Source organism: Pirellulales bacterium (assembly GCA_036499395.1).
Taxonomy (GTDB): domain Bacteria; phylum Planctomycetota; class Planctomycetia; order Pirellulales; family JACPPG01; genus JACPPG01.
This window is the reverse complement of record DASYDW010000083.1, coordinates 1-54134: the sequence shown is the minus strand read 5'-3', so window position 1 is coordinate 54134 and position 54134 is coordinate 1. Positions and strand designations below refer to the sequence as shown.

Below are 54134 nucleotides of genomic sequence, written 5' to 3'. Positions count from 1 at the left end.
CGCTGAGTATCTGCCGACGCACGATATTCAGTTGGCGCATGGTACGGTACCAGCTGGGACTCGTGCCAAAGGCAGTGCGGAATTGACGGGCCTAGGTCCAACGATCCAGCTTCGCGAGCTCTTCGAGCGTATCCAGACTGTGGCGTTTGGCGGGATCGGCAGCGATCATGGCGCGTGCGCGGTTCAATCCGTCCATCGATAGACGGGCCGAACCAATGGGACGCCTGCATGCGGCCATCAAAGCGTCGAGGGCAAGGTAACCCTCCAGCGCGCGCGAGGCCAGCCGTTGCGGCGGGAATGATGCGGCAGGTGCAGCTGAAGGAATAGAAGACCACAATATGACATTACCTGGCTTTGACGATCGCGATGGCTCATCTGGCTGAATGGCTCGTGCGTCCCGTGGCGGGAAGCCCGTGTCCATGTTCTGAACCATGGATTGCACTATGGGTCGTGCGTCTTCGATGTCGGTTCGTGAGATGAATATGAATGCGCCTACTCCCTCGGAACGTATCACGGACAGATCGCCGCGTTATTTGGCCAGAACAGCAGGCGTCAGCTATCTACTCAACATACTAACTACACTTATCGCGGTGTTTCTTTTCCGCGGCCTCATCCTGCCGAGCGATCCAGGCACCACAGCAACCAATGTCTTGATGCATGAATCATCCTTTCGAGGGGCCATCGCATTTGAACTCATCTCGACCGCGTGCTCTGTCGCTGTGGCAGTCGTGTTCTATGCCTTGTTTAGACCCGTGACAAGGACTTGGTCGTTAATGGCGGGGGCATTTCGCCTCATTGCTTGCGCTATATTCGCTGTCAGCTATCTGTTTCAGGTTGCCCCGCTCGTAATCTTGAGTGGCGCGCACTATTTGGATGTACTTCAGCATGAACAGTTACAGATGCTGGCACTACTGTCTCTCAAACTAGCCTCGCAAGTCAGGAACATCGCCCTAGTGTTTTTTGGGTTCCACTTTCTGTTCCTCGGGTTCCTCATTGTCAAGTCTAGATTCTTGCCTTCCATTTTGGGTGTGCTATGTGCTTTGGCCGGTATCGGCGCGCTGCTTTTCTTGGCACCGCCGCTCGCGAACCAACTTTTCGGTTACATCGTTGCCGCAGGACTTCTCGCGGAAGCATCGCTTACGCTATGGCTCCTCGTGCGCGGCGTCGATAATCAGAAGTGGATTGAGCAGAACCAGGCAGCGGAAAGCAAAGCTCTGTAGGACTGTCAACGCCGGGCGCAGATAGGGACTCGCCCGATTTACGCACGACGGTATCGAACTCTCCGAGTACCTACGCAAGCACTTGAGTCAAGACAAAATCATTATGGTCGGTCACTCGTTCGGCTCGATGATCGGCACTCTGATGGCCAAGGCCAGACCGGATCTCTTTTACGCCTACGTAGGTACCGGCCAGGTCGCGGATTCCAAGGAAGGCAACGTCGTGGGCTATCGACTCTCATTGCGCGAAGCTCAATCTGTCGGGGATGCGCAAGCGGTGGCCGATTTGAAGGCCGTCGGGCCGCCCCCTATAAAGACGGCAAGGGATGGCAGTTGCTCTACAAGTGGCGAATGGTTTGGGAAGGTCGCGACATAAACTACTTTCTGGGCGGTCAGTTAGGATTTGCTCTGGAGGCGCCAGGTTACACAGTGCGCGACTACAACTATTCCTTGGAAGGCCAAGTCTTCAGCGAAAAACACCTCTTTGATCAGATCACCAATTTCGACTACAAGCGAATCGCGGGCGAGTTCGCCGTGCCGATGTTTGTCATCCGGGGCGATCACGACTGCAGTGCGCCGACGGAACTTGCGAAGAAATATCTTGATTCAATAATCGCGCCACGCAAAGCGTTTGTAACCGTTCCGGGCGTCGGGCATTTCGCAATGTTCATCAAGTCGGATGAATTCCTCAAGGAACTAGTCGCGCGAGTGCGCCCATTGGCCGTTAGGTCTAAGTAGCCGATCCCTACGACTTTGGTTTCTCTCGCTCACGATCATGCCGGCGCTCGTCAGCCTTCAAGACGGATGTGCGCTTCGTGCCTAGGAGTGCCAATGAACGAAGCCGGTGGCGCAGGCAAGGCGTATCGAAAGCCGGACAGGATCTGCGAATCACCGAATAGACCTGAACTAGGGCACTGTTTCATCTCGGCGTCCGTCTTTTGTCTGCAAATTTGGGCCGCTTCGACACGCGCCGACGAATCCCCGCGCGGGCGGCTCCCATCTCGCTGCCAGCGCCGGAAGTCGCCTTGGAAGGATTCGATATATTCGTTCAAACGACGCTCAAGGCTCTTCGATTCTTCACGCCCGCCGGTGAGTGGCGGGTAGAGAACGAAGGGGTTGCGCCCGATATTGATGTGGAGCTCGATGCAGCGATCGATACGGTCCGGAAGCACCTTCACGAATATCATCCGACCGAACAGCGAAAGACGCCACCGAACCCGGCTATTCGCTGATGAGTGCCGAATCCACTTTGGTGGCATTTCTATCGTTGTTTGAGTTTCGAGCTGCGGACTGTAAAAACGCGATGATCCTCGGCCATGCTTCCGCTTGAGCCTTGACGGTGCCCTGAACCGTGCCACCCACCGCGAAGCGCGAGTGCTGTCGGTCGCCGTTGATGGGCACATAGAGGTACGGAATGGGATGTCCGACATTTTCGAACTCCAAGAGTTGGTCGGCGAAGGCATGCCCATGCTCCCTAAGCCTCGCCATGATTCGCCTTGCCATCAGATCAGACGGCCAGATCTGATCGTCCTTCCCGGCAAGCACCAGTATCGGACCGTCGATATTCTCGACGCTAATATCTATGTCCGCGGTGTCGCCGAAGGCTTTCAGGTTGTCGAGAAATAGGGCGCGCTGAGACACGGGTCTTGCAGTCAGCAGATCCCAGCCGTACGAAACCCAGAGTCCGATCGACAGATGATTGGGGATGTACGGTGGCGATCGTCCATGCCACGTCCAGGCTGCCGCACCCGGCAGGTGATGGGCGGTGACGCCACCCCAAAGCACATGGCTCGGCGAACGGACGACCACCGCGTTCACAGCGGCGGCGTTTGCCGCCACCCAAAGCGCAGGCTCGGAACCGCGGGATTCACCGTAGATGGCAACGAACCTGGAATCAACGCCGGGTTGACGGCTAAGCCAGTCGATTGCTCGCGTAAAGTCCTCCATCGGAATTGCCTCGAGACTCGACGGCAAGCCCGGCAGGCCAAAATAGGCGATCGACAGCGCAGTGAAACCGTGAGCGGCGAGAAGCATCGCTACGGCGGGTGCCCCTAAGCCGCCGTCCGACCCGCCGATGACAAGCACGGCGGGATGAGTGCCCGTGTCGCTCGGTGAATAGAGGATTCCGGTGACGCCATTACCTGCTGGCGATGCGCGAACAACGTATTCGCCGTAGCTTCGCACCACATTTGCCTCAGCGAGCAGCTGAGCGTCATCCCAGACCTGAAGCTCAGTATCCAATGGTATCGACGGATCTTTGATTTCGAAAAAACCATGCTCTGCATTCCTCGGCTTCGCATCTGGTGACATAGACCAGAAGAGGCCCATCACGTCGACCCCCCGATAGCTGCCAGTCACCGGCGCCTGCGCTGCGAGGTCAATTTCTCCCATTGAGTCAGAAGTGAAGATCGCGTGGCTGCGCCACCATAGACCATCTTGTGATCGCGTTCTTGCGGTGACCAAGATCGCACGTTTCGGGCGAAGGCCTGCAATCCTAATGCCAATGCGCTCGTCCATCAGCGGATGATCCGGCGTAATCTGGAGCGTGACCATTGAGCGCGGAAGCTCATTGCTCCCAGGCGACTCGAGATTGCCTGAAGGCCCCGCGGCCAGCACCGGGGATCGAGCGTTGAGGACTGCAAGCAGCGCCAGGAGGACGCTCCAATGGATCTGCCTATTCTTGTGAAGTGAAGTCATATGCAATCCGGCACAAAGAGGCTATGTCCAAGTCGCGCGGACCGATCTCTAGTCCCTAAATTGGAGTCGCCTCCTCGAGGCTCTATACGAGAGTCGGTACAAATAAAAGCGCCAAAATCGCGGCTTAACACGAACTCCTCGTCGGCCGTCGAGTCCTGCGAGGTACCTGAGAAAGTGCTTGGCAGCCTATTACCATGATCGGCTTCCTAGGGTGCAAGACTAGAGGAGCGGCATCGTCGGCAGTGACACCCGTACTTCAAGGCCGCCGCCGTCACGATTCTGCATGCTTAGCGTGCCATGCAGTAGCTGCGTAAGCTGCTGCGCAATCGCCAGGCCCAACCCGGTACCCCCGGTTTCCCGATTGCGTGAACCTTCGATGCGGTAAAAAGGCTGCAGAACAGCCCCCATCTGCGCGGGGGGAATTCCCGGACCCGTGTCGCGTACACTTATCGTAACCCGATCCTCTCCTTCCAGGGCGAACAGCAGTTCCGCTTCGCTACCGAACTTAAGCGCGTTATCCACTAGATTTGTGATGATTCTGCGCAAGGTCTGTGGTCGCGTAGAAACTGGAGTGTCGCAGTGACCGCTCAATCGAACCATGTTCCCCGCATCGCCGTAGTCGCAAACCACGCTATCAAGCAAAGCGTTCATGTCAGTCAGGCGCATCGGTTCAGTGATGCCTTGGCCGTCTCGTGCGTAAGCAATTCCCTCTTGCACCAGTGATTGCATCGCTCTCAGATCGCCGATGAACTTGTCTCGAAACGGGGTGTCGTCCATCAAGTCGGCGCGCAGGCGCATGCGCGTTATGGGGGTCTGCAAATCATGAGAGATGGCCGCCAGAAGCTGCATGCGTTCACTCAAATAGTGACTGATGCGACGCCGCATGGCATTGAAGGCAAGTGCGGCGCGCGCAACCTCGAGTGGACCATCCTCTGCCAGAGCTTCGCCTTGGCCGTCTTGCCCGAGAGCGTCGGCGGCTCGTGCGAGTTGCGCCAATGGACGGGTCGCTTGGCGCACCGCGAACCAACAGACTACGCCGAGCGCGGCGAATTGCGCGGCAAGCAGCACCGGCAACCAGGCAGGTAGCGGTACGGGGGAATAGGAAAGATCGACGCTCAGCGGCGCACCGTCGTGAAGAGGTAGTTGCAGCTGCACATGGCGTGCGGAAATGATTTTTGCCGATGCCGTACTTGCATAGCCGGGTCCGAGGGCGCTGACAATTGCCCCGAGAATTGGCGGTGCCGACCGCGAATCGATGGGCGCGCTGTCGGAAATCGGCTCCAGCCCGTAATGGTAACTACTACGATTTAACTTGGGCAGCCACGCTGAGCGTTCTTCGGCAGGCAATCGATCGAGAATCGCCACCGAACTTGCCACATCCCTCAAGGCGGAGTGCATCATCATGCGCATGGATGATTGCGTGCGCTCCGAGAACACCAACCAGAATGAAAGAAGGTGCGCGAGTAAGAGCCCGGCGAACAGAATGAGGGTGAGTCGGGTAAATAGAGTGCGCGGTCGCAGACGCCATTTATTGCGCACGGCCGTCCTCGGAAAGCACTTCAATTGCTTCGGCCAACACATAACCCTCATTGCGAACCGTTTTGATGTAGCGCGGCTCGCGAGCGCCGTCACGCAGGCGTTGACGCAAGCGGCTTACAAGAAGATCGATGGAGCGATCAAATGGGTCGGCGTCACGCCCCTGGGTGAGATTCAACAGTTGATCCCGAGTCAGGACACGTTGCGGTTGATCCAAAAATATGCGCAGCAGGCGATATTCCGCGCCGCTCAAGGAGACGACCGTTCCGTCCCGATCGAGCAAGTGCCGACCTGTGACGCTCAACACCCAGTCGCCAAATCTGATGGTCGGCGCCGTCTCCGTGATGCGCATGTTGGGCGGCAGCATGCGCGTCCGTCGCAATACCGCGCGAATGCGCGCCACAAGCTCGCGCGCCGCAAACGGCTTCGTGATGTAATCGTCCGCCCCCATCTCAAGGCCAATGACCCGATCCGCCTCCTCATTGCGGGCCGTCAGCATCAAAATGGGAATTGCTTTCGCCTTGCCGAGCACGCGCAGATCGCGACACAGAGTTAATCCGTCCTCGCCCTGCAACATCAAGTCAAGAACGATAAGGTCGATGGCGCTCGATTCGAGGGCCGCATTCATTCGCCGACCGTTGGCGACGGCCGTCACCTTGAAGCCGTGCTTCGAGAGGTAAGCCTCCAGCAATTCGCGGATGTCCTTGTCATCGTCAACGATAAGGATGTGATCGGGTTGTTGCATGTGTCCCCAAGATCATCGCCTGTTGGCGAACCAATAGCGGACTGATTTGTATCTTAGTGTATCCCCCGGCCCTTCGCACACAGAAACATAAGCGGAAAGGGCACTTGCGACACAACGCAGATACAGAACCGTAGTCAAATGTCCGGACATGGCTTTGCCGGAGGGCTCCTCAACGCTCACATCCGGAAGTCTGACTCATCGAAGAGGGACGAAACATGAGATCGTTGTTTCCAATTGCCGCAGCTCTTGTCATTTTCGGATGCTCCGCGACTTCGGCACAAAATGCGGTGCCGCCCAATATTGCAAATGCGGTGGCAAATCAAGATCGACCGGATGAGGATCGGCAAAGAGACGCGAATCGCAAACCCGCAGAAGTTCTGAGCTTTGTTGGCATCAAGAACGGCGAGAAGGTTGCAGACTTCATTCCCGGTAAGGGCTATTTCTCCCGCATATTGTCAAGCGCGGTCGGACCGCAGGGTCGTGTCTACGCCTTCGTTCCCGCGGAATTCGCAAGTTTCCTCAAACAACCGCTACCTGCGAACGGATCGATGCCCTATCCACAGTTTAAGAACGTTTCCATCATCGCTGGGCCGGTCAACGACTTCGCGGCGCCGGAGCCATTGGACCTGGTCTGGATTTCGTTGAATTATCATGACCTGCATGATCCATTCTTAGCCCCGGCCGACCTTGCAAAAATCAACAAGGCTATCTTTGCGGCATTAAAACCAGGTGGACGCTACGTCATCATCGATCACTCCGCGGAAGCCGGCTCCGGCTTACGCGACACCAACACACTGCATCGCATCGATGAGGCCGTGGCCAAATCAGAAGTGGCGGCGGCAGGTTTCAGACTCGCGGCCGAGAGTGACTTGCTTCACAATGCCGACGATCCCCGCACCGCTAATGTGCGCGATCCGGCGATTCGCGGCAAGACGGAACAATTCATCCTGATTTTCAGAAAACCCAAGCACTGATTGGGTACACACATTGTGCTGGCGGCCTAGAGAAATATCACAACAGGTGACCGGAAAATGACTAAGACCGTTATTTTATCCATGTGTCTCGCAGCGTCCTCACTGTCGCTCACTGCCAGTGCCCAAAATGCCCGGGATGTGCGCCAGTATACGGAGGGCCCGGTCACTAACGTGACCACCCTACGAATTGAATACGGGCATTTTGAAGAGTACATCGATTGGCTGAATTCGACCTGGAAGCCGACCATGGAAGCGACCAAGAAAGCCGGGCTGATCATCGATTACAAGGTCTTCAAGCTCTTTCCAAAATCACCGGATCAGCCCAACGTAGTCCTCTGGATTACTTACAAGAACGGCGCGGCTGCTTTAGACAAAGGTGCCGAGCTTGAAGACGTGGCCAAGAAAGTCATCGGCAGCACCGAGTTTCAGAACAAGGCCAGAGTGGCCAGGACTGAATATAGAAAGCCTATAGGCAGTGAATTGTTTCGTGAAATTATTTTAAAGTGAAGTTGGTATACGTGCTTCAAGAAGCATGCGTCCCGGCGACTAAATCCTGCTTCCCATTCGGTGCCTGCGCGATCTATGCAGGGTTGACGTAGCATGCGTGCGAACATTTGCAAATGTCGTTTTGACCGCAGGGGGATGATCGGCCGATGATTACTATATGGCTGGCATTATGCGATACAAGCGCGTGACACAGCGCGGTGCCCTCGAGCCCACGCTAGATCCTGAAGACTGGGAGAATTTTCGCGCTCTCGCGCGCGAAATGGTAGACACCACGGTCGATGACCTGAAAGGGTTGCCTACTCGGCACGCTTGGCGACCCCTTTCGCAACAGGACAAGGCCCCGTTTGCAACACCCATGCCGCAAGAAGGCAAAGGACTGCGGGCGGCGTACCAGGATTTCTTGGAGTTTGTAAAACCCTTTCCCTTCGGTATGTTTACGCCGCGCTTCTGGGGCTGGGCAGGGGGCACCGGGACGAGCGATGGTGTGCTAGCGACCTTGCTCAATGCCGCGTTTCATTCACCTATCGTTATCCATCACCACGCTGGAACCTGGGTCGAGCTACAAGTGCTGGAGTGGTTCCGCGAGACGTTCTCCTTTCCGAAAACCACCAAGGGCAATCTGACCAGTGGCGGCTCGCTCGCGAACTTTATTGGGCTTGCAGTGGCGCGCCATCAGAGGGGTGGCAAGAGTATACGAGCCAAGGGTTTGCGAGGAAGGCAGTTGACCGTTTATGGCTCCGCCGCTACCCACTTTTCCATCTCTAAGGCGCTTGACATGCTGGGTCTGGGAAGTGATGCATTTCGCGTGATCCCGGTCACTGATCGTTTTGAAATTGATTTGGCGGCGTTGAAAAAAGTCGTCGCGCGAGACCGCAAGCGTGGGCTAACGCCCATCGCCGTGATTGGCACTGCAGGCACCGTCGGTACAGGCGCGATCGATCCCTTGGACGCCCTCGCGGATTTCGCGAGCAAAGAGAGCCTTTGGTTTCATGTAGACGGAGCAATCGGCGCGGCAGCCGCCTTCTCCGACAAGCATAAAGGGCTGTTGAAGGGGATCGCGCGGGCGGATTCGCTCGCTTTCGACCTTCATAAGTGGTTCTCCCAACCCTACGACGTTGGCTGCATCTTGGTGGCAGATGGTCTAGCGCTCGAGGGCGCCTTCGCCTATCAATCATCTTACACCAGCGCGGTGCCCGGCTCTCTCACTGACACACCCGTGATTTTCGCGAACCGGGGGCCCGAACTCTCGCGGGCATTGCGTGGGTTGCCGTTCTGGATTTCCATGAAGACTCACGGCGCCGCTAAATTTGGCCAAATGGTGGATAAGAATATTGGTCAGGCCCGCTTTCTCGAGCAGCTGATCAATGACAGCCCCGTCTTAGAGCTTCTGGCCTCGGGGCCGCTTTCGATCGTCAATTTTCGCTACCGAGGCAAAAAAGGCCTGCGGCTGAAATCTATGAACCGGCTCAATGAGCGTCTCGTCGGCGAGATTCAAAAACGAGGTATCGGCATCCCGTCGCTTTACACCATCGGCGGGAAATCGTGTGTGAGGGTTTGCAATTTAAACCAACGGAGCCAACGCTCGGACCTTCGAGCGCTCGTTCAGGCCTGTGAGCAAATAGGAGCGGAGCTGGAGGATTAGGACCAGCGCCTTGTGCATGTCTCGCGGATTTGCTGCCAACGGTAGCTTTTGCGCAGCCAGTGGTATCGTTCGGGAAATTGCATTGAGCAATACTTAAGATCGATGATCGAAGTTGACTAGGAAGGCGCCTCTGCCGATACCTGATCGCCCCTCTAATATTGTGCGGCCTGGTAACGGTCGCACTGGCCCAACCGGCGCCGGCGCGCCACAGGGTCGCCGTTTTAATCTTCAATGGCGCCGAGATCATCGACTACGCAGGACCATACGAGGTTTTCAGCGCAGAGAGCGATCAATTCGAGATCTACACGGTCGCATCGACCGCAAAACCCGTGGTCACCGGCGCAGGGATGACCGTGCTCGCACAATACAGCTACCTTACCGCTCCCCCAGCTGACGTCGTGATCATCCCCGGTGGAATGGTTGAAGAGGTTGAGCATGATAGGGCGACCCTTGATTGGATCAAGGCCCAGGCCGCGCATGCGCGATTCACGATGTCTGTCTGTAACGGTGCCTTCATACTCGCCAACACCGGGCTGCTCGACGGACTGACGGCAACGACGACACGGCAAAATATCCCCATCCTGCAAGCGCAACATCCGCAGATCAAAGTCGTGCGTGACCAACGCTTCGTTGACAACGGCAAGATCATCACCACAGGGGGACTTTCCGCCGGCCTCGACGGGGCGTTGCACGTGGTTGGCCGAATGCTCGGCGAAGGAGAGGCGCAGGACGACGCTTTGTACTTGGAGTATGACGCAAGTCACCAGCATAACTATCTTCCCGGCACGTTTGCCATAAACGTCCTTCCGGACATCGGTCCGAAGCTTGCCAAGCTCGGCGATTGGTCAACTCTCAGAACGCAGGGCGATGCTAAACACTGGGAACTTAGCGAGCAGGCTTATTCGCAGCTCGGTTTGGCGGCCCTGGAAAAGCAGGTGCAGGCCATCTTTCGCGACACGGGACATCGGACCGCGACTTCCGCTCCTGCCACCGACTCAGCGAAGAGTGGCCTAAGCTATTGGAGTTTTAAAGATGCCAATGGCGCTGCGTGGCGCGCCTCGGTCGATGTTCGACCGTCGGGAACTCACGCCGGCCAGTTTGTCCTCTCAGTCGCGGTGACACGGGCCGGCTGACGTTCAAAGAAACGCAACGCTGACCGATCAGCACAGGATCGCAGCACTCATCCCGAAGTGCTGAGAGATGGAACGAAGGGGCTCGCCTGGTGCGAGTCTCGATATTCCGCGAGCGCCTTGAGGTAGGGCCTCATCCCAGATGCTCATGCCGAGCGGGGGAATCCTTGACACGAATCAGATCTATGTGGCGCCTCAGCGTCGCCGGCAGATTCTCCGAATTGTCGAAGCCGACATGGATTGCTACCAGCCTGCCCGATTCATCGAGAATGAAGAGTGTAGGTAACACCTTGAGGCCCAAGCTCCCGGCGGCCATTCCCTTGGCGGCGCCATTGGTTCTGATGTCGTCGATTTCCGACGATAGTGGAAGGTTGTGTCGTTGCAGGAATGATCTGGCTTTTCCGGGCGTGTCGCCGCCGTAGCCCGCGTTTAGCGAAATGATGGCGACTTTTGGATCGTCTCGATAAGCATCTACCAAGGCTGCAATCTTTGGCATTTCCGCAAGACAGGGCGGACACCAAGTGGCCCAGTAGGACAGCACTACCACGCGACCGCGCCACGAATCGGAACTGATCTCCTTGCCCTCGAGTGTGCGCACGGAAAACGGTGCAATCGCGCGGTCGACAGTCTGGTACGCGCGCTCATCCTCGAGCGAGGGAACCACGCGAAATGCGCTAAAACCGGCCGCCGCCACAGCGAAAGCGGCAATCGCGACTGCGCCGCCAATCCGTCGCTGGGATTTGAACCAACGGGCGATCAGTGCCGCAGCGACGGTGATGGCGGCGGTCACGCAATACAGCAGAAGATAGAGCTGATCGGTGAACGCCAGGTCAAAATAGCTCAGCAGCAGCGCAGGAATTATGCCGCCGAGTGCGACGGCCGTACCCGTGCGCCAACTTCCCGGTGTGTCGTCCTTCGGCGAGAGCATCGCAGCGACGAAAAATCCGCCGAACGCCACCATCAGAATGGGGCGGATGTCCTGATTTTGTTGCAGCAGGAACGCTGCGAGAACCGACGCCAATGAGCCCAAGCCTAAGGCGATCGACGCAATCAGGCGCAGGGACAAACTTCGTTTACTTCGATTTCTCATTACATCAAAACACCGCTAGGCAAATCTGGTTGCGGCTCACGGCCGCGTGGTGGCGGACTTAGGCAATCGCGATCTGGAAAGAGGGATGTGACTGCCCTCGGAAGAGGATCGCATGTAGGTACGCATGCCCCCATCCTTACGATGGCTCGCTGTTACCAGATGTCACTAAAGTGTTCTGGCCACGCGGAACCCGAAGGAGTTGGCCCAAGTGGACGCGGGGAGCCCGCGGCGGCTAGCCGAGCTGAGGAAGCGGAAAGACAGGTCCCAGGAACCGCCACGCGTAACGTGCCCACCGCAGTCTCCCGACTGCCACGCCGTGCCATCAGTAGGCGCGCCGCTGTAGTTGGCGTTCCAGCAGTCTTCATTCCATTGAAAGACATTGCCGAGCATATCGTAGAGGCCGAATTGGTTCGGCTGAAAACTTCCAACCGGCGACGTGAATGCATACCCGTCGCGGCACGCTCGATTCACCCCGCTATTATCGCGAGGATACTGCTCACTGTAATCCAGATCAGCAACATTGCTGTAGCGGCAGAGCTGCTCAGGATTATCGCTACCGTAACGCGCCGTCATCGTTCCCGCGCGCGCCGCGTATTCCCACTCAGCCTCCGTTGGTAAGCGGTAGATATGGCCCGTCTTGGCGCTCAGCCAAGCCACATAGGCCTGCGCATCGTCCCAGCTGACACAGACGACTGGGTGGCGTCCGGTCTGCGAAAATCCCGGATAACGCCAATTGACGCCGGTCACAACACTCTGGCCGCTGCTGTCCGCATTTAAGGTATAGCAGCTTTCGTGGTCCGGCCGATTTGTCTCCGCCACAAACCGCGCGTACTCATCTCGCGTCACGTCAAATCTGGCAATGGCGAGCTTGTGTGGGATCGTGACCGAGTGCTGCGGTGCCGAGCGTCCGCGAAATTGATTCGGTAGATTCAAACGCTCTTCTTCCCCCGGTGCAGCCCCCATGATGAAGCTGCCTGGCGGTAGCACCACCATGTCGGGGCAGCCGTCCGAACAGTCACGGAACGATGTTCCGGCAGCGGGCGCTTTCGCATGTGCCGGCGGCGATGCGCTCATCCAGCCGCATACAGTGCACGAAACCGCGAGAAGAACTGCTATCCGCCTGATCATGACGCGCTCCGCCGCACACCTTGAGATCTTTTGCGGCGCCAACACGCGCCTCAACTGGGCGCTGGCGGCAGACACCGTGCCCGGGTCGGGCGCCCTCGCCGCTCGCATGGTCTCGTTACATAACCCTGTACTTCTTAAAAGCATCAACTACGCTTTGACCGGACTCGATATCTGGGAGTTTGTATCGACGCGCGCGCTTTGGACGCTGGCAACAATTTCACTTTAAAATACTTTCACGCAACAATTCACTGCCGATACGCTTTCTGACCCAAAAACACACACCCAATTGCCGAGATGTCACAACAACGAGTTTGGTCGGGGATTACATCCGGGTATAGAACGATTGTGCCGACCGCCTGTCCGACGGCATGTTACGGGCTATTAGTTCGGTGTTCAGGGCTCATCGCACCGTTCGAATGGCGACTCTTCGGGCCACGAACAGCATCGCGATGCCGATATAGATCTCGCCGAAAAATACGAGATTTGTGAATAATCCCAGTGGGCGAAAGGAAGGGCTGATACCAAAGTCGGCCCTGGTGAGCCAAGCTCGCAATCAAACTCTGCATTTCGCCGGCGGTTCCATTGCCATGATCGCCGAGTAGATAAGTAGCGGCATATAGAGCCGTGAAAGCAGGATCATCCACACTAGCAGTGCAATTTTTTATCAAAGACACCTGTGTAATGATGGCTTACCTGATTAGACAAAGTCCCGGGAATTTAGCGGACTGGCAGAAACGTTTGAGGACGCTCGCCTTTCAGGGATGACTTGCAGCCAACACACTCGGGTCCAGTGCTTGTCCGCGGAGAAAAACCTTCTCGATTTGTTGGCAGGCCTGGATGGTTTTCCTGGGATCAGCATGCACTAGCAGCAGGTTTGCGCGCTTCCCATCTTGCACCGTGCCAATCTCATTATCGAGTTTCAGAGCGCGTGCATTGCTCAGCGTCGGCGCCTGAAAGATTTGCTCGGGAGTTTTGCCGGCATCGGCGAGGCGGCGTATTTCCAAAAAGCCCTTGAGTCCCGGAGGATTCGCGTAGGTCGGTGAGCTCGGGGTGTCCGTTCCAAACAGCAGGCGAGCCTCGTGTTGTGCCATATACCCGGTGGCGGCGGCCACTCTGCGGATCGGAGTCCGAAGCATGGTGACAGCCACGGACGGCGAGGCGAGTTCGGGCAACGGAGTGCCATCCACCCGATTGTTGTAGCTTTCGATGTACGTGTGGATGCTATCGAAGGTCCGGGAACCATGAGGATGGCGCGCCGGTTTGGGACCTAATTTGACTTGCTAGAAGTGTGGCGCACCGAACGATGCTCTTTTCACGCGCGCGCCGCCGCGCTCACCCAGTGGCCTGGCGCGAGGCCGAATGCTTTCTTGAATTGACGCGTCATGTGGCTCTGATCGGCGAACCCCGCTCGGAATGAGGCTTCCACCAAAGGCGTGCCACCAAGTATCAGACGACGCACGAAAGTCAGCTGGCGCATGGTGCGGTACCGGCTGGGGCTCGTGCCAAAGGCCGCGCGGAATTGGCGCGCCAAGGTCCAACGATCCAGCTTCGCGGCCTTTTCCAGCGATTCCAGACTGTGGCGTCGGGCCGGATCGGCGGCAATCATCGCGCGTGCGCGATTCAGCCCTTCCATCGATAGACGGATCGAGCCGGTGGGGCGCCGGCATGCGGCCATCAATGCTTCGAGGGAAAGATCGACAATTTCGATTCTACCAAGCTCGTCGATCTCGTCGTCGAGGTCCCATAAGCGCCTGAATCCGGCCAACTGCCGCGCCGATAAGGACACGATGGGTTCGGAAACGAACGGCAGGGCTTTTCCCCCTAACGCCTCCTGCACCAACACCGGATCCAGATAAATGATCCGGTAGCGAAATCCCTCCTCGGTGCCGGGGGCGCCGTCGTGCGCCTCATCCGGATGCAGAATGTGGCATTGGCCGGGTAAGGAATACCGCCGCTCGCCGCGATAGCGAAACGTTTGTACCCCGGCCAGCGTAAGACCGATGGCATAGGTGTCGTGCCGGTGCAGGCTGAACGACTTGCCTTTCAAGACCGCCTCCAGCCGCTCGATGCCTTCGCCGCCGCGGCCGGAAATCAGCCGGTCAACTCGGTGGCGCAGCTGCCCTAAGTTGCACAACCGTTCAAGATCGGTGGGTCGATAGTCGGCCACAGTGCTGCACATGATGCGTAGCGTAACCCTCCCATGTGGGGCAAGCCAACCGTTGCGGCCGGAATGAAGCCACAATATGACAGTACCCGCCTTTGACGATCGCGATGGCTTCATCTGGCTGAATGGCGCGTGCGTCGCGTGGCGGAACGCGCGCGTTCACGTGCTGAACCATGGTTTGCACTACGGATCGTGCGTTTTCGACGGCGAGCGCTCCTATGAAAGTCGCATCTTTCGCTCGAGAGACCACTCGCAGCGCCTGCTGAACTCGGCCGAGCTGCTCGATATGCGCATTCCTTACAGCCTTGAGCAACTCGAAGCGGCAAAGTCGCGGATTCTCGAGCTCGCCGGCGGCGGAGATCATTACGTTCGCTCCTTTGCCTGGCGTGGAAGCGAAATGATGGCGCTCAGCTCGCAAAACTCGCGCGTCCACGTCGCGGTGGCCGCGTGGCCGTGGCCATCGATGTTCGATCCGGAAACGAAGATGAAAGGCATCACCCTGGATATCGCCGACTACCGGCGGCCGGGTCCGCGCTGTGCCCCGGTTCAAGCAAAGGCCGGCGGACTGTACGTCACGGCCACCCTGTCCAAACATGCCGCTGAACGCCGGGGTTGTGCCGATGCCCTGATGCTCGATTGGGAGGGCTTGGTCGCCGAATGCACCGGAGCGAACATATTTTTCGTTGCCAACGGCGTCCTGCACACGCCGACCGCCGACCGCTTTTTGAATGGCCTTACTCGTCAAACCCTCGTTGCGCTCGCTGCCCAGCTCGACATCGTGGTCGCTGAGCGCCGCATCGCCCTGAGCGAGCTTGCGCGCTTCAGCGAATGTTTCATCTGCGGCACGGCGGCCGAGATCACCCCGGTGGCCAAAATCGGCGCATACACGTTCAATCCGGGAAGAATGACGCAAACATTGATCGATGCCTATGCCTCCAAGGTTCGCGAGGCGCCCGCCTGCGCAGCGTAAAGCGGACCATGGGTACCCGCATTGTTTGCAGCCTGGCGGCAGCGAACGGGTCCGATTATTTTCAATTCCTCAAGCGAGTGACACTGTGCGAAAACTTCTGATCGTCCCGATGGCGCTCACCACGGTGACCTGCCTTTCCCTGACGCTCGCCGCGGCGGCAGTGTCTCAAGTTGCCCCACCGGCCACCCCCGAGCACAGGGTCGTCGACATCCACCATGGCAAGCCGGTCCAGGATCCCTATCGGTGGCTCGAGGAGACGAGGGCCCCCGCTGTGGAGCAGTGGATCGACGCGCAGAATGCCTACACCGATTCCGTCATGAGCGGCTTTCAGGATCACGGCGCGATCATCGAGCGTGCCCGCCAGCTCTCCCTGACATCTGCCCAGCGCTCCGAACCGCAAATCGTCGCCAATGTACTCTTCTACCTGCGACAAACTCCGCCACAGCCGTACGCCGTGCTCGTGGCCGAAGCGTGGCCAAACGGAGAATCCAAAGTGATCGTCGACCCGAATGCCACCCAAAGCGACACGGCCATCAGCGATTTCTGGCCTTCGCCCGACGGCACGCAAGTGGCGTATGGGACCGCCGAGAGGGGGACGGAAAGCACCACCATCCATTTTGTCGAGGTGTCGAGCGGCCGGGTCATGCCGGATGCCCTGCCGTATGCAGGTGGCGGCACGACACCGCAGTCGCTCGCATGGGATGCGGATGGAAAGGGTGTCACGTATGTGCGCCTGCCGCTGCCCGGCAGCGTGCCGATCGCCCGCGCGCAATTCAACGCTCAGCTGTATCACCATGCCCTCGGCACGCAGGCCAGCGCCGACACCGCTGAGCGCGGCGGCCCACCCTCGCCGCTTGCCGAACACAAGCTGATCAGCTCGGCTCATGGCGGCCATGCGGCCGCGTTCATCTATTACGGCGATGGCAACTACGAAAGCGTGTATCTGAGATCGGCGCACACGTGGCGCAAGGTGCTCGGCATCGACGAGCGGGTGCGCACGGTCGACAGCGAGACCGGAGGTGGCGCCACGTGGGACGGTGATCGTCTGCTGCTCTTGACCTATCGAGAGGCACCTCGAGGTCGACTCTTGGCGCTCGACCGCGACGGCCACCCCCACGTGGTTTTGCCGCAGCAGGACTGGGCAATGAACGGCGTGGCGGCAATCAAGGAAGGCTTTTTGCTGGTGGAAACCCGCGGACCGGACTGGCGCGTGCGGCAGTTCAACAGCGACGGCGAGCTCGTACGCACAGTCCCATTGCCGTCAAGCGGGATCGGCATCAACGCGATCGCCAGCACCGAAGACTCCTCCGTCGCTTTGATCAGCTACTCTGGCTGGTCGGTGCCCCCGCGCTGGGTGAAATTCGATGGCGCGAGCGGCACGGTCACGACGGAATTCGAAGTCAAACCGGCAGGGGATTACTCCCAGTTGCACACGTGGCGGCTGGACGCCCTCTCCACCGGAGGCGTGCGTGTGCCGATCACGGTGTTGGCACTCGGGGATCCGCGCCGCGACGGAGAACGCCCCACGATTTTGAGCGCCTACGGCCACCAAGGCCGCGTTCGGCAGCCGTCTTTCATCTCTGCGGTGCTCGCTTGGCTCGAGCGGGGCGGCGTTTACGCCTATGCCAATATCCGCGGAGGCGGCGAATACGGCGAGGGCTGGCACGCGGACGGTAGCCGCGCAAACGTGCAGCACCGCTTCGATGACTTGCATGCCGCGGCGCGGGCACTGGTGGATGCTCGCTGGACCGACGCTGAGCACCTAGGCATCGTCGGTCGCTCCGCCGGGGGGTTGCTCATGGGTGCCGCCCTGACTCAACACCCGGCGGATTATCGCGCGGTGGTCAGCTTCGTTGGTTTATATGACATGCTGCGCTTGGATCGCTGGCCCAACGGGGTGTACGGCAGCTACGAGTTCGGCGAGGCGAAGAATGCCGCCGAGTTCGCATGGCTCAACGCCTACTCGCCTCAGCAGCAAGTGCGTCCCGGCACCGCATATCCGGCCGTGTTGCTCATCACCGCCGACAATGATCCGCGCGTCGCCTCATGGCAGTCGAGCAAGTTTGCGGCGGCGCTGCAGAAGGCCAACACCTCGCCGCGGCCGATCCTGCTGATCACACGCCGGGGTGAAGGGCATGGCGTCAGCTCTTCATTCAGTCAGCGCGTGGGAAATATTGGTGCGGAACTTGGCTTTTTCGCCGAAGAGCTCGGTCTGGCACAGTCGGTTTCGCCGCCCTCACATCTAAACGAGACTCCACATTGATCCGCGCGCGACACTTCTTTAGCGCTTCGGTCTCGCTTGGCGCCTTACATCACCCGGTGTTTCTTGAAGGCATCGACAACACTTTGACCGGACTCTATGTCTTTGCGGACGCTCAATTCTAATTGAGCCTTGGCAAAGGCCCGGTTGAGGATCTCTCCTTCGGCCTCGTGGGGAATGACACAGACGCCGTCGTCGTCGCCGAAGATCAGATCGCCCGGTCTGATCCGCACCTTGCCGATGGTGATCGAGCAGCGAAAGTCCACCACATTGTGGCGCCCTTGCAATCCGTACGCGTGAAAACCGTGAGCAAAGGCGGGAAGGTTCAGAGCCAGGATGCCGTTGCCATCGCGCAGATGCGCATCGATCACCACGCCCGCGGCACCCAACTTCTGCGCCCGCGTCACCAACATGTCCCCCAATCTTGCCGCGTGCGTTGGGCCGCCGCTGGCGATATAGACCTCGTTGGGACGAAGCGCCTCGATGGATTCGAACATCAAACCAAACGGCTGCGCATCGAAGCGCGCTGGCTCCCCATACTCGACCGGGGGTTCATCCTGAACCGGCATGGCACGACCGATCAGCACCATACCGCTGCACACCGGGCGGATATGCGGCGGCAGCATGGGGTAACGAAACCCCAGCTGCTCCATCACGTCGCTGATGGGAGGAGTCGACAGTTCCTTCCGGATCCAAGCGAATAGCTGCTCCTCCGACTCCCGCTGCGCCATCACTGATGCCTCTCTAGGGTATGCGACAGGAACTCTGACTCTCGACTCACTTTAAAATGAGCTCCCGTATCAACTCACCACCCAGAGGTCTTCGGTATTCACTGCGGCCCACTCGGGCCTTGTTCTGAACTTCGATGCTGCCGATGACCTTCGTGGCCACCGCTTCCAGCTCGACGCTCTTATCCAAAGCCGCCATATTTTTATACGTGATCCACAACATGATATTGGGCCCATCGGGCGATTTGGGGATGGGCGGCAACGGATCGAATTTACCCGCCATAAAGACCTTGTAGTCGAGGATCAGCCCAGCCTTCTTCGAAGCCTCCATGGTGGGCTTCCAGAGGGTATTCAGCCAGTCGACGTACTCTTCGAAATGGCCATATTGAACTTGTAGATAGGTCACGCTCGTGACCGCGCCCTCACTGTACTGAGGCTGGTCCGCGGCACGCGCGGTCAGCGAAAGTGAAGATACTGCGAGACAAAGGCGGAAGATCATCGTCTTGGTCATTAGATTTCATCCGTTGTGGATTGTTGTGGAGGGGCCCTTTCGCGTACCGAGGGCGGCAAGGCTAGGAAAAGACGCCGTAACCCGTCTTGAATGATTGTGCATTCACTCGGCATCGCCATCATGCACAACCATTCAAGACCCGCCGTGCGGCCCTCCCTAACCTTGCGACTCGCCGATGCGCTTCGGCGCAAACCTAAGAGAGGCCGGTGGGCGCGCACATACAAAGCCAGAAATACGTCCGATTTGAAAGCGGTGTTCGCGCGGCCTACGGCCGTTGGAACGGCGATCTCATTGAGGAACTCGCCGGCTCGATCTATTCGAACCCGACACCGACGGGGGCGACGTATCCCGTTGAACAGGTGCGTCTGCTGGTCCCCTGCGAACCCTCCAAGGTGGTCGCGGTGGGCCTGAATTACGCCAGCCACCAGACATTCGTGAAATCTGCCGAAGGCGGGTTCACGACACCCAACGGCAAGCAGCTCGATATGTCCAAGCCCGTGATTTTCGCCAAATTCCCCAGCTGTCTGATTGCCGACGGCGCGAATATCGTCTTTCCGCCAGGAGCAAGCAACGTCCATTTCGAGGGCGAGTTGGCGCTCGTGGTGGGAAAAAGGGCAACCCGCGTTAGCGAGAGCGATGCCAAAAATTATGTCTTCGGGGTGTCTATCTGCAACGACCTTGTCGACCGCGAGTGGCTGTTGAACGATCTTCAATGGTTCCGCGCCAAAGGCTCGGATACCTTTGGTCCCATGGGCCCGGCGATCGTCACAGGCCTTGACTATTCCAACCTGCGCTTACGCACTTGGGTCAATGGCGACTTACGGCAGGATTCCTCGACAAGGGAGCTGGTCTATTCTCCCGACAAGCTGCTGAGCTATGTTTCACAATTTGTAACTCTGATGCCCGGCGACGTGATCTTTACGGGTACTCCGGGAAAAACGCAGCAGGTGACCTACGGGGACTTGGTCGAGATCGAGATCGAAAGCGTCGGACGTCTGCGCAATTCAGTGGCTGTCCGATAGCAACAGGATGTCAGGAGAATTGCCATAACGTCGGAAGCAATGCGCAAATATCTGGCCACGCACGCTCCGGAGCTCGAGGTTGTCGATCTGACCGAGGCGCATACGACCGCTTACATCTCGCGCGAATGGAAAGTCCTGCCCGCCCAAGTCGCCAAGACGCTGACGTTGCGCGTCGGTGATGAGGCGGTGATCGTCGTGACCTGCGGCGATTCGCGGCTCGACAACCGCAAAGTCAAGGAGCAGCTTGGCGGCAAAGGTCACATGATGCCGGGCTCTGAGGCCTCTGAGATTACCGGTCACCCTGTGGGCGCAATTACTCCGCTCTTCCTTGCTATGTCTATGCCTGTTTTCTTCGACATTCAGCTAAAGCGTTTCGCTGAGGTCGTGACCGCGGGTGGCTCGACCCACGCAGCCATTCGAGTCCCGCCTGCTCGCTTAGCTCAGCTCACGGGCGCTAGGTGGGTCGATGTCTGCAAAGAAATATAGGCGATTCTTGAACGTACGCGGCTTGCGCTCCAATGGCTTCGCGGGCTGGCGAGTGCTGGGAAATAGGGTTAAGGCCGGAGTGTGCATCCTAGGACGGTGGGCATTACGTTCAATCAACGCTTTGCGCTCAAGAACGCTGCAAACGCCCGCAAGGCATTGCAAAAGGAGCGTAACCGTAAGCTGCGCCGTCCTGACCATCCAATCGATGCCCACAGGAGTTTTTCTTGAACAAGACTTCAATTACCTCGCCTGAACTCGCGCCGCCCGTTGGCCCGTTTTCCCAGGCGATCGAAGTCGGTGGTTTCATTTACTTCAGCGGTCAGGTCGGCCAAGACCCGGCCACTGGCAAGGTGGTCGAGGGGGGTATTGTGGCCGAGACAGAGCGCATATTCCGCAACCTCGCGGCGGTTCTCGAGGCCGCCGACAGGAGTTTCGATCACGTTGCGCGCGCCGGAGTCTATCTCACGAGTATGAGTGACTTCGTCGCGATGAATGGCGTCTACGCAAGGTATTTCAGCCTGCCCTTTCCCGCCCGCACGACGATCGCGGTGGCCGCGCTGCCGCTAGGGGCCTGCGTTGAGATCGACCTCGTGGTCAAGGCTTGAGGGGACCGAACGAAGGTTGATCTTATGAAGTACACATTTCACATCGTCGATGTTTTCGGTGCGACGCCGTTCGGCGGCAATCAGCTCGCAGTTCTGCCTGACGCGGCCGGCATTTCGACCGAGGGTATGCAGAAGATTGCCCGCGAACTCAATTTCGGCGAGACGACGCTTGGGATCAGTCACCCTCCTCATCCGCACATAGGCGAAGCGCATCATTTGCTTTCTAGACCGTGCGAAACAGGCCACGCCGGCACGGCGGTTCCTCGAAACAGGTTCACGACGCTTGTTTGCTGTTGCCCCGGCGTCTGTAGTAGCATCGACGTTGGATGTCGGAGATATAATCTGCAGCGCGAATGCTTGAGGGTGTCGGTTTGGAAACCTGAGACCCCGGCTGGGCAAACAGGAGTATGAATTGACCAAATCATTGCCTGGCTTAGTGCTAGCGGCTCGGGTTCCGGAAGTGCTGGCAACACTGACCTTGCTCGGCATTTGGCTAACTGCCACAGTGAAGGCGCAGTCGCCCGCTACCCCGCCGCGCCCCACCGGCGCGCTGTTTCGCGACTGCTCGAGTTGCCCAGAGATGGTGGTGCTCCCGGCGGGTTCATTCACGATGGGTTCCACGATGAAGGATAAATCCTGGGCCGCAAACCACGGCGCCTCGCTGGAATCGGTTTCTGATGAATCCCCGCAACATACCGTATCTCTACGATCGTTTGCCTTGGGCAAGTACCAGGTAACCCGAGGCGAATATGCGGCATTCGTTCGCGACACCGCCTATCCCGCGGGTGATGGATGCGGTGTAGACAGCTACAAATGGGATAAGCAGCCAGGCCTCAGTTGGCGAAGTCCAGGCTTCGAGCAGAGCGACCGGGACCCGGTTGTGTGCGTAAGTTGGCAGGACGCCCACGCGTTTATTGCGTGGCTGAACGGCAAAGTGGCTCGGTCCAGCTCAATGAAAGGCGACGGCCCATATAGGCTGCCCAGCGAGTCGGAATGGGAATACGCCGCCCGAGCGGGAACCAGCACACGCTTCTGGTGGGGCAATGAGGACACCGGAGCCTCGGATCATGCCTGGTACAAGGGCAATGCAGGCGCTAAAACTCAGCCCGTGGGTTTGAAGCCCGCCAACGCGTTCGGACTCCACGACATGGTCGGGAATGTCTGGCAATGGACCGAGGACTGCTACGCCGATACCTACGCCAACGCAAGCGCCAACGGCAGTGCCAATGAAACGCCGGCTAATTGCATGCGCGTCGATCGCGGCAGTTCGTGGTTATATCCCGCGTGGCTTCTGCGCTCGGCCACGCGCGAGAGAAATCCCCCCGATTTTCGCGACGCAATTATGGGCTTTCGCCTGGCACGAACGCTCCCCTAGTTGGCGTAGATAAGCCGTCGCTTTAAGGATAGACAAGCATGCCGACATGCCGAATTGTGTTCTGCCTCGTGGCTTTGATGTTCTCCGAGGTTGTGGATGCACAGCGAGTCGAGGTGCTGGGTCCTCAGGTACGTAAATATTTGCGCGTGCAGACACCCAAGGTGATTCTTGAACATATTCAAATCATCGACGGTACGGGCGCCGCGCCCAGTGCAGACAAGAATATTGTTATCGCAGACGGGAAAATTATTTCAATATCAACCGGCACAGACGAAGCCGCCGTTGATGGCGTCACGATCTTCAATTTGCGCGGCTATTCCGTCATGCCGGGTATTGTCGGCATGCATAGCACGATGTTCTATCTGGCGCGGCCAAATCTCGCTTCCGATGCCAGCTTCGAGAGGCCGAACCAATTTCTGCACATGCCCTTCTCTGCGCCTCGCCTATCTCTTGCGAACGGTGTGACGACCATGCGTACTACGGGAAGCGTCGAACCTAATACGGACCTGCGGCTCAGACAAGCCATTGAAAAAGGCATTTATCCCGGCCCGCACATCGATGTCACGGGACCGTATCTGGATGGCCCGAACACGGCGATTCTCCAGATGCAGGAACTGACCGGGCCTGAAGATGCACGGCAAACGTGGCATTTTGGGCAGATCGAGGCGTGACATCGTTCGGTGCCAGCGCGCGAGAGTCCGCTGCGTCTTCCGCATACTTTCGGAAACCGGGACGCAAATATAGCTGCCGCCAAGACACGTAATCTGCATGGAACCTTCGCGTCCGCGAGGCTCCCTGCTCACATCTTTGCCAGTACCATAGTTCACTTGTGCAAATGGCCCTCGGTTCACATCCAGGACCAGTAACAACCGACTGCCCTTGGCAAGTTGTCGACTGACAAGCAATGTTTTTGTCGAGAGCAATCGTCTGTATTTTGTTTGGTTTCAGGAACCGGCGTCTGGTCATGGGGTCCCCGCGTTTTTGCTGTCGATTTTCCCGGTACGGAGACCCCGAATCTGTGCAGCGGCAGCGATGTCCTTTGGGCAAGCCATTGATGTGTCGGACGTTTCACCTTTCGTTCGGCCTGCCTCGGATCGTACGCTGCTTAAGCCAGACCACGCGACTACAGAACCTCGGTCAGTGAACGGCGCGCACGCCGAATACCTTCGGTATCCCTCCGGTAGAAAATCCATTGCTTTATCTTCTTGGATTTCAGCAGCCCGGCATCCGATAAGATCCGCAAGTGTTCGCTCGCAGTCGGCTGGGTCACTTCAAGTTTTTCGGCAATCCGGATGCCGCACACCCCATCATCGACCAGATCACCATCTTTTTGAGGTCGAAAATGTTTAACGGGATCCTTGAGCCATCGCAGGATAAGAACTCGCTTTTCACTGGAAAGGGCTCGAGCAACTTTGGGGTTCATAATTGGTACTTCGTCACTTAGCTAAGTATACTTACATAAATTGGCCACTGAGCAGGACCCAGGGACTATGATAAAACAACTGACGAAAATCTATCGATGTCGTGCGGGTGAAAGAGTTGCCCTATCGCCCTCCGGTGCCGGCGTCTCAGAATCGGAGACAACATGACTTCGGAGGAGAAACCGCCCGACGCGATTGTCCATCCGTACGCCACCCATCTCAATGTTTTGTTTCCCCACCTTGCAAAGGTCGATGTCCCCACTCTAGTCAGCACGGTCAAGGATCAATGGTTCAACCAGACCCTTTGCCAGGTGAATACATCGGTGGTACGGCTCGGCGTGATGCAAGGCGAGTATCACTGGCATAAGCACGACAAGAACGACGAGTTCTTCTGTCTGGAAGGCGAATTCTATGTGGACCTCGAGGAGCGCTCGCTTGCTTTAAGAGCTCGGGGGGGGGGTTGTTGTGCCGAAGGCAGTCTTTCATCGCACCCACGCGCCCCAGCGATGCGTCATCCTAATGGTCGAGAACGCCGGAATTGTACCGACCGGCGACTGAGTACAAGCGCTTTAGCAAGGAGTCGATGCCACGGCCCTGTCAGGCGCTCGACCCCCGGTGCACTCGCCAAACGCGGCTCAATCTCCACGAGGCGGTTGCAGGCACTCACTTGCAGGATTTTCGCCGGCGCAGGACTCGACGCACGATGCAGGGACGCCAGTATATTGGCACTTGGCGAAGTAACGATGTACAGTAGACTTGATTACCGACGTGCGATACAGGGTCAGAGAAACACCCCGCGTGAAATGAGAGGAGGCGGAATGGCACCCCGGACAATCCCTGGCACGAACGAAGTCGCGCGTCGCGAAGTCTCGGTCGCTGGATCCCCACAGGGTGCGTCCGTGCAGCGCAAAACTTTGGTTGGGCCGTGACGAACAATGCCACATACGCGCGCCTGATTGAGTTGCTCGATACCAATCGGGCGCGTTACCGACTCATTGATCACCCGCCGGAGGGTCGCACGGAGCTCGTAAGCCCAATGCGAGGCCATCCAGTTGCGCAAGCCGCAAAATGCATCATTGTGATGGTCAAGTTCGGCAAAAAGGTGACCAAATTCGTGCTCGCCGTCGTTCCGGGCGACGCGCGCGTCGATTTGAATGCCGTAAAGTCCCTCAAAGGAGGAACCTACGCCGGATTTGCCCCGCCTGACCGTGCCGAGGAATTGGCGGCCTCGGTTGTGGGCACAATTTTGCCGTTTGCCATGGACTCCAGATTGGAGTTGATCGCGGATCCTGGTCTCAAGCAGCACGACGAAATCTTTTTCAACGCGGCTCGGCTTGATCGCTCCATCGGATTGAAGATGGAAGACTACGTTCGCTTGGCAAATCCGCGCTTCGAGTCCATTTCAAACCCGCTTCGATAGCGGCAAATACGCGAGTCACTTCATGTACCAGTGGACTGTAGATGCCTTTGCCAGCGCCCCTTTTAAAGGCAATCCGGCATGCGTCGTACAGCCATTCGATCGTTGGCCGAGCGATCCGTGGATGCAGGCTCTGGCGGCCGAAAACCATCAATCCGAAACCGCCTTTCTGTTGAAGTCGGGAGATCCTTTTCGATTTGGATTGCGCTGGATGACGCCGACCAGCGAAGTACGGCTTTGCGGGCATGCAACCCTGGCTGCCGCGCATGTTCTTTTCACGGAACTGGACTTGCGGGGCGGCCAGTTAGTCTTCGACACGCTCTCGGGTGTGCTGACCGTCGAAAGGCAAAACGCGTTATATCGTATGGATTTTCCTGCGGAACGAGCGCGACGCGTCACAGCGCCGATGGATTTAGCGGACGCGATCGGCGTGGAGCCGATTGAGGTTTGGGTTGGCAGTTACCTCATTACTATTTTGTCTGATGAGCATAACGTGCGCGCGCTGCGCCCGGACTTGGTGGCAGTTGAGAAATTATGTGCGGCAGCTACCGGAGGGCGCGGGGATTTGGTCGTGGCATCCTTGGCGGATCCCGGTGCGGGATTCGATGTGGTCAGCCGCTTCTTTGCGCCGAGTGTGGGTGTGCCGGAAGACCCCGCAACCGGATCTGCACACTGTCTCATTGCACCTCTGTTTTCAGAAAAACTGGGGCGTGAAACTCTCCGATTCTTCCAAGCCTATCCGGGTCGCGGTGCCGAGATTCAGACGCACTTGCGCGGCGACCGGGTTATCTTGAGCGGCGCCGGCGTGACCGTGATCGAGAGTCGGCTGCGAATCGGTTCCGATGAGATTGCCTAAGGTAGTCAGGGCCGGCTCGGGACTGGTAATTCTAATCATGGGACAGGAATGAGGGGATTCGTGATAACCGCGGCATTCCTCGCGCTCCCTTCTGCCTAAGCCGATTACCAGGGTCGGGAGTACGTTTTGACGAGCGTTGTTCTCCCTAAGATGCTCGCGGGTTTCGCAAACTCACCTCTCAAAGCCCCCTCTTTTCTCGCCGATCCTGCGCGAGCAGGTTCCGCCGAAACCAAAGTGAAACCTCAATTCAATCCCAAGGCGACTGCGTGTGCACTCGCATGAGTCAAGACGGCGGCCTCGAAGCCCAGCGAGGAATACATGATGCCGGTGAGAATCGCGATCGCCGAATTCAATGCCAGTGCGGTGTATTGCACTGCTGGAGTTACCCCATCCGGCGATCCGCCGTGAAAGAGCATGACGAACACGAGAGCACTGACAAGCACGGCAGGAATAGTGCGCCGGCGAAAAGCGAGAACCAACCCGCTCATCAGGAACAGGTGAACGATCACCTCGGTCACAATGCCGCCAAACGGGATCGTTGCTATACGAACCAGCAGACCACCCGGATTTGCCGGCAGGCCCACCAGATGTCCCACTGCGACGCTAGCCGCTCCGACGAAGCTACCTACGCCGATCGATAGTCCTGTGACACGGCCATACGCGCGCCATGGCGCCGGCAGTCGGTATTCCCAAGAGCGCAGCAGTGGCATCGGTAAAGATGCCCGGTCCGCCCAGCGCAAGCCAAAGTGGGCGGCCAGTGCCGATACCAACCCTGTACTTAGCGCCAGGTAAATCATCAGGCGTACCAACGAAATGACCGCTGAATCGGAAGCGGCTAACAGGAAGGGAGCGAAAAGCGCGCCGGCGGCTGCAGCGGCGAGCGCGAGAGCCCAGGTGCGTCGTGAAACACGGACTACATCAGGATTCATGAATCATGACCATATAGAAATGACACCGCTCCAAGTACGTCTCCGCCGCTCGCACGCCGGGCTCGCATTCTGACCGGAGCTGTTCGCGTCGTGGGTTCGAATTTCTATAACCGGCCCCCGCTCGTTTCTCCACTTACCCCCAGGTCGGTTACACGTGGGAGGTGGTCCAATCGCTCATAGAAATCGCGGCACAATTCTATGGCCGATGGTCGGAGCCACCGAGGCCGTTCGTTGCAGAAAACCTGCCATTCGTTGCGGCTTCCGGGGGCCTGCGCACTCGCTCGCTGCGAAGCGCACGGCCCCACGGCACCGTCAGCGCCCGCCTAACGCTTGGTCCAAACGATCCTGGAATCGCCTGCGAAAGCGTCGGCTTAGCTTGAGACGGACCCCGGAATCCAGCACGATCTCGTACTCGCCGCTCTCCTGCAGCTCGAGTCCCCGGACCCGTTCGAGGTTAACTATGATCGAGCGGTGGATGCGCAAGAATTTGCGAGGGTCCATGTCCTGTTCAAGTTCCTGAATCGTCCTGCGCACGATGTGCATATCGTTGCCTAGGTGCAGGCACGCATAGGATCTCGCGGCCTCGATCCAATCGATTTCAGAGGTTTTCAAGAAAGTGTCTGCCCGCGGCTTTTTACTGCGATCCGACTAACCGGCTGGGCATGGTACGGGGATCCTCGGGCAAGTCTTCTCTTGGCGCGCTCGAGCGCGCGCTTGAAACGCGTGTCATTGAAAGGCTTCAAGATGTAATCGAGCGCGCCCGCCTCGAAGGCGCGCAGAGCATAAGCGTCGTAGGCAGTCACAAAGATGACGGTTTCCGGCAAATCCGCACCCAGCATCTCGAGCACGTCGAACCCGTCGCATTCGGGCATTTGCACATCCAAGAACACAAGCGCGGGCCGCGACCGCCTGATCTCCTCAATGGCCTCCAAGCCGGATTCGCATTCAATCACCGATGCGACATCTGGATCGCTGCGCAACAGTAGAGTCAGGTACCGACGCGCCGGAGCCTCGTCATCAACCACAAGGCTCGAATCGAGGCAAGTGGCCTGGCAGGCGAGGTGTTCATGACTGCTGTATGGGCAGTGTCACAATGACCTCGACGCCGCCATCTTGGGCCGGCTGCAGCAATAGGCTGGACCGGTCGCCATGGAGAATCTTAAGACGTGTACGCAGATTGCCGAGACCGACGCGGTGGCGAGCAAGCGCCATGTCCTCATGGTCCCAGGGACCGTCATTGTAAACCGTCAAATGAAGCGTTCCCTCGCGGCTCATGCCAGCGACGCGAACCTCGCCGCCTGATCGGCGCTTGGACACTCCGTGCTTGATCGCATTCTCAACCAACGGCTGCAGCAGCAGACTTGGGACTTGGACTTTGAGTAGCTCATCGGGAATGTCGATGCTCACCTTAAGGCGTTCGCCGAAACGTATTTTTTGGATGTCGATGTAGCGCTGCAGGTACTCTACCTCCTCCTGCAGCGTGACCTGTGCGCGGTGAGAGTCTTCCGAGGAGCGACGCAGAAGCTCGCTCAAGCCGACGATCATGCCAACTGCCGCTTCGCCGCGCCGGTCATAAACCAGACTGGCGATCGAATTCAGGGTGTTGAACATGAAGTGCGGGTCCATCTGGCTCCTGAGCGCGGCAAGTTGTGCTCGGGCGAGTTCCTCGTTCTGCCGCGCCATTTTTTCACGCGACTCCATCACGTACGTTGCCGCCAGGATCAGCGCATAGGCGATCACAAACGTCACGATCTGCTCGCGAAGCAGGTAGGGCCAGATGTCTACGAAGGCGGGCGGCGTTTTTCGCTGCCACGGATTGAAAAGGACCTGGAGCAGCGCCGACCAGCCTTCCGCCGTCGCGCTGATCGCGGCGAAGGTGGCGAGATGCAAGCTCAACGTCTTGAGAATCTCGCCGCGAACCATCGACCGGATACGGCGTACAGCGACAAAGATCCATCGCAGCTGCATGAGTTCGTCGAGCGCTTCAGTGGCCGCGCTTGGTTTTTCCCGCCCCCCGCGAGAGATGATCCTTATTGGACGCTTTCGCATCGGATTGCCAACTTCGATCCTGCCAAATCCTGGAGTCGCGTGCGTTCGCCCGTACTCTTACTTTACGGCGGCCGGGATGAGCGTGTACCAGTCACCGAAAGTGCAAGCGCCATTCAAGACGCCTTGAAGCGCGCCGGCAACAGCCACTGCACTGTAAAATTTTATCCAAATGCTGATCACAGCTTTAACTTGCCGCACGATGCAGAGGGCTGGCCGCGGCGTGTTGCGGGTTTCGCGGACGTCTTAACCACTTGGGCGAACGCCCAAATCATCCGCGTTTCCGGTGGCGACTTGGCTGCACGATTTTAGCGCGAGTGCGTCTTCTCGACCCCAAGCGGCCTGTGTCAGGGATGGGATTCGATGTGGCAGCGTTTCATGACTCGGCTTCTCGAAGAGACCGATGTCGAAGAGCGTTTCACCGAGCATGATCTTCGCGGCAAAGTCGGCGGCGATCTAGCCAGTATTGAGCGAGCCGCAGAATTGCTCGGTCACACGAGCCAAGAGATCACTAAGCGGTACTATCGTCGCAAGCCCGAAGTGGTCAAGCCCGTACGCTGACTCGCCGTTAGCCGCGAGAAGTTCAAACTTGACCGTGCGCGCACGCCGCGCGCCATGGCACTACGTCCAACTGCTCGCTCTCGCGTGAATGGGGGATTTCGCTTTTTCGCTTGCCGCAGAATTTCAGCTTCAAAACACGAAATCGACGAGAGATGGGTTGAATTGGGGGAAATTCTGATCTATGGGGGACGACTTTCGATTTTCTCCAAATTTCTTTCTTGTAAGCCGATGAAAGTATTGAGGAATTTGGTGGGCCGTGTACCCACCACAAATTGATCATAACAGGTTGTTTATTAAACGTTTTTGTACCAATCCAATTTGTCATGACCCTATTGGAACCCCAACGTTAAAGCGCCCCGACCGAATGTCGCTTAAGAAGTCGGGGGTTGCCATTTTTCAGCGGAGCTTATGATGTTGTTTGCATACACGAGCAATTCGTCTACCGACTCGATCCGGCTGTTGCCCTTATTATAAATTATCGGGTATTCGCCTTTAGCCGCATCTTCAAGCATAGACTCAAGGATCATCAATTCAGCTCCAACAGTGACGGTTGGTGGAAAGAATTCATCGTCGTACTCTCGCTTCTTTATATCGCGAAGGCGGTTACGCGCCTTAATGAGCCGCCAGTTCAGCGCACCAATCGCTGCATCAAGAAAGTGTTCTTCGGTCGCCTCACTGAGGTCGGCCAAGCTCGTTAGGGTTATATTCGTCTTCGCAGCGGCGCGCACGGCGCCGCTCTGGAAGCCCTTTTCGGAAAGTAAGAACCCCCGATCTGCACCGACGTCCTGAACAATTGACGCGAGCGCCATTACCTTCTCCTTTGGTACGTTGGCCTTCCAATCCTTGCATTCCACAATCCAGCGAAACTCGATACCGTGGTACTTACCCTGTACAAGAACATCGATTTTGTGACGCCCCCGGGCGCCGTCCACAAGTGACTCGACAGCTGCGCCGAGCCCTAAACGGCAAAAGAATTCTGCAGTCTTCAGTTGATAGTCCCGCCACGCCGAAAGAGAAGTCATCAATGTAGGCTATTGGGATGCGACCAACTGGGCCAATTGAGACAATCTTGAAGAGGCCAGCGCAAGGATCTGCTCGGCGCAGACCGGGCAATAGTTTCTGCTGTACAGACCATCTTTGATGACGAGGCACACGTGACCCGCTGCCACGAAGTGTTTGCGACTGCGGTGGCATTTCCGTTGTCGGGCTGCTGTTTCCACTACGACATGAATCAAAATATCTTTAACTTTTGCCATTTCTTTTCAGCGCTTGTTTAAGCGCCTCCCTTACGTTATCGCCGATAGCATCAAGATCGTGCAGCGCTGTTTCCATTCCTTCACGCGGAACGTCAGCGCGCGTCTTTTTCTCGATTTTCAGTCGCTCGTTCACAGCCGAGTGGATCATGCGAGTGACGCCAATTAGATTGTTCCTCGAGCCTCTTACAGAAGCGATCTTCTTGGGGACGTCATAGCCCACTGGCGTCAGGCCCAAGTCCTTCAATACTCGTGCCGCCACCGAGCGCGCGCGCTCCTCAAGGCGCTTTCGAGCAGCTTGCCTGCGCTTTTGAGGCGAGACGGGAAAAGTCTCCGCGACGCCGGCGAGCTGCTTCTCTTGCGCCTCCTTTAGCATCGCGCGCGCCTGATCGCGGGACATCATCGAACTAAAAGTCAGTCGGGTACCAGGGATTTTTGCTTCCAAAATGCGGTCAATTACGCGGTCATCGTTCGGATCAAGAAATGATTGTCGGACGAAGTCTTCGCTGATGATCTCATTGTGCACGTCCATGCCCTGATCAAAGCGCCGAGGATGACCGCCACCCTCATCGCCTGGCACAATGGGCTCTTCTACCTGGGCTTCGAGCCAATCTCGAAACACTTGCTGGTCTTGCAGATCGAATTCCCGAAAATCGCGCCAATTAGCGTCATTGTTAAGCCCAACGTGCGATACAACATACCCGTGATTGGCGGGATTCGATGCATCATCCTGAAACATCACCCGCATGATGCGGCCAACGAATTGCACGTACGGGGACAGACTGCGAAAAGGTCGGAATACCGCAGCAACGCTGAGCGGCGGATGATCAAAGCCTTCACCGAGCATCTGTACCTGCACGATGCAATCAATCCGGAAATCCTCCAGTTGCGCTAGTACGCTCTCTTGCTGCTCCGCGTCCATGTCGCTGTAGATCTCTCGCGCTTTGATGCCGCGTTGCTCGTAGAGACCGCGAACTTGTCGGGCATGGTCGATCGAACAAGCCGCTGCAATAATCTGCTGCTTCTGGCCAGTCTCCGCGCGTAGGTCGCGCATGCGCTTGATGCTTGCGTCGACGATATGTGTATTACATTCGGGCGCAAGCGCGACGCCTCGGCGAAACCACGATTCCTCGCGCAGCTCAAGGACCTCTTTGAGGCTGTGACGTTTCGTGTCACCACGATAGGTAAAGTAGATTTCGGCCGGCGCGACGTTGATCGAGTGAATTTGCTTGATATAGCCTGCAAGCATTGCCTTGGCATAGGCGTAACGGTAAATCACCTCACCGGTCACTCGCTGGCCGTCGCTTCGGAATGGCGTTGCGGTAAGGCTGACTACCTTCGCCTCCGGGAAACGCTCAAACACCTTCCGCCAACTCTCGGCTACGTTATGGTGACCTTCATCGACCAAAATCATGTCAAAAAACTTTGGAGGAAATTGCGGTAACCAGCGATCTGCCGAGCTCGCCAGTTGCTGAATATTAGTGATGATGTACTGACTCTCGGTACAATCGTGGATATTCGCATTGGGTCCGTCGAGTACCGCAACGAAGGGACCCTCGCTGAACCTAGTCAACACTTTGCGGTTGCCGAGAAAGAATTTCGCGTTGCCGATTTCGAGCGCCTCGGCGATTCCTTTGCGAATGGTGGTATTGGGTGCAATCACCAGGACGCGACCGGCGGCAATTTGAAACGGCAACGTCGCTATGAGGCCGGTCTTTCCACAGCCAACGGGAATTTGAATGATAACGCCGTCTTTTTTCGTTTCGAAGTGTTGTCGCACGGCCTTGTGCGCGTCGCGTTGGGGTTCCCGGAGGCGTTGATTGGTGTCAATATCGACGGGCGCCGAACTAAAAAATCGGCCCGGATTAATCTGCTCGGCGCGTTGGTAGTCGAGCCGCAGCGGTTCCAAATCGGACTGCTTGTAGTAGCGATAGTCATTGCCGGGGTGTCGCACGGATTTCAATTTCCCTTCGGCGTCCCAACGACGGAGTGTTTGCGCTGAAACCCCCAGATATCGCGCCGCCTGCTGCACGGTGAGATAGTCCAGGGTTGGAATGTCTTTTTTCATACAAACCTTATACAACCTTCTTCAAGTATCCACAAGTCACTCGGAATGAACGAAGCGTCCAACGATTACCTCAGTGATCTCGCGGAGGCTTTGCGGTCATTCCGGAAGGAACACAGTTGGGCCGCGCAGTTTCGCTACCACAACTCGGGATCGCTAAGCGCGCGATTGTCTTCGATCTCGGCACAGGACCATTCTTTGCAGTGAATCCAGTTGTTGAATGGATTAGTCCGGAGACGATTGACGTGTGGGATGACTGCATGTGTATGCCAAGTATTGCCGTGCGGGTCACCCGTGCATGTTCGCTGACGCTAAACCTTTCTCGATGCATCACTGGAAACAAAACGATTTGAACGAGTTTCTCCGCAAGTCTCGGAATTGGTTCAACATGAGCTTGATCATCTCGACGGGATTCTATTCACTGACCGCATGATCCGAGAATGGGGTGTAGTAGCCAGAGAGAGTCGCAATATTGCAAAGCAGATTGAGACGCTACCAAACGTTCCCATTACAACGATTATTGAAAAACAATAACACGTGGCGACAAGTCTTCGCGAAGCCGGCATCCTCGTCAGTGACTCCGTCTGGTGGATAATAGTTGTGACGAAGGCCCTGATCGAGAGATTTCTGATCGCGGTGGATTTTTTGCCGCGCCAGTTTCGCCGTCAACGCGCTCGCGGCTAAATTCCTTAACGACTACGGTGCGCATGAAGGAAGTGCGGGCACTGCTCAAGTACAGTGGGGTGATCCGAGTGGCCCCACTTAGAATTTCTGTCGCGGAGAATTCGCCTTCACTCGCACGCACACGTGGTGATGAAGGCGATCAGCGAAGCTCGAAAGACTACCGTAGGTGCTGCGTGCGACGGTCTGCCGAGGTCGCAGAACCGGCCCAGGCCGACTCGCTAGACGGTTCACGGCGTTCGGCCAAGGGGATGGCATGGCAGCAATCGAAGCCAAATTGTCAGTATCACGCCACCTGCAAGCGGCTAAAATTTACCGGTTCGCGCGCCAATTGATGTGAGGATTACGTACGTCAGCCTCAAGACGCGTCGGCCGACGAGAAAATCGTTACACGAACAGGCGCTCGGATGGACGATCAACGGGAGTGATGGCAAGCGGGTATTTCGCGGTGGCGGCACGTTTGCTTCTGCGAGTTGCGTGACCTGGGAGCCAGCAGCTTGATGCAAGACACAATAGACGCAAGCTCAGACGTTGGCCCAATAGCGTACTGCTGGGAAGAAGCAGCTATCAGGCCGCTTCACATTGACGGCGAGCCGCGCCGCGAATGGACTGCTGCAATGGCGCGGCTATGGGTCTCTGCTGTCTCGTTCTCTCGACACCGCTGGTCGCGAACGAAAGAGCCGATACTCAAACGTCACGCATGCATGTGCGGGCGGCAATCGACGTAATGGGCGGTGAGGACCGGCTGCGCTCCATTCAGACCGATGAGCTAAAGGGCATCGGACATCATGCTGCCGCCGAAACGGACAATTGCCGTCGTCACGTCCGATGAAATAGGGTCATTCGTCTGCGCTATGTGCGTCGCTGGTAAGCACCCTTACGCGCTCGCCGAGGACCGCAGCGACGCGGCTAAGTGAATTGGGGCGGATCATCGCCAACACAGAGTACACGCGAAACTTGCATACGATCGCTGCCTTGCGCAGTACACAATCAAGACGGTGATCGGAAAGAGGGCGTTATGAAAAAGCATCCGATCAATCGATCGAGGAGAGCTTTCATCCAGGCTACCGCTCCGACCGCTTTAACATGCGCTTGTCTTGGAATGCCACTCCTAGAGGACGCGAGCGCTGTCGCAGCTTCACCCGCGACAGGGTCTTACAGATGTCCGCCCTGCGGCCTGCCCTGCGACAAATTGGTTTTTGATAAGCCGGGAAAGTGCCCGAACTGCGGGATGACGCTCGTGCCGGCCTCATCGGCTGGCGATGGCCCCCCGCACGTGGCAATCCTCCTTTTCAACGGAGCACAGCTAATCGATTTCGCTGGACCTTGGGAGGTATTCGGCACCGCAGGCTGGCTTGTCTATACGGCTGCAGAAAAAAAGGACATGTTGACGGCAGTGTTCGGGGAAAAAATCATTCCCGACTACACCTTCGAGGAAAGTCCCAAAGCGGATGTCTTACTCGTTCCAGGAGGCGGCGTCTGGGACGAAGCCATTAAAAATGCCCGCCTCATTGAATGGATGCAACAGAAAAGCAAGGAAGCCCGTTATGTGATTTCAGTCTGCACGGGAGCGTTTCTATTGCAGAGGGCCGGGTTGCTCGCAGGGCAAACCGTGACCACGACCTACGGTATGATCGATGACCTTGCCGGTCCCGACACGAAGGTGGTCTACAACCGACGTTTTGTCAGCAACGGTAAAATCGTGACCACCGCTGGACTGTCAGCGGGCATTGACGGAGCTCTTCAGGTAGTGTCCCTCATGAAAGGGTTAGGAACAGCACAGGCGGTGGCACTCGACATGGAGTATAACTGGGACCCGGCGGGCGGCTACGCCCGAGCGGCATTAGCCGATCGCTTCCTCCCGGATGGCCTGGCCTACGGCAAACCAAATGTTCAGGGAGCCAAAGCTGAATTGATCTCCACTGCCGGCGATCGGGAATATTGGGAAACAAAAATCTTGATATCGGAACCGCACACGCTTGGCGAGGTTCTAGACATCCTTCAGGCCCGCATCCTTGCCAACAAGGGAAAATCTGGAATGTTCAAGCCCGTCTTTCATATTCCCGGCGGCACCCGAATCATCGCCAGAACTTCCTCCGGTTTCTCATGGGCGTTTATGGATGATGACCGGAAAGACTGGACCGGCCAATGTGCGGTGGTTGCCAGTCCCAAAGAAAAGGACAGGTTTGTTGCGACCCTGTTGCTTCGCCATACCTGAGGGTATCGTCCCCGTAAACCAGAGGTACACGAGTCGGCCGACGAGTTTGCCGCAACCTCAGCCCTGACAATCGCATCGGCGATGGTAAAACCGGAAGTAGTTGCCCAGCCGAGCGGCCCCGGCGCACAAGTCAACTGAAAAAAACGGCAGCGCTCGCGCCGGCTACCTAGCCGGGCATTCGTTCATCGAAAATCCTGGACGAAGACCACCCCCTGAACTAGCGCCAATGACTTCGGTTTTCGCGTGCCGGAACCGACTCTATTGCGCTATATTCGATTAGATTAATCCGTGGCTATCACAGACAAGACTCTTGCAATCAAGGAGCTGTTCTCGTGAATCTCTTTCGCAGGACATTGATTTCCACCTCAATTCTTTCAACCTTGTTCGCTCTGGGGTTGGTTGTACATTCCTATTCGGCGGCTGGGGCTCAGGCGCCACAGTCGATTGTTTTTGAGGACGTCACTTCCGTTTACCACATGAAGAATGTGGGCAAGGACATCTACGCCTTCATTGCCCCAGAACCCAAAGCACCCATTGTTAGCGGAAACTCGGCCGCCCTCATAGGATCGGATGCGGTGCTGGTGGTCGATTCGGGTCACTTCCCGGCCCTCACGCAACGCATGATTGCGGACATCAAGAGCAAAACCGCAAAGCCAGTTCGTTATCTAGTCAACACACACTGGCACGAAGATCACAATGTGGGCAACTCGGTCTACGCGGGCGCATTCCCAGGGTTAGCCATCATCAGTACGCCGTTCACCCGCGACTCCATGAACGAGTACATCCCGAAATCCTTGCAGATCGAGCTGACCCAATATCCGAACTACCTGGAGATAGCCCGGAAACGGCTGCAAACCGGCAAGAAGTCCGACGGCTCGCCCGTGACCGAAGTCGACAAAGTTTTTTACACAAACATGATCGATGTCATCACCAAGCACACTCCGCAACTGAAAGAGTCGCACTTCCTAGGGCCGAATGTCACCTTTGCCGACCAGTTGCACGTTGATCTCGGCGGTCGGGAAGTGATGATATTTTGGCCGGGCAACGCCAACACAGCGGGCGATGTCGTTGTTTACGTCCCGGACCAAAAGTTATTGATCACTGGCGACATTCTGGTCTGGCCCGTGCCTTACGCAACCCCGTCTTATATCGGCAGCTGGGTCAAAGTTCTCGACAAGCTGCTGGCGATGGACGTTTCCGTCATCGTTCCGGGGCATGGCCCGGTCATGCACGACAAAACCTACATGAAAACCGTGCGCCAGCTTCTGGCTGATTTGAATGACCAAGTCAGGCAAGGGATCGCACAGGGGCTCTCCCTGGAGCAGGTCAAGAAAAAAGTCACCATGCAGTCCTACAAAGATGAGCTTACGCAGGGAATGCCAGAACGCGTTTATGCCTGGGACAATTTCTTCATCCCCGCGGTCGAGAGCGCATGGAACGAACAAAAAGGTATCCCTATAGACGAGAATCCATTTCCAGCGCCCGCGAAAAAGTGAACGCACGGACAGGTTGTTCCAGGGAATGCCTGTCTGCAGAGGGAGGTCCTTTCTCACGAACGATTCGCCCAGGCCGCGAGTACTTGCCTCTCCTTGGCGGCGGGAAGATAGTCGTCCCAGTCCAGATGCTCCCTCCTGGAACGAAAGTAAGACAAGCAGTCAAGAGCGGTCTCCTCAAACGGTCTTGTCTGCCACCCACTCCGAAACGCCTTCTCGCTGCTGATTTGAAACAGACCGGAGTTCGCTCCGGAAGGGCGCCAGAGCGGGAAATTGCCCGCAAATAATCCCAACGCGTCGTCTGTCTCCAGCCCCTGTTGACGAAGAAAGCTTTGTGGAACCCACACGAACTCGCTATCGGAATCTGTAGCGGTATTGCAGAGGGCCAAGAAATCCTGAAAGCGCATCGAGCGACCGGTGAGGTTGTAAACGCCTAACAGCGAATGGTTGATGGCCAAGAGTAGAAATCGAGCCACATCTTTTACGTCGACCAGTTCCACCGGATCGCTACCGTCTCCCGGGCCAATGCGCTGCCCGCCGCTTTGGGCTCGCATCAACCAGGTAAGCAGATCCGGCGTGGTGTCACGATCGCCTTTAATCGGTCCCGGACGGACAATCGTCAGTTTAGGATCGAGAACCGATTTTAGACGTCTCTCGCTCTCCGCCTTCCCTCGATTATACGGTCGGCCTGGCCCATTCCAGGGGATCAAAGGGGCAGTCTCATCGATACCCGCTCTGGAGAATTCCTTGGAGTCATAGGCGGCGATAGATGAAACGTACACATAGTGACCGACCCGGTCCTTCAGAAACAAGGCGGCGGAGTGCGCCAGTGCCGGATCCGAAGGCCAGACATCGACCACCACGTCGAAATGCCGGTGTGTAAGCGCGGAAAGGTCTTGATCAGAAGGATCGCTGCTACGATTTCCCCTGAGCTTCTCGACGTGAGGGAATAGATCGGGATTGGTTACACCACGATTAAACAATGTGACGGTGTGTCCTTCGGCAATCGCTGCCTCGACGAGAGCTGGTCCCAGAAAAAAAGAGCCCCCCAGCACGAGGATTCGTTTGGGAGTCGCACTAGCCCATGTCGGAACCGAAGAAAACAAGCCCAAGCCTGACAGAGCCCCCGCCATCGATGTGGATTTCAGAAAACTCCTGCGGTCCATGAAATTGCCCTCTATGTAGAAAGAGATTTTGGATCGATGGGCAAACGCCTCACGCGAATGCCGGTGGCTGCAAAGATCGCGTTGACGACTGCGGGCGGCAGCAGCATCGCACCCAGTTCCCCTACCCCGCTCGGATCAGCGATGCTTGGGACAATGTGAACTTGAATTTCGGGAGCCTCGTTTAGACGAAGTACACGGTAGTCGTGGAAGTTGCTTTGCTCTACAGCGCCATCTTTGATTGTAATTTGCGCAGTGAGCACCGTGGATAATGCGAAATTGATGGCGCCTTCGGTCATGGCGCGCACACCATCCGGATTGACAGCAATGCCGCAGTCAACCGCGCTCACGACGCGCAGCACCCGCACGCTTCCCTGCGCATCGACGGAAACCTCAGCGACCTGGGCGCTGCAGGTATCTCCGACTCGACACGAAAGACCGAGCCCACGACCTGTCGGCAGCCGCTTGCCCCAGCCTGCCTTCGCGGTCGCGAGTTCTAAGACAACGCGAAGCCGCTGTGTGAGTGCTGAGGTGTCAGATAGGAGACTCAGACGGAAATCGAGCGCGTCGCGTTTTAGGAGATGGGCCAGTTCGTCCACGAAGCATTCCTTTGCGAATGCGGTATATGACGATGAGACGGAGCGCCACCACGAACGTGGTACGATCGATTGCGCCGGGACATAGTCGAGTCGAAAGTTTGGGATGGCATAAGGTTTGATGTCTGCGCCATACCACTCAAGGGCTGCGATCGTTTCAGGATCGCGCAATGCTTCAGGGGACTCGACATATCCGGTATATAGATTACTTCCAGCAATGGGCGTGCTGACTATGCGAGTAGACCACGAGGTTAGCTGGTTGTGCCCGCCGATCCCGGCCGTCAATCGCTGCACATTGTACGGTCGGTAAAAATCGTGCTGCATGTCGTCTTCGCGCGTCCAAAGCAGCTGGACTGGATTATGTATCTCCTTGGCGATCTGCCAGGCTTCGGCGGCGTAATCCCATTGGTAGCGACGTCCAAACGAACCGCCCGAAAGAGTCATGTGGATAATTACCCCGTCACGGGAAAACCCGGATAGCTCGATGATTTCCGTTTGAATCTCGTCAGCGAATTGCGTGGGCGACCATACTTCGATTTCTCGCTCCCTGACATGGACCGTTGTGTTCATCGGCTCCATGGTCGCGTGCGCTTGGAAAGGAGACTCGTATTCGGCTTCGAATATCGTTTTGGCTTCGGATAAGATCGTGATCGGGTCCCCGCGTTGAGCGGCAACAAATGTCGCTGGCACGTGAAGCTGACGCTGCATGGCGCTGCGAAGCGATTCGGTTGTTTCGTCACCGCCCGGGCCTTTTTCCCAATTCAGTTTTAGTAACTTGCGTGCCTGAATTGCCGTCCAACTCGACTCTGCGACCACCGCCACGCCGCCTGCAGTATTGAAGCGGCGCGGAAGGGGGGCAACAGGGAACACAGCGCGTACCCCCGCGACCTTCTTTGCAAGATCCGCGTTGTAGCTTGCTAGTCTGCCGCCGAAATGGGGACATCTCGCAATCACTGCGAACAACATCCCAGGCAGGCGCACGTCGATGCCGAACACGGCGCTGCCATCCACCTTGCTTGGCAGATCGAGTCGAGGGATGGGGCGGCCGATAAATTGAAAGTCCCGGGGCGGTTTAAGTGCCGGATCGCCATGCACCTTAATCTGCGAGGCGGTCTCTACGAGTTGCCCATATCGAAGCCGTCGATTGGAGCGGGCATGCAGAATGAATCCTCGGTCGGCGCGGCACTCTTGCTCTGCGACACCCCACTGCTGTGCCGCTGCTTTACGCAGCATTTCTCGGGCTTGTGCACCGGCTCTTCGCATCGGCATGAAGGAAGCCTGTACGCCTCCGCTTCCGCCGGTATGAAGCCCTTTATATATCGACGGGATGGTTGGCGCTTGCTCAACGCGAATGCTCGACCAGTCCACCTCCAACTCCTCCGCGATCATCATCGCGATGTAGGTTCTGGACCCCTGACCAACCTCCGGTTTTTCCGCCAGCACAGTGATCTGATCGTCTGAACCGATTCGCAGCCAGGCGTTGGGTTGCAACGTAGTGCCCTTGCGGCGAGAAGTGCTCCTCCCTTGCGCGTCCCAGCTAAAGCCGACCGCAAGAACCGCGGCGCCGGCGGTCCCTTTCTTGAGAAAATTGCGACGATCCACGCCGGCCCACTAATCGGCGACAGTGGCCGCGCGAGCAATAGCACGCACTATTCGCTGGTAGGTGCCGCAGCGGCATAGGTTACCGCTCATCGCGGACTTGATCTGTTCAACACTAGGGTTAGCAACTTGTGCCAACAAGCTGGCGGCCTGCATGATTTGCCCAGATTGGCAGTATCCGCACTGCGGCACCTGCTCAGCGATCCACGCCCTCTGAACTGGGTGCGTAGAGCCTATCGAGAGCCCCTCAATGGTGGTGACTGACTGATTACCCACTGAGCTCACGGCCACGAGGCATGACCGAACCGCGACGCCGTCCAGATGTACCGTGCAGGCTCCGCACAATCCCATCCCGCAACCATACTTCGTCCCGGTTAAATTGAGCGAATCGCGCAGCACCCAGAGAAGGGGTGTGTCGGGAGCCACATCTACCTGCCGCGATATTTTGTTCACCGATAGCGTCAGCACAGCCACTGGGTTCGCTCTTCCACTAAGGTGCCATCACCTTAGCGGTGACAGGGCTTCAGGGAAATTGATTTGGGCCCAATCGTAGCAGCGCAGGGGCAAATCGTAGTCAGTTCGAAACGATTTGGCGTCTATCCGGAGTTACACATTTGAGGCGACCGGGGTTAGGATTTGCGCATGGACGCTCGTCTCGTAACAGAGTCTTCGATGCAGATCGACTGGACCCGGCGTATATCGCTGTTCGGCGGTTGGGCTCTGTTGGCACTGATTTTTGCAACACAGTGGTACGCCTATGACAGCGCCAGAGCGATCCGAAATCCATTCGCCTATTACCTGGGGTGGTCTTGCTATCTATGGGCTCAAGCGCCGATTGTTGTATGGTTATCGCGGCGATTCCCATTTCAGAAGATGTTCTGGACGCGAGCGCTCGCAGTACATCTTGTTGCCGGATGCGTACTCACCGCGCTCATGATATTTTTGGAAGCGAGCATCGGCTTAATGCGCTCCACGCACGATATTTCGTTTAGAGTCGCGATGCGTCATTACTACAGTCAGCACGCACAGATCTGCTTGTTTACATACTGGTTTCTAATGGCGGGAATTGAATTCTATCGCGTCCGCGATCATGCCCGCAGGAAAGAGTTACAAACGGCTCGCCTCGAAGTGCGTTTAGCCCAAGCACGAATGGATGCTCTGCGCGCTCAGCTGCAGCCACATTTCCTGTTTAATACCCTAAATGCTGCAACGACACTCATTTACGAAGACCCTCCAGGAGCTGAGGATGTCTTGCTGCGCTTGAGCGAACTGCTACGAGCCACATTACAGCAATCGCAGTCGCAAGAGATCTGTTTGCGTGAGGAGATCGAACTCCTAGAGTGCTATGTCGGAATCCAGAAGCATCGCTATGGCGAGCGGCTGCATTTCAATTTCGAAATCGACGATAACCTGCTCGAGGCCACAGTCCCTACATTTGTCCTTCAGCCGCTGGTAGAAAACGCCATCCGCCACGGTATCGCAAAACGCAAAGGTGAGGATGTCGTGTCTGTTCAGGTATCGCGCGAGGAGTCGAACATAGTGCTCGTCGTCAAGAATAACAACAGTGTGCTTGACGAACCTCCAGATCGATTGATGTCGCGCGGCATCGGCCTATCGAATACCGCAGACCGGTTGCGCGAATTATATGGTGCGGATCAGTCGTTTCGAATCCAGGGTTTGGAACCCACGGGTGTCATGGTCATCCTGCGCCTTCCGGCAAAATCCCCTTTTAGTGCAGATAATCTTGTGAATCCAGCGGCGACACTGTGACCATTCGTGCGTTGATAGTCGATGATGAGCCCATTGCACGGCGTTCCGTGCGACGAATGCTAAAAGTGTGCTCGGGGGTCGAGGTCATTGGGGAGTGCGGCGATGGCGAGAGCGCCATAAGTCAAATTTTGGAGAGCCAACCGGATATCGTATTTTTGGATGTACAAATGCCCGAAGTGGACGGCATCGAGGTCGTACGGCGCGTGGGGGTCAGCGCCATGCCGGTAACTATCTTCATAACCGCATATGATCAGTACGCGCTACGCGCTTTCGATAGTTATGCAATTGACTACTTGCTTAAGCCATTGAGTAAGGTTCGATTTCAAGAAGCCATGCGCCGGGCCCGAGATCATATCGAAGGCAGGTTGGCCCGCAGTGAATTGAAGAACGGCATCGGACGTTTGGACACACTGGCCTCACAACGCCAATACGCCGATCGCTTGCCGCTGCAGATTAGCGGCCGTATCGTATTCGTCGCGGTCAAGGAGATCGATTTTATCGAAGCCGAAGGCAACTACGTGACGCTGCACGTTGGTAAGCAGCAATTTGTAGTTCGAGACTCGCTGACGAATTTTGCGATAAAGCTGAATCCCACGGGATTTCTGCGAATTCATCGATCAACGATCGTTAATTTGAGCCGGGTTAAGTCGGTCCAGCCCTGGTTTCGTGGCCATCACGTGGTGGTATTACAAGATGGCCGGGAATTGCGCATGAGTCGGTATCAGGTTCACGGAGCCCAACTCTTGGGCATCAGCCAGCCCTGAGATCGTTCTCATCGAATTCTTTCCGAGGGTCAGAAGTCGCACGCCCGCCCTATTGTGGCTGGAATCCCACCGCGCAATTTAAACGTCCATGTCGCTGTCGGCGTCTAAGCAGAGTCTCCTCGTAATAATGTTGCAGGACGAGCATGCAATCTGGCGTTTACGGCTTGGGGAAGTTACCACTCACCGCCTTCCCAATTCAAGGCGCCTCACAGTCGCTCATGCTCGGAACCTGCGCCACGGAGCCAATTGATATGCCAGCAACTCTAGTTACCCGTGGACTCGCCAATCCTCCCAAACAATTTTAGGAGGTAACATGTCGCGCTTCGAACCAAACCTCATTGTGGGCGGCTCCAGCCGGCGTTGGATCTTTGGGGCCGCGAGATTCGAGTCTCGCGCGGCGCTGCCGGGGAATCGGAATCGCCAGGGAAGAATCATCGCCGCGCGCGCGTTCGGAGCGTTCATAGGGGTGGCCCTATTGATCGCGGCCGCACACACATCCAACGCCGCCGCCCAGCCCGATCCCTCGCTGGAAATTTACGGTCGGGCCCAGCAACTTGTTGACATCGGAGGCCGGCGGCTGAACCTCTTTTGCCTGGGTCACGGCTCTCCTACTGTCATCCTCTCAGGGGGTTTAGGAGCATCGTCGTTTGAATGGCGCAAAGTGCATACAGAACTCGCCAAGAAAACCCGCGCGTGCGCCTACGATCGGGCAGGCTATGGGTTCAGCGATCCAGGGCCGCTGCCGCGCGACACGCGACACCTCGCCGAGGATTTGGCCGCCCTAACCAAGGCCGCGGCCCTGCCGCCGCCTTACGTGCTTGTGGGCGCCTCGCTCGGCGGCATGATTGTGCGGCTCTATGCTGATACGCACCTGCGCGACGTCGCCGGCATGGTGCTGGTCGATCCGGAGACGGAGCACGAGGCGGAGCGTCTCTCCCCCGTTTCCCCCAGCTTCCTTCCAAAGATCAAGGCCAACATCGAGGCATTGCGCACATGCTTGGCTGCGCTCGAGGCGGGTGTTCCCGCTCCTGGGTCCAAAGCAGCTGCGGATTGCGTGGTCAAGCCGAATCCTGAGTTCCCGGCCGCGGTCAATGGCCACTTCATGCAATTGACAAGCCACGCGCCGCTCTACCGCGAGTCCTTGTCAGAAGCGGAGGAAGCAATCGGCGCAGGATCAGATCAGGTGGCGGCCTCGAAGCGCTCCTACGGTGACATTCCCCTGGTCGTGCTCACTGCGCCAGCATCTGACCAACCCACCCCTAACGGCCCAGACCCGGAATTTCTCGCACGAGGAAAAATCGTGATGGCGATGCATGACGAGACGGCGCGCCTTTCGTCCCGGGGGGTCAACCGCGCCGTCCCAGGCGCGTCGCATCGGATCATGCTCAGCGTTCCGCAAGCGGTGATCGAGGCGGTCGACGAGGTGGTCACCGAGGTACGCCAAAAGCGAACTGCAGACGTGCGGCGCAAACTGCACAGCGCTGAGCCAGCCCCCCAGAACACTAGAGACCGACGTACTTGACGCGCCAGATGGAGTTTGAGGCATCGTCGGCCACGAAGAGGGATCCATCCACTCCGATCGCCACACCAGCTGGCCGTCCCCACGCTCGTTTATTGTCTATGGCGAAGCCGGTCAAGAAATCCTCATACTCTCCTGTCGCTTTACCACTTTGATGTAGGCGTATTCGGATCACTTCGTAACCGGTGCGAACGCTCCTATTCCACGAGCCGTGTTCAGCCGCGAAAATATCACCAGAAAATTCCGAAGGGAACTGTTTGCCATCGTAAAAAGCAATTCCGACGGAGGCATTGTGAGGCTGTAAGAGTACGTCCGGCGTAATGACTTTATCTTTGAGTTCCGGATGTTTACCTGCGAGGCGTGGATCTGAGTGACCGCCCATGTACCACCATGGCCAACCGTAAAAACCGCCGTGTTGCACATGAGTGATGTAGTCAGGAACGAGATTGTCACCTAGTCCATCGCGTTCGTTTACCGTCACCCAGAGATCCTTCGTCTTTGGATCGATGGCCATAAATGAGGGATTGCGAATCCCGTAGGCATAGACTTGCAGATCAGATCCGTCGGGATTGACCTCTAGTATGTTCGCTCTGTTCTTTTCCAACGGGTTGTTATCCACATCGTCCGCGTTCGAGAAGGACCCCACGGAAATCAATATCTTCTTCCCGTCAGGCTCAACTTCGATGTCCTTGCTAATGTGGCCGTCTTTTGCGAGATCCATAATATGTTCTGACGGGCCGCGTGCTTCCAGATCCCCGTTACGATAAGGAAAGCGAATCACAGCGGTCGGGGTTCCCACATACACCCAGCGCGGATCAGGTCCCAGGGGATAGAAGTTCATTCCGAACGGTTGATCCACACCGCCGGCGAACACCGTTTTGCGCTGCGGGTGTCCCGCGTTATCGATACCGCGAAAGATATCGATCTTGCCGGATTCCGGTTCCGCGACAAAGAGATCACCATTGGGAGCACGGCGAAGGCGACGAGGATTCTCAAGACCGTCTGCGTACAGCGTTACCTCGAATCCCTTCGGTGCCTTGGGCCACGCGTTTCGAGGCCGCGGTACAATCGTTGGGCCATTGGAGGCGGAAGGCGTTTCGTATGGAGCCGGGAGGTCTCTTACCGTGATCTTGTGAACCTGTCCCGGCCTTTCGAATCGATAATCGGTGAATGGCGCTTTGGGTGGGGCCGCCTTTTCGAAGGAGGGTTTAGAATCCGCTGTCGCTGGCGCAGCGGCTCCCAGGGGCTCAAAAGCCTTTAGAAAACTGACGATTTGCCAACGCTGCGCTTCGGGGAGCTGCTCCCAAGACGGCATTCCACTGCTGGCATCTCCCTTTGAAATGAACCAGAATAATTCTCCTGCAGAAGCAGATTTAACAGTGTCTGTGGTCAGTGCGGGAATGTTCCCTGACCCCTGCCCACTGGTTCCATGGCAACTTGCGCAGTGAAGTTCGTAAGAGAATTTGCCGCTGGCTCCGCCGCCAGCGATCGACGGTGGCAAAAGTTCCTTCGCCGATGCCGGCGCACCGCGAAAGCTTGTGGATTGCGCTTGGATGGCTAGTGCGTATGCCAAAGAGTAAAGAACAAAGACTAGCTGGCAGGCGCCGTTGGTCTTGCTCATGCTGAGGCCCCTTAAAGGTAAAAGCAGTTTGTTAAACTGTCTGCCGGTGAGTGCAATTTCAACATCAGCAGTGACGAACGCGGTCGTCGGCCTCGGTTAAGATAACGATCACCTTGATTCGGCGTCCACAAATGGCAGACATCGAGGACACAAACCATTGTCTCTCGGCTCACACTAAGGCTGGAGGCGATGGGAAAGCAATGATTTGGAGACGAATCGTAGCCAGCGTGGTCTGAATCGTAGTGTTTAATGCCCATTTGGCACGACACAAAAATGGTCTCACATTTTGGGTGTGATTGAATTCCCACAGCGCGGGAGAGCACGGGTCTTAGGTTTACCCCAATCATTTGGTGACGGGACAGTGCGCATCGAAATCGACGATCGGGCCGGCTTGGCAGAAATGGTCCAACTTAAGTAGGCTCGCTCGATGCCGTTCGCTGCACAGAACCGACTGCTCGCTGCAAATCTTCGCCACTCATCCCACGATGAGCTAAGCTCAGCGAAATGATTCGTGATTCCACGTTTCACGACGTCCCTGTCTTTTCGCAGCATGGCCTGCATCGGCGCTGCATGCGACAATCTCGAGCCGACCGAAGCTGTCTTCGCCGTGCGCGCTTCCCGCATGCATCATAAGTGGGTATCTCTGCATGTCCTGATGCTGCTCACTTGGCTGCCCTGGGCACTGTGCGCGCCCGCCGTTATTCGCGTGGGACGACAATATCCGCCCGAAGTGCCGATGGCATTTCGGGCGTGGCTAAGCCACTTGTCGTTGTTGCTCGCCCTTGCTGGAGTTACAAGCGCCTGGAATGTTATTTTGCACCTGTTGTTTGATCCCACATTCCCGCGGACCTTTTGGTTGCTGTGCCCTGAGGTTGGCCCGGTCACCTTGTTGCAATCATTGTTCTTGTACACAGTCATCCTCGGTGTCGACTACGCGCCACTGTGGAGTCAGCGCGACGCGCGTCATGCTCTTCATGAGGCCAGAGTCGGCGAACACGCTGCGGAAATGGCGCTCGCGGCACAACGTCATAAATTACAGCCGCACTTTATATTCAATACCCTCAACAGCGTCTCCGAGTTGATTCGGCAACGGCGCGGCGCAACGGCAATCGCAATCGTCGTGAGCTTAAGCGAGATCCTTCGATATCGCATCGCCAAAGGCGATCGCCGCGAGATCGCGCTCAGCGAAGAACTGAATCTCTTACGCAGATACCTGGACATCCAGAGCGTGCGATTCGCTGATCGCTTGGAGCTCGACACTCATATAACGTCTGCATTGCTGGATGTCCGTGTGCCAAGCTTAATTCTCCAGCCCATCGTAGAATATGCCATCGAAAAGATCTTCGCCGCCCAAGCGGCCAGCCGCCACATAAGAATCACCGCAAGGAGAGTGCACGAGTGCATTTCAATCAGCATCCTTATCGAAGTGCCCAATCAATCTGCTGACCGGCCGACTTCTCCCTCGACGATCGATTTTTTGTATGTGCGTGAACGATTGCATTCCCTCTATGGTGATGCTCACGAATGCTTTGAGAGGTATTTTGGCACCGGGCTGGAAATCGTTTTGTCATTACCGTGCCGTGCATAGCCGGCGCAAAAATGAGTGCCATTTCAACATCAGGAGCGTTGGAGACGAATCGTAGCCGGCGTGGTCTAAATCGTAGTGTTTTAATGCCCGTTGGCACGAACAGACAAATGGCCCCACATTGGGGGCCAACTTGCTCGTTGCTGCCAGCCGCCCCCTAAGATAGCCTCGTATCATGAAAGACGGCTCGGCACTCAAGCAGGCGAGGGGGGTTCCGAGATCTGTCGTTTTCCTTGCGGCCCCTGGTACGCAAATTCTTGATGTCACCGGGCCGTACCAGGTCTTTGTTCGAGCCGCCGAGGCTTACATGCGCAATCATCCGAAAGAAGTGGCTCCGTATCAGGTGTTTCTTGCAAGCACCACGCGTAGCAAAATCATCTCTACGAACTGCGGCCTTAGCCTCATCGCTACCGACACTCTCCGAACCTTGCGGACTCCGATCGACACACTGCTCGTGGCGGGTGGCACGGGCGCCGAGAGCGGGAGCCAGGACGAACGGCTTCTCGCATGGCTCAAGAGAAATGCTAGACGCGTCCGACGTCTCGGTTCCATCTGCACTGGTGCCTTCATGCTGGCATCGGCGGGGCTGCTCGATGGCAAACGCACGGCTACCCACTGGAAATGGGCGCAGGAGTTGGCCTGTCGATTTTCAAATGTCACGGTCGATCCCGAGCCTATCTTCATTCGGGACGGAAACACCTATACCTCGGCGGGTGTGCTCGCGGGTATGGACTTAGCGCTGGCGCTGGTTAAAGAGGACCTTGGCTCGCCGATCGCCCTCGAGGTAGCGCGCGAACTCGTCATGTTTCTGCGGCGCCCCGGTGGACAGGCGCAGTTCAGTACCGCCCTTGCTTTACAGAGCTCGGATCGCGAACAAATCGAAGAATTATGCTCGTGGGCTGCGGATCATCTGACGGCGGACCTTCGCGTGGAAAGTCTTGCCGCCAAAGCGCACATGAGCCCTCGCAACTTCGCTCGCACGTTCATAAAAGACGCGGGCGTCACCCCAGCGCGTTTTGTCGAAAGAATCCGTGTCGAAGCCGCGCGCCGACGTCTGGAAGAATCGAGCGATACATTGGCAAAAATAGCATCCGATTGCGGCTTCGGGTCATTATTGTCGCTGCAGCGGGCATTCCTTCGTATGTTGGGCGCAACGCCGAGCGAATACCGCGAACGTTTTTCCGATGCTGTTTGATTCGGCGCCTGCGGGGCATGCTTCGTCAAGATTTCCGCCGCTGATTTGCCGCACTGATAGCAATGGCAGAAATTGAATATAAGTTGGCATTTTCACGCGCCTACAAGAGCCTAAAATTGGACGGTTCGCGCGCGCCAAACGTCCGAGGATAGCTTATGAAGATTCGCTTCCATTCGATAGCACTTGGACTGGCTTGCGTCGGCTTTTTCAATGTAGCCGCGGCAAAGGCCGCGCCAGCGCCACCCAGGAAAATCGCCATCCTGTTGTTCAACAACGTGGAGATTATTGACTACACCGGGCCTTATGAGGTTTTCGGCGCGGAAGGGTACGAGGTTTTCACAGTGGCCGAAAGTAAATCGCCGATCACTACGGCGGGCGGGATGCAGGTTATTCCGAAATACACGTTCGCCGATGCACCGCCAGCCGACTTAGTGCTAGTCCCCGGTGGCGGCGTTAAAGCCGTGAAGAACGACAAAGCAACGCTCGAGTGGATCAAGCAGGAATCCGCCAAAGCCGAGCACGTGATGTCGGTCTGCAATGGCGCTTTTACTTTGGCCAATACCGGCCTGCTGAACGGTCTCACGGTTACCACGACTGCTCACAATATCGACCCCTTGCGATTGGAACATCCGGAGCTTCGTGTCGTTCGTGACCAACGCGTGGTCGATAACGGCAAGTTTATTACCACTGGTGGTCTGTCGGCGGGCATCGACGGGGCCCTGCATTATGTATCGCTGATGGAAGGCAACGCGGAGGCGCATGAAGTTGCGCGCTTCCTCGAATATGACTGGCAACCCAGCGGCCAATATCTTCCAGCCACCTACGCCATCTATGCGCTTCCGGAGAGACAGGCGAGTCGTAAATTGGCTGCGCTCGGGGACTGGGGATCGTTCGTAAGCACGGGAGGAGATCGGGATCATTGGAGTAGCGTGCGCCGCTTTAGCTCCCAGCTGGGCCCAGCGGAACTGATCGAGGCTGCAGGAAAAGCCTACGACGCTGCTGGAAATTGGAACGCCGTCACTACCGGTCCGTCGAGCAGCACTTGGCGGTTCGTCGACCTCGACGGGCAGGCTTGGATCGCGACTCTCAGCGTCGAGACCGAAGCCAACCAGCGAAATCAGTATCTTTTCAAGGTTGAGTTGGCGAGAGCCAGTAGATGAGCCGGGGACAACCGGGAGCTTACCTTGCCTTTCGCGAGGGTATCAATGAGGCCTGCCTATGAATAGCGTGAAACGACGGGATCTGCTGATGAACTCCGCGGCGCTGGGTATCGTTGCCGCCGTCAGTCCGAAGTTTGCTCGCTCTGGTGCCCCAGGAACCGCACCGGCCGCCGCTTCCAGTGTGTCCAATCCACTGAGGCCGCCGGCCGAAGGCAGCATCCCGGTCGCATTTCTGATCTCCGACGGTGCAGTGATCATAGACTTCTGCGGCCCCTGGGAAGTGTTCCAAGATGCGCGTATCGCAGGCAGGAAGGATTCGCTTTTCACAACTTATACGGTGGCAGAAACCACCAAGCCCATTCGCGCCAGCGGCGGAATGACAATCACGCCGAATTTCAGCTACGACTCCGCCCCACTGCCCAAAGTGCTCGTGATTCCCGCCCAGAGCACCAGATCGGAGGCTTCGCTCGCCTGGATTCGCAAAGTGGCCCAGACCGCGGATGTCACGATGTCAGTCTGCAACGGCGCCTACTTACTGGCGCAGACGGGATTGCTTGCCGGCAAGGTCGCGACGCTGCACCACGGTTCGTATGGCAATTTTGCCAGTCAATTCCCCGACGTTCACGTTCGGCGCGGCGCGCGATTTGTCGAGGCAGGCAATCTCGCTTCGTCCGGCGGATTGTCCTCCGGGATGGATTTGGCGTTCCGCGTTGTCGAACGCTATTTCGGTCGTGACCTGGCGACGCAGACCGCTTTCGATATGGAATATCAAGGCAAGGGCTGGTTGAATCCGGACTCCAATTCCATTTACACGCAAAAATACGTATCCACGGCGAATCATCCGGTGTGCGTCGTCTGCGGCATGCAAGTGAATCCGAAGACGGATTTAACGTCTGTCTATAAAGGTACGATCTACAATTTTTGCGGCCTTGCGCACAAGCAGCAGTTCGACGCGAATCCGGAAGATTTTGTTACCAGCGGTGTAGCGATTAGTTGAGCCGACGCGCCCATTGAATCGCGGACAAGCTGAATTGGTCTCCCGGGATATCGATTTCGAAAGAATTGCCAGCTACCGGTATGTGATCAAACCAGGGGCTCTGTTCTTTGACCCGCGGCGCCCGAATATCCCGCTCCATTTTCGCGGTTGCTCGGAATGGGCGCAGATGAGGGGGGCGCGGACATTGGCTTCCGCGTGGCGCCTTCCGATTTATTCGGTTGGCAAATGTTTTTCTGAACCGCGGAGACTTGTTATGCTATTCAATCGCTTGATCTGCACGACCCTATTCACGGTGTTCGCTGCTTTACCGGTCTTCGCGCAAACAGTCCCGAGCCCTGAGTACACACCATTGCACATTCCGACATCGAGCGGCGAAGTGATTCTTCCGAATGCGTTCGATAAACAGGCCTACGACGAATATGGCTACGCTGCGGTTAGGCGCGCGGGGGATTTAGTTTTCATTTCAGGCGTCGTTGTCGGCAGACGGCCCGACGAGGGAACCGACGTTGAGGCCTTTAAAGCGCAGGTGCGAAGGACATTTCGCCGCATTGAGCGTTACCTAAAGAGCGCGGATCTCGAATTCAACGATGTGGTGATGATCAATAGTTTCCACGTCTGGCAGGGACCAAATTTCAGCGGCACAAGAAGTGAACAATTCAAGGCCTTCGAACAGGTGAAGGAGGAGTTCATGCTAGGTCCAAAGCCTGCATGGACCGCCGTCGGCACGTCCTCTCTCTTGCCAGATACGGGCATCGTAGAGGTGCAGTTGATTGCGCAGACGCCAGCGAAACAGCGGGCTACTGCCAAGACGCGGCCAGTCCCCAAGTAGTCTTTTGCAGCTGCCTACAATACTAACGGTGTCACATGAATAGAACAATTGCAGTGCCGGCATGGTTGATCTTGCTAGCGCGACTCTATATTGCCGCCACTTTTTTGATCAGCGATCATGGCAGCGGGGCCGACGGCGAAATGCAGATGTTGATCACGCGCTGGGCTCATGAGGGCCGGGTTTGGTATCAGCCCTTCCTGTCCGGCGTTGTGCTGCCGCATTTAGGACTGTTCACCACTCTGGTATTTTTCGGTGAACTCTACGTCGGCTTCGCGATGCTCTTGGGTTTGACCACCAGGCTCGCCGCAGTCGTGTCAATATTTATGCTACTGAACTATTGGTTCGCCAAGCCCTCCATGCTTGGAATTCCCGGCCTGGATACGGCTGATTTGGTGTTGACGCTTATTGTGCTGGCGAGTGCAGGGGGCCGCGTGATCGGCTTGGATCAAATTTTGCATCGGCGATTTCCTCGAGTTCCATTGTGGTGATTCGCGGCCAAATCCCAACCTGAGCGGTCAGATCGTAAGCCCAACTTTCCAACACCGAGCGCATTTCCCTTACGTAGCCATAGCGGTTATAGATGGCCGTTACGCTTCCGTCCGCGTGGCCGAGGACACGCTTTATCAGCTGCTCGCCGCCCACCCCCAGTTTCTCCGCAATCCGCGTCGCCACGGTACGCCGAAGATCATGCGGCGTCCACGACAATACCGGCCGATCGCCACTGACGGCACATAGCGCTCGCCGCATGCGTGCTTGGGCCTTGCTCCAACCCGCGAGGCGCTTCTTCCCATCGGTGCCGCTGAAGATGTGCTCACCGCTTCGGCCGCGGTGTTGAGTCAAGACCTCCTCCAGAATTTCGACTGCTTTGGAGACCAACGGGACGACGTGAACGTGATCGCTCTTGTAAGCGTCGGCAGGCAGGACCAGCAACGCCTGTTTCAGATCCACATAGGGCCGTAGACATGCCGACCATTCCCCGGAGCGGCAGCCCGTTAACATGATGAGTCGGTAGACCGGTCCGAATGGATAGCCGAGCGTCGCTGCGGCAGCCCAGGCGATTCGCGACTCCTCGAGCGAGAGCACCCGCTCCTTCTGCCGCTTCTTGGGCAGGTTATCCTCCATGCCCGTGCAAGGGTTATCCGTGCGCTTGAGCAATCCCTCGCGAATGCCCCAATTGATCATCTTGCGAAGCACCGCGAGCGTACTTCGTGCCGCCTCCTTGCCACCGCGCGGACGATCCTTGGCACCCTCGCCTCGGGGTACCCGGACCATGACTTTCTTGACCAGCTCCCGGACCAGCTCGCGGCTCACCATGTCGGCCAAGACAAACCCTAAGTGGGGCACAATGTGGACTCGGATCACCCCGCTGTACTTGAGCAGTGCCCGCAACTCCTTCATCCGCACGTAGTCGTCAAGGAATTTAGCCGCGAGCGCGCTGACGGTGAGACCACCCGCAGTTGCGCTTGCCTGTCAACGCCGAAGTAAAACTGGACCACCTTTTTCGTCAACGCCGAAGTAAAAGTAGACCACCCTCCTGGCCTTGGGCGGCCTATACCCCGGTCATTTTGAGATGACCAGCCTTCTTCCGATCCTTCAGCCGATAACTCTC

General features: G+C 57.1%; 50 protein-coding genes. 30 read left to right on the top strand and 20 right to left on the bottom strand.

The window, feature by feature from the left end; translation table 11 throughout:
* From VGN12_15975 to VGN12_15960, 4 genes are all read left to right on the top strand, one after another.
* Positions 1-202 (top strand): hypothetical protein (locus VGN12_15975; protein ID HEY4310950.1); only part of this gene is annotated, 202 nt, incomplete at its 5' end.
* A 259-nt stretch (positions 203-461) separates the two neighbouring features.
* Positions 462-1220, top strand: a complete 759-nt coding sequence (locus VGN12_15970) for a DUF4386 domain-containing protein (protein HEY4310949.1) — start codon at positions 462-464, stop codon at positions 1218-1220.
* Positions 1221-1272: 52 nt separating this feature from the next.
* On the top strand, positions 1273-1593 hold the full coding sequence (locus VGN12_15965) for an alpha/beta fold hydrolase (GenBank protein HEY4310948.1): 321 nt from the start codon (positions 1273-1275) through the stop codon (positions 1591-1593).
* Complete coding sequence (locus VGN12_15960; GenBank protein ID HEY4310947.1) at positions 1569-1955, top strand: alpha/beta hydrolase; 387 nt, start codon at positions 1569-1571, stop codon at positions 1953-1955. Before VGN12_15965 ends, VGN12_15960 begins: the two co-directional genes overlap by 25 nt.
* A gap of 50 nt (positions 1956-2005) precedes the next feature.
* Here the strand turns inward: VGN12_15960 and VGN12_15955 are convergent, their stop codons facing one another.
* The 4 genes from VGN12_15955 to VGN12_15940 form a co-directional block, all read right to left on the bottom strand.
* The gene (locus VGN12_15955) at positions 2006-2395 is read right to left on the bottom strand and encodes a hypothetical protein (GenBank protein HEY4310946.1); all 390 of its coding nucleotides are present in this window, start codon (positions 2393-2395) and stop codon (positions 2006-2008) included.
* Positions 2396-2438: 43 nt separating this feature from the next.
* Positions 2439-3914 carry an acyl-CoA thioester hydrolase/BAAT C-terminal domain-containing protein gene (locus VGN12_15950; protein ID HEY4310945.1) on the bottom strand — a complete coding sequence of 492 codons (1476 nt, stop codon included), beginning with the start codon at positions 3912-3914 and terminating at the stop codon, positions 2439-2441.
* A gap of 219 nt (positions 3915-4133) precedes the next feature.
* On the bottom strand, positions 4134-5453 hold the full coding sequence (locus tag VGN12_15945; protein HEY4310944.1) for an ATP-binding protein: 1320 nt from the start codon (positions 5451-5453) through the stop codon (positions 4134-4136).
* Entirely contained in the window at positions 5443-6195 is a 753-nt protein-coding gene (locus tag VGN12_15940) for a response regulator (GenBank protein ID HEY4310943.1), read from the bottom strand. The genes VGN12_15945 and VGN12_15940 overlap by 11 nt, the downstream gene beginning before the upstream one ends.
* Before the next feature lie 215 nt (positions 6196-6410).
* Here VGN12_15940 and VGN12_15935 point away from each other — a divergent pair, with 215 nt between their 5' ends.
* The 4 genes from VGN12_15935 (at position 6411) to VGN12_15920 (ending at position 10451) form a co-directional block, all read left to right on the top strand.
* On the top strand, positions 6411-7169 hold the full coding sequence (locus VGN12_15935; GenBank protein HEY4310942.1) for a hypothetical protein: 759 nt from the start codon (positions 6411-6413) through the stop codon (positions 7167-7169).
* 57 nt (positions 7170-7226) lie between these two features.
* Positions 7227-7676 carry a hypothetical protein gene (locus VGN12_15930; GenBank protein ID HEY4310941.1) on the top strand — a complete coding sequence of 150 codons (450 nt, stop codon included), beginning with the start codon at positions 7227-7229 and terminating at the stop codon, positions 7674-7676.
* A 157-nt stretch (positions 7677-7833) separates the two neighbouring features.
* The gene (locus VGN12_15925) at positions 7834-9318 is read left to right on the top strand and encodes a pyridoxal-dependent decarboxylase (GenBank protein ID HEY4310940.1); all 1485 of its coding nucleotides are present in this window, start codon (positions 7834-7836) and stop codon (positions 9316-9318) included.
* Between the two features lie 158 nt (positions 9319-9476).
* Positions 9477-10451 carry a DJ-1/PfpI family protein gene (locus VGN12_15920; protein ID HEY4310939.1) on the top strand — a complete coding sequence of 325 codons (975 nt, stop codon included), beginning with the start codon at positions 9477-9479 and terminating at the stop codon, positions 10449-10451.
* Between the two features lie 130 nt (positions 10452-10581).
* Here the strand turns inward: VGN12_15920 and VGN12_15915 are convergent, their stop codons facing one another.
* Together VGN12_15915 and VGN12_15910 are read right to left on the bottom strand one after the other, a co-directional pair.
* Positions 10582-11514: a TlpA disulfide reductase family protein gene (locus VGN12_15915; protein HEY4310938.1), complete on the bottom strand. Its 933-nt coding sequence runs from the start codon at positions 11512-11514 to the stop codon at positions 10582-10584.
* Between the two features lie 189 nt (positions 11515-11703).
* On the bottom strand, positions 11704-12501 hold the full coding sequence (locus VGN12_15910; protein ID HEY4310937.1) for an SUMF1/EgtB/PvdO family nonheme iron enzyme: 798 nt from the start codon (positions 12499-12501) through the stop codon (positions 11704-11706).
* Between VGN12_15910 and VGN12_15905 the strand changes: the two genes are divergently transcribed.
* Positions 12500-12892 carry a hypothetical protein gene (locus tag VGN12_15905; protein ID HEY4310936.1) on the top strand — a complete coding sequence of 131 codons (393 nt, stop codon included), beginning with the start codon at positions 12500-12502 and terminating at the stop codon, positions 12890-12892. The two genes, VGN12_15910 and VGN12_15905, sit on opposite strands and share 2 nt — an antisense overlap.
* Before the next feature lie 529 nt (positions 12893-13421).
* Here the strand turns inward: VGN12_15905 and VGN12_15900 are convergent.
* Both VGN12_15900 and VGN12_15895 read right to left on the bottom strand, forming a co-directional pair.
* Positions 13422-13778: an amidohydrolase family protein gene (locus VGN12_15900; protein HEY4310935.1), complete on the bottom strand. Its 357-nt coding sequence runs from the start codon at positions 13776-13778 to the stop codon at positions 13422-13424.
* Positions 13779-13978: 200 nt separating this feature from the next.
* Entirely contained in the window at positions 13979-14845 is an 867-nt protein-coding gene (locus VGN12_15895) for an AraC family transcriptional regulator (protein ID HEY4310934.1), read from the bottom strand.
* A 64-nt stretch (positions 14846-14909) separates the two neighbouring features.
* Here VGN12_15895 and VGN12_15890 point away from each other — a divergent pair, with 64 nt between their 5' ends.
* Positions 14910-15800, top strand: a complete 891-nt coding sequence (locus tag VGN12_15890; GenBank protein HEY4310933.1) for a branched-chain amino acid aminotransferase — start codon at positions 14910-14912, stop codon at positions 15798-15800.
* An 85-nt stretch (positions 15801-15885) separates the two neighbouring features.
* Positions 15886-18063: a prolyl oligopeptidase family serine peptidase gene (locus VGN12_15885; protein ID HEY4310932.1), complete on the top strand. Its 2178-nt coding sequence runs from the start codon at positions 15886-15888 to the stop codon at positions 18061-18063.
* A 44-nt stretch (positions 18064-18107) separates the two neighbouring features.
* On the opposite strand, the gene VGN12_15880 is transcribed toward VGN12_15885, so the two are convergent.
* Both VGN12_15880 and VGN12_15875 read right to left on the bottom strand, forming a co-directional pair.
* On the bottom strand, positions 18108-18791 hold the full coding sequence (locus tag VGN12_15880; GenBank protein HEY4310931.1) for an RraA family protein: 684 nt from the start codon (positions 18789-18791) through the stop codon (positions 18108-18110).
* A 46-nt stretch (positions 18792-18837) separates the two neighbouring features.
* The gene (locus tag VGN12_15875) at positions 18838-19299 is read right to left on the bottom strand and encodes a hypothetical protein (protein HEY4310930.1); all 462 of its coding nucleotides are present in this window, start codon (positions 19297-19299) and stop codon (positions 18838-18840) included.
* A gap of 206 nt (positions 19300-19505) precedes the next feature.
* Here VGN12_15875 and VGN12_15870 point away from each other — a divergent pair, with 206 nt between their 5' ends.
* The 5 genes from VGN12_15870 (at position 19506) to VGN12_15850 (ending at position 23458) form a co-directional block, all read left to right on the top strand.
* Complete coding sequence (locus VGN12_15870; GenBank protein ID HEY4310929.1) at positions 19506-20321, top strand: fumarylacetoacetate hydrolase family protein; 816 nt, start codon at positions 19506-19508, stop codon at positions 20319-20321.
* Positions 20322-20360: 39 nt separating this feature from the next.
* Positions 20361-20807: a YbaK/EbsC family protein gene (locus tag VGN12_15865; protein HEY4310928.1), complete on the top strand. Its 447-nt coding sequence runs from the start codon at positions 20361-20363 to the stop codon at positions 20805-20807.
* A 224-nt stretch (positions 20808-21031) separates the two neighbouring features.
* Positions 21032-21412: a Rid family detoxifying hydrolase gene (locus tag VGN12_15860; GenBank protein ID HEY4310927.1), complete on the top strand. Its 381-nt coding sequence runs from the start codon at positions 21032-21034 to the stop codon at positions 21410-21412.
* A gap of 412 nt (positions 21413-21824) precedes the next feature.
* Complete coding sequence (locus VGN12_15855; protein ID HEY4310926.1) at positions 21825-22787, top strand: formylglycine-generating enzyme family protein; 963 nt, start codon at positions 21825-21827, stop codon at positions 22785-22787.
* Between the two features lie 38 nt (positions 22788-22825).
* Entirely contained in the window at positions 22826-23458 is a 633-nt protein-coding gene (locus VGN12_15850) for a hypothetical protein (protein ID HEY4310925.1), read from the top strand.
* Positions 23459-23910: 452 nt separating this feature from the next.
* Here VGN12_15850 and VGN12_15845 read toward each other — a convergent pair whose 3' ends face one another.
* Positions 23911-24210 carry an ArsR family transcriptional regulator gene (locus VGN12_15845; protein HEY4310924.1) on the bottom strand — a complete coding sequence of 100 codons (300 nt, stop codon included), beginning with the start codon at positions 24208-24210 and terminating at the stop codon, positions 23911-23913.
* Between the two features lie 923 nt (positions 24211-25133).
* On the opposite strand from VGN12_15845, the gene VGN12_15840 reads away from it, so the two are divergent.
* Positions 25134-25628 carry a YbaK/EbsC family protein gene (locus VGN12_15840; GenBank protein ID HEY4310923.1) on the top strand — a complete coding sequence of 165 codons (495 nt, stop codon included), beginning with the start codon at positions 25134-25136 and terminating at the stop codon, positions 25626-25628.
* A 22-nt stretch (positions 25629-25650) separates the two neighbouring features.
* Positions 25651-26481: a PhzF family phenazine biosynthesis protein gene (locus VGN12_15835; protein HEY4310922.1), complete on the top strand. Its 831-nt coding sequence runs from the start codon at positions 25651-25653 to the stop codon at positions 26479-26481.
* A gap of 242 nt (positions 26482-26723) precedes the next feature.
* On the opposite strand, the gene VGN12_15830 is transcribed toward VGN12_15835, so the two are convergent.
* The 3 genes from VGN12_15830 to VGN12_15820 form a co-directional block, all read right to left on the bottom strand.
* Positions 26724-27410 carry a hypothetical protein gene (locus VGN12_15830; GenBank protein HEY4310921.1) on the bottom strand — a complete coding sequence of 229 codons (687 nt, stop codon included), beginning with the start codon at positions 27408-27410 and terminating at the stop codon, positions 26724-26726.
* Between the two features lie 608 nt (positions 27411-28018).
* A complete protein-coding gene (locus tag VGN12_15825) occupies positions 28019-28435 on the bottom strand; it encodes a response regulator (protein ID HEY4310920.1) in 417 nt (138 codons plus the stop codon).
* A gap of 40 nt (positions 28436-28475) precedes the next feature.
* Positions 28476-29459: a histidine kinase gene (locus VGN12_15820; protein ID HEY4310919.1), complete on the bottom strand. Its 984-nt coding sequence runs from the start codon at positions 29457-29459 to the stop codon at positions 28476-28478.
* Positions 29460-29834: 375 nt separating this feature from the next.
* On the opposite strand from VGN12_15820, the gene VGN12_15815 reads away from it, so the two are divergent.
* Positions 29835-30017: a hypothetical protein gene (locus tag VGN12_15815; protein ID HEY4310918.1), complete on the top strand. Its 183-nt coding sequence runs from the start codon at positions 29835-29837 to the stop codon at positions 30015-30017.
* 371 nt (positions 30018-30388) lie between these two features.
* Here VGN12_15815 and VGN12_15810 read toward each other — a convergent pair whose 3' ends face one another.
* Together VGN12_15810 and VGN12_15805 are read right to left on the bottom strand one after the other, a co-directional pair.
* Positions 30389-31039: a restriction endonuclease gene (locus VGN12_15810; protein ID HEY4310917.1), complete on the bottom strand. Its 651-nt coding sequence runs from the start codon at positions 31037-31039 to the stop codon at positions 30389-30391.
* A gap of 220 nt (positions 31040-31259) precedes the next feature.
* Positions 31260-33338, bottom strand: a complete 2079-nt coding sequence (locus VGN12_15805; GenBank protein HEY4310916.1) for a DEAD/DEAH box helicase family protein — start codon at positions 33336-33338, stop codon at positions 31260-31262.
* Positions 33339-35292: 1954 nt separating this feature from the next.
* Between VGN12_15805 and VGN12_15800 the strand changes: the two genes are divergently transcribed.
* Together VGN12_15800 and VGN12_15795 are read left to right on the top strand one after the other, a co-directional pair.
* The gene (locus VGN12_15800) at positions 35293-36234 is read left to right on the top strand and encodes a DJ-1/PfpI family protein (protein HEY4310915.1); all 942 of its coding nucleotides are present in this window, start codon (positions 35293-35295) and stop codon (positions 36232-36234) included.
* Between the two features lie 332 nt (positions 36235-36566).
* Entirely contained in the window at positions 36567-37730 is a 1164-nt protein-coding gene (locus VGN12_15795) for an MBL fold metallo-hydrolase (GenBank protein ID HEY4310914.1), read from the top strand.
* Positions 37731-37783: 53 nt separating this feature from the next.
* Here VGN12_15795 and VGN12_15790 read toward each other — a convergent pair whose 3' ends face one another.
* Both VGN12_15790 and VGN12_15785 read right to left on the bottom strand, forming a co-directional pair.
* A complete protein-coding gene (locus VGN12_15790; protein HEY4310913.1) occupies positions 37784-38893 on the bottom strand; it encodes an NAD-dependent epimerase/dehydratase family protein in 1110 nt (369 codons plus the stop codon).
* Between the two features lie 11 nt (positions 38894-38904).
* Complete coding sequence (locus VGN12_15785; GenBank protein HEY4310912.1) at positions 38905-41088, bottom strand: molybdopterin cofactor-binding domain-containing protein; 2184 nt, start codon at positions 41086-41088, stop codon at positions 38905-38907.
* A gap of 639 nt (positions 41089-41727) precedes the next feature.
* Between VGN12_15785 and VGN12_15780 the strand changes: the two genes are divergently transcribed.
* From VGN12_15780 to VGN12_15770, 3 genes are all read left to right on the top strand, one after another.
* Positions 41728-42855: a histidine kinase gene (locus VGN12_15780; protein ID HEY4310911.1), complete on the top strand. Its 1128-nt coding sequence runs from the start codon at positions 41728-41730 to the stop codon at positions 42853-42855.
* Positions 42852-43619: a LytTR family DNA-binding domain-containing protein gene (locus VGN12_15775; GenBank protein ID HEY4310910.1), complete on the top strand. Its 768-nt coding sequence runs from the start codon at positions 42852-42854 to the stop codon at positions 43617-43619. Before VGN12_15780 ends, VGN12_15775 begins: the two co-directional genes overlap by 4 nt.
* A gap of 313 nt (positions 43620-43932) precedes the next feature.
* The gene (locus VGN12_15770; protein HEY4310909.1) at positions 43933-45141 is read left to right on the top strand and encodes an alpha/beta hydrolase; all 1209 of its coding nucleotides are present in this window, start codon (positions 43933-43935) and stop codon (positions 45139-45141) included.
* Here the strand turns inward: VGN12_15770 and VGN12_15765 are convergent.
* A complete protein-coding gene (locus VGN12_15765; protein ID HEY4310908.1) occupies positions 45122-46759 on the bottom strand; it encodes a PQQ-dependent sugar dehydrogenase in 1638 nt (545 codons plus the stop codon). The genes VGN12_15770 and VGN12_15765 overlap by 20 nt on opposite strands.
* Positions 46760-47270: 511 nt before the next feature.
* On the opposite strand from VGN12_15765, the gene VGN12_15760 reads away from it, so the two are divergent.
* From VGN12_15760 to VGN12_15735, 6 genes are all read left to right on the top strand, one after another.
* The gene (locus VGN12_15760; GenBank protein ID HEY4310907.1) at positions 47271-48347 is read left to right on the top strand and encodes a histidine kinase; all 1077 of its coding nucleotides are present in this window, start codon (positions 47271-47273) and stop codon (positions 48345-48347) included.
* A 172-nt stretch (positions 48348-48519) separates the two neighbouring features.
* Positions 48520-49539 (top strand): GlxA family transcriptional regulator, encoded by a 1020-nt coding sequence (locus VGN12_15755; GenBank protein ID HEY4310906.1) that lies wholly within the window; start codon positions 48520-48522, stop codon positions 49537-49539.
* Positions 49540-49694: 155 nt separating this feature from the next.
* Positions 49695-50699, top strand: coding sequence for a DJ-1/PfpI family protein (locus tag VGN12_15750; GenBank protein HEY4310905.1), 1005 nt, complete (start codon positions 49695-49697; stop codon positions 50697-50699).
* A 58-nt stretch (positions 50700-50757) separates the two neighbouring features.
* On the top strand, positions 50758-51696 hold the full coding sequence (locus VGN12_15745) for a DJ-1/PfpI family protein (GenBank protein HEY4310904.1): 939 nt from the start codon (positions 50758-50760) through the stop codon (positions 51694-51696).
* Positions 51697-51949: 253 nt separating this feature from the next.
* Entirely contained in the window at positions 51950-52525 is a 576-nt protein-coding gene (locus VGN12_15740) for a Rid family hydrolase (protein HEY4310903.1), read from the top strand.
* Between the two features lie 53 nt (positions 52526-52578).
* Complete coding sequence (locus tag VGN12_15735; GenBank protein ID HEY4310902.1) at positions 52579-53013, top strand: TQO small subunit DoxD; 435 nt, start codon at positions 52579-52581, stop codon at positions 53011-53013.
* Here the strand turns inward: VGN12_15735 and VGN12_15730 are convergent.
* Positions 52928-53923, bottom strand: coding sequence for a tyrosine-type recombinase/integrase (locus tag VGN12_15730; protein ID HEY4310901.1), 996 nt, complete (start codon positions 53921-53923; stop codon positions 52928-52930). The two genes, VGN12_15735 and VGN12_15730, sit on opposite strands and share 86 nt — an antisense overlap.
* Positions 53924-54134 lie beyond the last annotated feature (211 nt).

Excerpts from the sequence above, each read along its gene's own strand:
- VGN12_15970 (HEY4310949.1), top strand. The coding sequence starts at position 462 with ATGTCGGTTCGTGAGATGAATATGAATGCGCCTACTCCCTCGGAACGT.
- VGN12_15960 (HEY4310947.1), top strand. The coding sequence starts at position 1,569 with ATGGTTTGGGAAGGTCGCGACATAAACTACTTTCTGGGCGGTCAGTTA.
- VGN12_15950 (HEY4310945.1), bottom strand. The coding sequence starts at position 3,914 with ATGACTTCACTTCACAAGAATAGGCAGATCCATTGGAGCGTCCTCCTG.
- VGN12_15940 (HEY4310943.1), bottom strand. The coding sequence starts at position 6,195 with ATGCAACAACCCGATCACATCCTTATCGTTGACGATGACAAGGACATC.
- VGN12_15935 (HEY4310942.1), top strand. The coding sequence starts at position 6,411 with ATGAGATCGTTGTTTCCAATTGCCGCAGCTCTTGTCATTTTCGGATGC.
- VGN12_15930 (HEY4310941.1), top strand. The coding sequence starts at position 7,227 with ATGACTAAGACCGTTATTTTATCCATGTGTCTCGCAGCGTCCTCACTG.
- VGN12_15925 (HEY4310940.1), top strand. The coding sequence starts at position 7,834 with ATGGCTGGCATTATGCGATACAAGCGCGTGACACAGCGCGGTGCCCTC.
- VGN12_15905 (HEY4310936.1), top strand. The coding sequence starts at position 12,500 with ATGATGAAGCTGCCTGGCGGTAGCACCACCATGTCGGGGCAGCCGTCC.
- VGN12_15910 (HEY4310937.1), bottom strand. The coding sequence starts at position 12,501 with ATGGGGGCTGCACCGGGGGAAGAAGAGCGTTTGAATCTACCGAATCAA.
- VGN12_15895 (HEY4310934.1), bottom strand. The coding sequence starts at position 14,845 with ATGTGCAGCACTGTGGCCGACTATCGACCCACCGATCTTGAACGGTTG.
- VGN12_15890 (HEY4310933.1), top strand. The coding sequence starts at position 14,910 with ATGACAGTACCCGCCTTTGACGATCGCGATGGCTTCATCTGGCTGAAT.
- VGN12_15880 (HEY4310931.1), bottom strand. The coding sequence starts at position 18,791 with ATGGCGCAGCGGGAGTCGGAGGAGCAGCTATTCGCTTGGATCCGGAAG.
- VGN12_15875 (HEY4310930.1), bottom strand. The coding sequence starts at position 19,299 with ATGACCAAGACGATGATCTTCCGCCTTTGTCTCGCAGTATCTTCACTT.
- VGN12_15865 (HEY4310928.1), top strand. The coding sequence starts at position 20,361 with ATGCGCAAATATCTGGCCACGCACGCTCCGGAGCTCGAGGTTGTCGAT.
- VGN12_15850 (HEY4310925.1), top strand. The coding sequence starts at position 22,826 with ATGCCGACATGCCGAATTGTGTTCTGCCTCGTGGCTTTGATGTTCTCC.
- VGN12_15845 (HEY4310924.1), bottom strand. The coding sequence starts at position 24,210 with ATGAACCCCAAAGTTGCTCGAGCCCTTTCCAGTGAAAAGCGAGTTCTT.
- VGN12_15835 (HEY4310922.1), top strand. The coding sequence starts at position 25,651 with ATGTACCAGTGGACTGTAGATGCCTTTGCCAGCGCCCCTTTTAAAGGC.
- VGN12_15830 (HEY4310921.1), bottom strand. The coding sequence starts at position 27,410 with ATGAATCCTGATGTAGTCCGTGTTTCACGACGCACCTGGGCTCTCGCG.
- VGN12_15820 (HEY4310919.1), bottom strand. The coding sequence starts at position 29,459 with ATGCGAAAGCGTCCAATAAGGATCATCTCTCGCGGGGGGCGGGAAAAA.
- VGN12_15815 (HEY4310918.1), top strand. The coding sequence starts at position 29,835 with ATGACTCGGCTTCTCGAAGAGACCGATGTCGAAGAGCGTTTCACCGAG.
- VGN12_15810 (HEY4310917.1), bottom strand. The coding sequence starts at position 31,039 with ATGACTTCTCTTTCGGCGTGGCGGGACTATCAACTGAAGACTGCAGAA.
- VGN12_15805 (HEY4310916.1), bottom strand. The coding sequence starts at position 33,338 with ATGAAAAAAGACATTCCAACCCTGGACTATCTCACCGTGCAGCAGGCG.
- VGN12_15790 (HEY4310913.1), bottom strand. The coding sequence starts at position 38,893 with ATGGACCGCAGGAGTTTTCTGAAATCCACATCGATGGCGGGGGCTCTG.
- VGN12_15780 (HEY4310911.1), top strand. The coding sequence starts at position 41,728 with ATGGACGCTCGTCTCGTAACAGAGTCTTCGATGCAGATCGACTGGACC.
- VGN12_15770 (HEY4310909.1), top strand. The coding sequence starts at position 43,933 with ATGTCGCGCTTCGAACCAAACCTCATTGTGGGCGGCTCCAGCCGGCGT.
- VGN12_15765 (HEY4310908.1), bottom strand. The coding sequence starts at position 46,759 with ATGAGCAAGACCAACGGCGCCTGCCAGCTAGTCTTTGTTCTTTACTCT.
- VGN12_15755 (HEY4310906.1), top strand. The coding sequence starts at position 48,520 with ATGAAAGACGGCTCGGCACTCAAGCAGGCGAGGGGGGTTCCGAGATCT.
- VGN12_15750 (HEY4310905.1), top strand. The coding sequence starts at position 49,695 with ATGAAGATTCGCTTCCATTCGATAGCACTTGGACTGGCTTGCGTCGGC.
- VGN12_15745 (HEY4310904.1), top strand. The coding sequence starts at position 50,758 with ATGAATAGCGTGAAACGACGGGATCTGCTGATGAACTCCGCGGCGCTG.
- VGN12_15740 (HEY4310903.1), top strand. The coding sequence starts at position 51,950 with ATGCTATTCAATCGCTTGATCTGCACGACCCTATTCACGGTGTTCGCT.
- VGN12_15730 (HEY4310901.1), bottom strand. The coding sequence starts at position 53,923 with ATGAAGGAGTTGCGGGCACTGCTCAAGTACAGCGGGGTGATCCGAGTC.